The 57,671-nt window shown below is 71.6% G+C and carries 43 protein-coding genes (1 of these 43 running past the window's edge); 31 read left to right on the top strand and 12 right to left on the bottom strand.

The features are described from left to right. The 3 genes from ACFWU9_RS21585 to ACFWU9_RS21575 form a co-directional block, all read left to right on the top strand. Positions 1–945, top strand: partial view of a HelD family protein gene (locus ACFWU9_RS21585; RefSeq protein ID WP_384320839.1) — the 3' end only. Its footprint begins 1,347 nt before the window's first position; 945 of the gene's 2,292 nt are visible here — the last part of the coding sequence; its start codon lies off the left edge, out of view; its stop codon occupies positions 943–945. A 48-nt stretch (positions 946–993) separates the two neighbouring features. After that, entirely contained in the window at positions 994–1,167 is a 174-nt protein-coding gene (locus ACFWU9_RS21580) for a hypothetical protein (RefSeq protein WP_384320719.1), read from the top strand. 82 nt (positions 1,168–1,249) lie between these two features. Then, on the top strand, positions 1,250–1,909 hold the full coding sequence (locus ACFWU9_RS21575; RefSeq protein WP_384320717.1) for an SDR family NAD(P)-dependent oxidoreductase: 660 nt from the start codon (positions 1,250–1,252) through the stop codon (positions 1,907–1,909). On the opposite strand, the gene glgB is transcribed toward ACFWU9_RS21575, so the two are convergent. The 5 genes from glgB to ACFWU9_RS21550 all read right to left on the bottom strand — a co-directional run bounded on the left by glgB (position 1,910) and on the right by ACFWU9_RS21550 (position 11,292). Continuing rightward, complete coding sequence (glgB, locus tag ACFWU9_RS21570; protein WP_384320837.1) at positions 1,910–4,159, bottom strand: 1,4-alpha-glucan branching enzyme; 2,250 nt, start codon at positions 4,157–4,159, stop codon at positions 1,910–1,912. A 370-nt stretch (positions 4,160–4,529) separates the two neighbouring features. Then, positions 4,530–6,014: a maltokinase gene (locus tag ACFWU9_RS21565; protein WP_384320715.1), complete on the bottom strand. Its 1,485-nt coding sequence runs from the start codon at positions 6,012–6,014 to the stop codon at positions 4,530–4,532. Positions 6,015–6,253: 239 nt separating this feature from the next. Further along, a complete protein-coding gene (gene treS / locus ACFWU9_RS21560) occupies positions 6,254–7,978 on the bottom strand; it encodes a maltose alpha-D-glucosyltransferase (protein WP_384320713.1) in 1,725 nt (574 codons plus the stop codon). Then, positions 7,975–9,963: an alpha-1,4-glucan--maltose-1-phosphate maltosyltransferase gene (locus ACFWU9_RS21555; protein ID WP_384320711.1), complete on the bottom strand. Its 1,989-nt coding sequence runs from the start codon at positions 9,961–9,963 to the stop codon at positions 7,975–7,977. Before ACFWU9_RS21555 ends, treS begins: the two co-directional genes overlap by 4 nt. A 411-nt stretch (positions 9,964–10,374) precedes the next feature. After that, positions 10,375–11,292, bottom strand: a complete 918-nt coding sequence (locus ACFWU9_RS21550; protein WP_384320709.1) for an SDR family oxidoreductase — start codon at positions 11,290–11,292, stop codon at positions 10,375–10,377. Between the two features lie 119 nt (positions 11,293–11,411). Between ACFWU9_RS21550 and ACFWU9_RS21545 the strand changes: the two genes are divergently transcribed. The 7 genes from ACFWU9_RS21545 to ACFWU9_RS21515 all read left to right on the top strand — a co-directional run bounded on the left by ACFWU9_RS21545 (position 11,412) and on the right by ACFWU9_RS21515 (position 22,940). Then, a complete protein-coding gene (locus ACFWU9_RS21545) occupies positions 11,412–12,377 on the top strand; it encodes an AraC family transcriptional regulator (RefSeq protein WP_384320707.1) in 966 nt (321 codons plus the stop codon). 208 nt (positions 12,378–12,585) lie between these two features. Continuing rightward, positions 12,586–14,061 carry a 4-hydroxyphenylacetate 3-hydroxylase family protein gene (locus ACFWU9_RS21540; RefSeq protein ID WP_384320706.1) on the top strand — a complete coding sequence of 492 codons (1,476 nt, stop codon included), beginning with the start codon at positions 12,586–12,588 and terminating at the stop codon, positions 14,059–14,061. Positions 14,062–14,486: 425 nt separating this feature from the next. Then, the gene (locus tag ACFWU9_RS21535) at positions 14,487–15,959 is read left to right on the top strand and encodes an MFS transporter (protein WP_384320704.1); all 1,473 of its coding nucleotides are present in this window, start codon (positions 14,487–14,489) and stop codon (positions 15,957–15,959) included. A 200-nt stretch (positions 15,960–16,159) separates the two neighbouring features. Continuing rightward, complete coding sequence (locus tag ACFWU9_RS21530) at positions 16,160–17,368, top strand: monodechloroaminopyrrolnitrin synthase PrnB family protein (protein ID WP_384320702.1); 1,209 nt, start codon at positions 16,160–16,162, stop codon at positions 17,366–17,368. After that, positions 17,365–18,651, top strand: coding sequence for a flavin-dependent oxidoreductase (locus ACFWU9_RS21525; protein ID WP_384320700.1), 1,287 nt, complete (start codon positions 17,365–17,367; stop codon positions 18,649–18,651). The genes ACFWU9_RS21530 and ACFWU9_RS21525 overlap by 4 nt, the downstream gene beginning before the upstream one ends. A gap of 256 nt (positions 18,652–18,907) precedes the next feature. Beyond that, positions 18,908–21,499, top strand: a complete 2,592-nt coding sequence (gene glgP / locus ACFWU9_RS21520) for an alpha-glucan family phosphorylase (protein ID WP_384320698.1) — start codon at positions 18,908–18,910, stop codon at positions 21,497–21,499. A gap of 199 nt (positions 21,500–21,698) precedes the next feature. Continuing rightward, complete coding sequence (locus ACFWU9_RS21515) at positions 21,699–22,940, top strand: alginate lyase family protein (protein ID WP_384320696.1); 1,242 nt, start codon at positions 21,699–21,701, stop codon at positions 22,938–22,940. 40 nt (positions 22,941–22,980) lie between these two features. Here ACFWU9_RS21515 and ACFWU9_RS21510 read toward each other — a convergent pair whose 3' ends face one another. Continuing rightward, entirely contained in the window at positions 22,981–24,501 is a 1,521-nt protein-coding gene (locus ACFWU9_RS21510; protein WP_384320694.1) for a helix-turn-helix domain-containing protein, read from the bottom strand. Between the two features lie 238 nt (positions 24,502–24,739). Between ACFWU9_RS21510 and ACFWU9_RS21505 the strand changes: the two genes are divergently transcribed. Continuing rightward, a complete protein-coding gene (locus ACFWU9_RS21505) occupies positions 24,740–25,366 on the top strand; it encodes a hypothetical protein (RefSeq protein WP_384320692.1) in 627 nt (208 codons plus the stop codon). 496 nt (positions 25,367–25,862) lie between these two features. Here the strand turns inward: ACFWU9_RS21505 and ACFWU9_RS21500 are convergent, their stop codons facing one another. Further along, positions 25,863–27,884 carry a M4 family metallopeptidase gene (locus tag ACFWU9_RS21500; RefSeq protein ID WP_384320690.1) on the bottom strand — a complete coding sequence of 674 codons (2,022 nt, stop codon included), beginning with the start codon at positions 27,882–27,884 and terminating at the stop codon, positions 25,863–25,865. Positions 27,885–28,808: 924 nt separating this feature from the next. Here ACFWU9_RS21500 and ACFWU9_RS21495 point away from each other — a divergent pair. Further along, positions 28,809–30,140 carry a cytochrome P450 gene (locus ACFWU9_RS21495; RefSeq protein WP_384320688.1) on the top strand — a complete coding sequence of 444 codons (1,332 nt, stop codon included), beginning with the start codon at positions 28,809–28,811 and terminating at the stop codon, positions 30,138–30,140. Positions 30,141–30,168: 28 nt separating this feature from the next. On the opposite strand, the gene ACFWU9_RS21490 is transcribed toward ACFWU9_RS21495, so the two are convergent. Further along, positions 30,169–32,487: an ATP-binding cassette domain-containing protein gene (locus ACFWU9_RS21490; protein WP_384320686.1), complete on the bottom strand. Its 2,319-nt coding sequence runs from the start codon at positions 32,485–32,487 to the stop codon at positions 30,169–30,171. Further along, positions 32,484–34,325: an ABC transporter ATP-binding protein gene (locus ACFWU9_RS21485; protein WP_384320684.1), complete on the bottom strand. Its 1,842-nt coding sequence runs from the start codon at positions 34,323–34,325 to the stop codon at positions 32,484–32,486. The genes ACFWU9_RS21490 and ACFWU9_RS21485 overlap by 4 nt, the downstream gene beginning before the upstream one ends. 135 nt (positions 34,326–34,460) lie before the next feature. Here ACFWU9_RS21485 and ACFWU9_RS21480 point away from each other — a divergent pair, with 135 nt between their 5' ends. The 4 genes from ACFWU9_RS21480 (at position 34,461) to ACFWU9_RS21465 (ending at position 38,213) form a co-directional block, all read left to right on the top strand. Continuing rightward, positions 34,461–35,450, top strand: coding sequence for an ABC transporter ATP-binding protein (locus ACFWU9_RS21480; RefSeq protein WP_384320682.1), 990 nt, complete (start codon positions 34,461–34,463; stop codon positions 35,448–35,450). A gap of 1 nt (position 35,451) precedes the next feature. Then, a complete protein-coding gene (locus tag ACFWU9_RS21475; protein ID WP_384320680.1) occupies positions 35,452–36,201 on the top strand; it encodes an ABC transporter permease in 750 nt (249 codons plus the stop codon). Between the two features lie 103 nt (positions 36,202–36,304). Then, complete coding sequence (locus ACFWU9_RS21470) at positions 36,305–37,612, top strand: sensor histidine kinase (protein WP_384320678.1); 1,308 nt, start codon at positions 36,305–36,307, stop codon at positions 37,610–37,612. Continuing rightward, positions 37,575–38,213, top strand: coding sequence for a response regulator (locus tag ACFWU9_RS21465; RefSeq protein WP_384320676.1), 639 nt, complete (start codon positions 37,575–37,577; stop codon positions 38,211–38,213). The genes ACFWU9_RS21470 and ACFWU9_RS21465 overlap by 38 nt, the downstream gene beginning before the upstream one ends. Before the next feature lie 40 nt (positions 38,214–38,253). On the opposite strand, the gene glgX is transcribed toward ACFWU9_RS21465, so the two are convergent. Beyond that, positions 38,254–40,536, bottom strand: coding sequence for a glycogen debranching protein GlgX (glgX, locus tag ACFWU9_RS21460; protein WP_384320674.1), 2,283 nt, complete (start codon positions 40,534–40,536; stop codon positions 38,254–38,256). A gap of 204 nt (positions 40,537–40,740) precedes the next feature. On the opposite strand from glgX, the gene ACFWU9_RS21455 reads away from it, so the two are divergent. The 15 genes from ACFWU9_RS21455 (at position 40,741) to ACFWU9_RS21385 (ending at position 55,625) form a co-directional block, all read left to right on the top strand. Next, a complete protein-coding gene (locus ACFWU9_RS21455; RefSeq protein ID WP_384320672.1) occupies positions 40,741–41,964 on the top strand; it encodes an Ig-like domain-containing protein in 1,224 nt (407 codons plus the stop codon). A gap of 259 nt (positions 41,965–42,223) precedes the next feature. Then, the gene (locus ACFWU9_RS21450; RefSeq protein WP_384320670.1) at positions 42,224–43,462 is read left to right on the top strand and encodes an Ig-like domain-containing protein; all 1,239 of its coding nucleotides are present in this window, start codon (positions 42,224–42,226) and stop codon (positions 43,460–43,462) included. A gap of 152 nt (positions 43,463–43,614) precedes the next feature. Beyond that, positions 43,615–44,385 (top strand): enoyl-CoA hydratase/isomerase family protein, encoded by a 771-nt coding sequence (locus tag ACFWU9_RS21445; RefSeq protein WP_384320668.1) that lies wholly within the window; start codon positions 43,615–43,617, stop codon positions 44,383–44,385. 262 nt (positions 44,386–44,647) lie between these two features. Then, positions 44,648–45,157 (top strand): ATP-binding protein, encoded by a 510-nt coding sequence (locus ACFWU9_RS21440; RefSeq protein ID WP_384320667.1) that lies wholly within the window; start codon positions 44,648–44,650, stop codon positions 45,155–45,157. A 116-nt stretch (positions 45,158–45,273) separates the two neighbouring features. After that, positions 45,274–45,489 (top strand): EF-hand domain-containing protein, encoded by a 216-nt coding sequence (locus ACFWU9_RS21435; RefSeq protein ID WP_384320665.1) that lies wholly within the window; start codon positions 45,274–45,276, stop codon positions 45,487–45,489. Positions 45,490–45,622: 133 nt separating this feature from the next. Next, the gene (locus ACFWU9_RS21430; protein WP_384320663.1) at positions 45,623–46,633 is read left to right on the top strand and encodes a CopD family protein; all 1,011 of its coding nucleotides are present in this window, start codon (positions 45,623–45,625) and stop codon (positions 46,631–46,633) included. A gap of 309 nt (positions 46,634–46,942) precedes the next feature. Beyond that, the gene (locus ACFWU9_RS21425; protein WP_384320835.1) at positions 46,943–47,323 is read left to right on the top strand and encodes a DUF6221 family protein; all 381 of its coding nucleotides are present in this window, start codon (positions 46,943–46,945) and stop codon (positions 47,321–47,323) included. Between the two features lie 267 nt (positions 47,324–47,590). Continuing rightward, positions 47,591–49,240, top strand: coding sequence for an ATP-binding protein (locus tag ACFWU9_RS21420; protein ID WP_384320661.1), 1,650 nt, complete (start codon positions 47,591–47,593; stop codon positions 49,238–49,240). A 2-nt stretch (positions 49,241–49,242) separates the two neighbouring features. Beyond that, entirely contained in the window at positions 49,243–49,650 is a 408-nt protein-coding gene (locus ACFWU9_RS21415) for a roadblock/LC7 domain-containing protein (RefSeq protein ID WP_384320833.1), read from the top strand. Beyond that, positions 49,647–50,015: a DUF742 domain-containing protein gene (locus tag ACFWU9_RS21410; RefSeq protein ID WP_384320659.1), complete on the top strand. Its 369-nt coding sequence runs from the start codon at positions 49,647–49,649 to the stop codon at positions 50,013–50,015. Before ACFWU9_RS21415 ends, ACFWU9_RS21410 begins: the two co-directional genes overlap by 4 nt. Next, on the top strand, positions 49,993–50,598 hold the full coding sequence (locus ACFWU9_RS21405) for an ATP/GTP-binding protein (protein WP_384320657.1): 606 nt from the start codon (positions 49,993–49,995) through the stop codon (positions 50,596–50,598). The genes ACFWU9_RS21410 and ACFWU9_RS21405 overlap by 23 nt, the downstream gene beginning before the upstream one ends. Next, on the top strand, positions 50,595–51,950 hold the full coding sequence (locus ACFWU9_RS21400; RefSeq protein WP_384320655.1) for a cytochrome P450: 1,356 nt from the start codon (positions 50,595–50,597) through the stop codon (positions 51,948–51,950). Before ACFWU9_RS21405 ends, ACFWU9_RS21400 begins: the two co-directional genes overlap by 4 nt. Then, positions 51,947–53,200: a cytochrome P450 gene (locus ACFWU9_RS21395; protein ID WP_384320653.1), complete on the top strand. Its 1,254-nt coding sequence runs from the start codon at positions 51,947–51,949 to the stop codon at positions 53,198–53,200. Before ACFWU9_RS21400 ends, ACFWU9_RS21395 begins: the two co-directional genes overlap by 4 nt. A gap of 308 nt (positions 53,201–53,508) precedes the next feature. Then, a complete protein-coding gene (gene ctaD, locus ACFWU9_RS21390; protein ID WP_384320651.1) occupies positions 53,509–55,278 on the top strand; it encodes a cytochrome c oxidase subunit I in 1,770 nt (589 codons plus the stop codon). Continuing rightward, positions 55,275–55,625 carry a hypothetical protein gene (locus ACFWU9_RS21385; RefSeq protein WP_384320649.1) on the top strand — a complete coding sequence of 117 codons (351 nt, stop codon included), beginning with the start codon at positions 55,275–55,277 and terminating at the stop codon, positions 55,623–55,625. The genes ctaD and ACFWU9_RS21385 overlap by 4 nt, the downstream gene beginning before the upstream one ends. Positions 55,626–55,637: 12 nt before the next feature. On the opposite strand, the gene ACFWU9_RS21380 is transcribed toward ACFWU9_RS21385, so the two are convergent. Together ACFWU9_RS21380 and ACFWU9_RS21375 are read right to left on the bottom strand one after the other, a co-directional pair. After that, positions 55,638–55,964, bottom strand: a complete 327-nt coding sequence (locus ACFWU9_RS21380) for a DUF3140 domain-containing protein (protein WP_384320647.1) — start codon at positions 55,962–55,964, stop codon at positions 55,638–55,640. A gap of 142 nt (positions 55,965–56,106) precedes the next feature. Beyond that, positions 56,107–57,489, bottom strand: coding sequence for an L-serine ammonia-lyase (locus tag ACFWU9_RS21375; protein ID WP_384320645.1), 1,383 nt, complete (start codon positions 57,487–57,489; stop codon positions 56,107–56,109). Positions 57,490–57,671 lie beyond the last annotated feature (182 nt).

The raw sequence follows: 57,671 nt of genomic DNA, 5'->3' as shown, positions 1-57,671 counted from the left end.
GCGCGCGTCGCCGCCGAGGCCGAGCGCCGCGAGCGGATCGCCTACGCCCAAGGGGTGCTGGAGCTGAGTTACGGCTCGCGCACCTACGAGTTCGAGGACATGGACGAGGAGGACGCGGAGGTGCTCCTCGCGCACGACCTCATCGACGCCGAACGCCTCGCCGAGCGCCAGGAGGAGTCCGACACCCGCAGCGCCGCCGAGCGTGCCGCCGCCGACCGCACCTGGGCGTTCGGACACATCGTGGTGGACGAGGCGCAGGAACTGTCCGCGATGGCCTGGCGGTTGCTGATGCGCCGCTGCCCGGCCCGCTCCATGACCCTGGTCGGCGACCCGGCGCAGACCGGCGACGTGGCCGGCTGCGACTCCTGGCAGCAGATCCTGGCGCCGTACGTGGGCGAGCGCTGGGAGCATGTCCGGCTCGGCGTCAACTACCGTACGCCCGCCGAGATCATGGCCGTCGCCGCCGAGGTCAGACGGCTGGAGGACCCGTCCTTCGAACCGCCGAGCTCGGTCCGCTCGACGGGGGTCGGGCCGTGGGTACGGGAGGTCGAGCCGGACGAGCTGGTCCGTACGGCCGCCGCGAGCGCCCTCGGACACACCGCCTCCCACGCGGCGGGGCACGGCGGCGACGGACGCCTCGCGGTGATCGCGCCCGCCCCGCTGCTGCCCGCGCTCGCCGCCGAACTGCCCGACGCCTCCTGGGGAGTCGAGCCCGATCTCACCCGGCCGGTCGTGCTGCTCGACCCCCGGCAGGCGAAGGGGCTGGAGTTCGACACGGTGATCGTGGTCGATCCGGAGGCCGTACTGGACGGGTCCCCGCGCGGCACCAACGACCTGTACGTGGCGCTGACCCGTGCGACGCAGCGGCTCGGCATCGTAAGGAATGTCACCGTCCCGCCCCGGCTCGTTTACGAGAGCGCCACCACGGGGCCGACCGGGTCGTGAGACCCGCCCCCGGACAGGCACGGTCGTCATGTCCACAACGGGGGAGACATGCGTCGTACGAGAATCCGCGGCAGACGCGGACGCGTTCGCGGAAGCGTCCCCGCCACGGTGGCGGGGGCGCTCGCCGTGGCGGCGACGGTCGTCGCGCTCGTGCTCTCGGCGCAGAACGTGGCGGACTGCGACGAGAGGCCCCCCTCGGACCGGTCGGCCGGGCGCTGCTGAACGGGGTCCGGCCTTGACCTTCATACCGGTGTGAGGCTTTAGCTTCTGGCTCGTCGGTCGGTGCGAGCGAGAAGAGGCAGCGGTGTCAGGAGCGGTGATCATCGGGGTGGGGCCGGGTATCGGCCGGGCGGTGGCCCGGCGCTTCGCCCGCGAGGGACTCTCCCTCGCGCTGGTCGCGCGGCGCGAGGAGACCCTGCGCGCGGCGGCGGACGCGGTCGCGGACAGCGGCGTACCGGTTCTCACACGGTCGGCCGACAGCACGGACGAGACCGCGCTGCGCGCCGCCCTCGACCGGGCGGCGGCCGAACTCGGCCCGCCGGACGTCGTCGTCTACAACGCGGCCCTCATCCGCGCCGACGAGCCCGGGGAACTCTCCCCGCGCGAACATCTCGACGCCTGGGCGGTCAACGTCGGGGGCGCGCTGACCGCCGCCGCCCACGTCGCGCCCGGGATGGCGCGGCGCGGCGGCGGCACGTTCCTGATCACCGGCGGCATGCCCGAGCCCAAGCCCCGCTACGTGAGCCTCTCGCTCGGCAAGGCCGGGGTACGGACCCTGGTCACCCTGCTCGACGGGACGTACGGCGCCGCCGGCGTGCATGTCGCGAGCGTCACCGTCCACGGCCCCGTCGCCCCTGGCACGGACTTCGACCCGGACGACATCGCGGAGCACTACTGGCGGCTGCACACCCAGCCGCGGGACGGCTGGGAGCACGAGAGGCACCACACCGGCGCGGCCGGGTGATCAGACCGGCTTCAGCCACACCGTCGCCAGGGGCGGCAGCGTCAGCTGGATGCTCGCCGGGCGGCCGTGCGCCTCCACCGCCTCCGGCTTGAGGGTGTCCAGGTTGAACACGTCCCCGCCGCCGTAACGCCCCGCGTCGGTGTTGATGACCTCCGTCCAGCCCGAGATCCCCTCCGGTACGCCGATGCGGTACTGATGCCGCACCACCGGCGAGAAGTTGGAGACGGCGAGCAGCGGAACGCCCTGCGCGTCGAAGCGCAGGAACGCGAACACGTTGTCCTCCCCGGCGTCCCCCTCCACCCAGGAGAAGCCCTCCGGGACGGTGTCGCGCTGCCAGAGCGCCGGGGTCCGGCCGTAGACCGTGTTCAGGTCGCGCACCAGGTCCCGTACGCCGCGGTGGTCGGCCTCCGCCGTGTACGACGGGTCCAGCAGCCACCAGTCCGGGCCATGGCCCTCCGACCACTCCGCGCCCTGGGCGAACTCCTGCCCCATGAAGAGGAGTTGCTTGCCCGGGTGCGCCCACATGTAGCCGAGATAGGCCCGGTGGTTGGCCCGCTGCTGCCACCAGTCGCCCGGCATCTTGGAGACCAGCGACCGCTTGCCGTGGACGACCTCGTCGTGCGAGATCGGCAGGACGTAGTTCTCGCTGTACGCGTACACCATCGAGAAGGTCATCTCGCCGTGGTGGTACTTGCGGTGCACCGGCTCCTTGGAGACGTAGTCCAGGGAGTCGTGCATCCAGCCCATGTTCCACTTCAGGCCGAAGCCGAGACCGCCGAAGCCGCCGGGGCCCACATGGTGCGTGGCGCGGGTGACGCCGTCCCAGGCCGTGGACTCCTCGGCGATCGTGACGACACCGGGGCAGCGGCGGTAGACGGTGGCGTTCATCTCCTGGAGGAAGGCGACGGCGGCCAGATCCTCCCGGCCGCCGAACTCGTTCGGCGACCACTGGCCCGCCTCGCGCGAGTAGTCGAGGTAGAGCATCGAGGCGACCGCGTCCACCCGCAGGCCGTCGATGTGGAACTCCTCGCACCAGTACACGGCGTTGGCGACCAGGAAGTTGCGCACCTCGGTGCGGCCGAAGTCGAACTCCAGCGTGCCCCAGTCGGGATGCTCGGCCCGCGAGGGGTCCGCGTGCTCGTACAGCGGCCTGCCGTCGAACTGGGCCAGCGCCCACTCGTCCTTCGGGAAGTGCGCCGGCACCCAGTCCACGATCACGCCGACACCGGCGCGGTGCAGCGCGTCGACCAGGAGGCGGAAGTCGTCGGGTGTGCCCATACGGGAGGTGGGGGCGTAGAAGCCGGTGACCTGGTAGCCCCAGGAACCGCCGAACGGATGCTCGGCGACCGGCATCAGCTCGACATGGGTGAAGCCGAGGTCCTTGACGTACGCGGGGAGCTGAAGGGCGAGCTGGCGGTAGGTCAACCCGGGCCGCCAGGAGCCGAGATGGACCTCGTACACGGAGAACGGCGCCTCGTGCACCGGCGGTTCACCCCGGCGTGCCATCCACTCCTCGTCGTGCCACACATGGTGTGTCTCGGTGACGATCGACGCGGTCGACGGCGGCACCTCGGTGCGCCGGGCCATCGGGTCGGCGCGCAGCGTGTGCGACCCGTCGGGCCGGGTGATGTCGAACTTGTAGAGCGCGCCCTCGCCGACGCCGGGCACGAACAGCTCCCACACACCGGTCGAGCCGAGCGAGCGCATCGGATAGACCGTTCCGTCCCAGTAGTTGAAGTCTCCGGAGACCCGCACGCCCCGCGCGTTCGGCGCCCAGAGGGTGAAGCGGGTGCCCGTGACGCCCTCGTGGGCCATCGGATGGGCGCCGAGCGCCCGCCACAGCTCCTCGTGCCTGCCCTCGCCGATCAGATGCAGGTCGAGATCGCCGAGGGTGGGCAGGAAGCGGTACGGGTCCTGCACCTCCACCTCGTCGGACTCGTCGGCGGTCGCCCCGTAGCGCACCAGCAGCGAGTACTCGGGGACCTTGCGCCAGGGCAGCAGACCGGAGAAGAAACCGTCCCCGTCGTCGTGCAGTTGGGCCCGCAGGTCCTTGGCGACGACGGTCACGGCCTTCGCGTACGGGCGCAGCGCGCGGACGACGACGCCGCCCTCGCCGGGGTGGGCGCCGAGCACGGCGTGCGGGTCGTGGTGCGAGCCGCCGAGCAGCCGGTGACGGTCGGAGTCCGCGAGCGGCGGCGCGGGGCGCACCGTGTGACCGCCGGTCCTCCCGGGCGGCCCCGCGGGCGTCACGGCGTCCTCGGGCGCCCCGGGCTCCTTCGCCGACGCTCGCGGCTTCGCGGCCCTGCCCGTCTTCCCGGCCTTGCCGGACCTCCCCTGCTTCTCCTCCTTCCCCTCCTTCGCTGCGGGCACCTGGGGCTGCTGCTCTGACGGATTCTCGGACGGCGGGCGGGCGGTCACGGGGGCTGCCTCCTCGGCGGGGACGACGGGTCTGGGGGCCGGTGGGCCGACGGATCGGCCCACCGGGCTTCGGTGTACTCCTTGTCCAGCGGTCCAGCGGTCCAGCGGTCCAGCGGTCCAGCGGTCCAGCGGGTGAAGCGGTGTCGATCGGTGTCCGGAGGGTCCGGCGGGGGCCGGTGGCGCGGGCCACCGCCGGTCGGGGTCAGGGGCGGGGGCCGGCCAGGCGCTGGATCGCCGCCATCGGGACGGGCAGCCAGTCGGGACGGTTCCTGGCCTCGTACAGCACCTCGTACACCGCCTTGTCCGTCTCGAACGCCCGCAGCAGCGCGGCGTCCTCGCGCGGGTCGCTGCCCGTCGCCTCGCCGTAACCGTCGCAGTACGCCGACCGGCAGCGCTCCGCCCAGTCGGGGTGCCAGGGCTCGTGGGAGCGCGCCGCGTAGTCGAACGAACGGAGCATGCCCGCCACGTCGCGCACGGCGGGCTGCGGCCGGCGGCGTTCCGTGAGGGGCCGGGCCGGCTCGCCCTCGAAGTCGATCAGGGACCACTCGCCGTCCGGTGTCCGCAGCGTCTGGCCGAGATGCAGATCGCCGTGCACCCGCTGCGCGCGCGTGACCGCGCCGCCCCCGGCCCCCTCACCACCTCCCTCACCGGCGCCGGGACCGTTCCCGGACCGGGCGAGCGCGTCGAAGGCCGTACGCAGTCCCGTGACGTACGGCAGCAGCGAGGGCACCGCCTGCGCGGTGGCGTCGAGCCGCCCGGACATGGCCTCGGCCAGATTCGCCGTCTGCCGGGGCCCCAGCGAGACCGTCGGCAGCGCGGCGGCGAGCGCGAGGTGCACCTCCGCGGTGGCCCGTCCCAGCGCCCTCGCCTCGTCGGTGAAGGTCTCGCCGTCCGCCAGCGCGCGCAGCGCGAGGCGCCAGCCGTCCTCGGAGTCCTGGAGGAACGGCTGGAGCACGCCCAGGGTCAGCGGCTCCTGCCCGGCCCCGCCGTCCACCGCCTGGAACCAGGCGACCGGTGACGGCACCCGCCGGCAGCCCTCGCGGGCGAGGGCGAGCGGCAGTTCGAGATCGGGGTTGGCGCCGGGGAAGACCCGGCGGAGGATCTTGAGGATGTACTCCTCGCCGTACACGAGCGAGGAGTTCGACTGCTCGGCGCCGAGCAGCCGGGGCACCAGCCCGGACGGGATCTCGACGGCCCGGTCGAAGCGCAGCGGACCCAGGGCGCCGGAGGAGCGCAGCCGATCCAGCAGCAGATCGGCCAGGCGCGGATCGTGCAGCGCCTCGTAGACGACGCGGCCGGCCAGCGGCCCCGTGTCGACCACGCCGACGCGGGCGGCGGCGAGCTCCGGCGGCAGGGCGGACCGTACGCCCAGCAGTAGTTGGTAGCAGTCGTCGGTGGGAGGGACGGGGACCGGCGGCGCGTCCAGGTCGGGGGTGGCGCGCTGTTCGACGCGGACCAGCAGATGGAGCAGGCCGGGCGTGGGGCCCGAGCCGTCCGGTGGCATCAGCTCGGTGGCGGCGACCGCCGAGAATCCGGTGATGGGCCGGCCCTTGCCCGCGAACCAGCGCTGGCGCGGCAGCCACTCGTGGAGCAGCGGGGTGAGCGAGTCGACCAGTCTTCCGGCTCCGGTGGGCGTGAGTGCCGCGCCGGAGCCTGGTGAGCTCCGGGCGGATGCAGCCTTCGACATGGCATCGCGTCCTTTCCCCGGGCACACCACAGGATGCGCAGAGTGTCCCGGATTGCGGCAACGGAGTCCGGCTGTGCGGGACGTGTCGGGTCAGGATGGCCCGTACGGACCGATAGTCCGCCCGTCGTGGGAAGTCCGTGTCGACGGACAATTCGATTCCACGGACCACTCGATGTCGGGGATGCTGCCCCGTGCGGGGCGGCCGTAATCTGCCGCCCCGCAACGGGTCCTGTTCGCCGTCAGGCCTGTGTGGGGTCCTGCCGGAGCCTGAACCAGTAGAAGCCGTGGCCCGCCAGCGTCAGCAGATACGGCCAGTCACCGATCGCCGGGAAGCGCACCCCGCCGATCAGCTCCACCGGGTTGCGCCCGCTGAACGCCTGGAGATCCAGCTCCGTCGGCTGTGCGAAGCGCGAGAAGTTGTGCACGCAGAGCACCAGGTCGTCGCCCTCGCCGTCCTGCGACGGCGCCTCGCGCAGGAACGCGAGCACGGCCGGATTCGTGGACGGCAGTTCCGTGTACGAGCCGAGCCCGAAGGCCGGGTTCTGCTTACGGATCTCGATCATGCGGCGCGTCCAGTGCAGCAGCGACGACGGCGAGGCCATCGCCGCCTCGACGTTGGTGACCTGGTAGCCGTAGACCGGGTCCATGATCGTCGGGAGGTAGAGCCGGCCGGGGTCGCAGGACGAGAAGCCCGCGTTCCGGTCGGGCGTCCACTGCATCGGGGTGCGTACGGCGTCGCGGTCGCCGAGCCAGATGTTGTCGCCCATCCCGATCTCGTCCCCGTAGTAGAGGATCGGGGAGCCGGGCAGCGACAGCAGCAGAGCGGTGAACAACTCGATCTGGTTGCGGTCGTTGTCCAGCAGCGAGGCGAGCCTCCGCCGGATGCCGATGTTGGCGCGCATCCGCGGGTCTTTCGCGTACTCCGCGTACATGTAGTCGCGTTCTTCGTCCGTGACCATTTCGAGGGTCAACTCGTCGTGGTTGCGCAGGAAGATGCCCCACTGGCAGCCGGTCGGGATCGCCGGGGTCTTGGAGAGGATCTCCGAGACCGGGTAGCGGGACTCGCGCCGTACGGCCATGAAGATCCGCGGCATCACCGGGAAATGGAAGGCCATGTGGCACTCGTCGCCGCCCTTGGCGTAGTCGCCGAAGTAGTCGACGACGTCCTCCGGCCACTGGTTGGCCTCGGCGAGCAGCACGGTGTCGGGGTAGTGCGTGTCGATGATCTGGCGGACCTCGCGCAGCAGGGCGTGGGTGGCCGGCAGGTTCTCGCAGTCGGTGCCCTCCTCCTGGTAGAGGTAGGGCACGGCGTCGAGGCGGAAACCGTCGATGCCGAGGTCCAGCCAGAAGCGCAGGGCCGAGACGATCTCCTCGCGGACGGCCGGGTTCTCGTAGTTGAGGTCCGGCTGGTGCGAGAAGAAGCGGTGCCAGTAGTACTGCTTACGGACCGGGTCGAAGGTCCAGTTGGACGTCTCGGTGTCGACGAAGATGATCCGCGCCTCGGGGAACTGCTTGTCGTCGTCGGCCCAGACGTAGTAGTCCCCGTACGGCCCGTCGGGGTCCCTGCGGGACTCCTGGAACCATTCGTGCTGGTCGCTGGTGTGATTCATGACGAAGTCGATGATCACGCGCATGCCGCGTTGGTGGGCGGCGTCGACGAACTCCACGAAGTCGGCGAGGTCGCCGAACTCGGGGAGCACCGCTGTGTAGTCGGAGACGTCGTAACCACCGTCTCGCAGCGGGGACTTGAAGAACGGCGGCAGCCAGAGACAGTCGACACCCAGCCACTGGAGATAGTCCAGTTTGGCGGTGATGCCCTTGAGGTCTCCGACGCCGTCGCCGTTGCTGTCCTGGAACGAGCGCACCAGGACTTCGTAGAAGACGGCTCTCTTGAACCAGTCGGGGTCACGGTCCTTCGCGGGAGTGTCCTCGAACTTGTCGTGGACAGGCTCATTGATGATCATGGTGTGGGTGACCCTCCGATCGGCGGGGACGGTCGCAGAACGACGATGTGCGCGGGTGTCACACCCGGCTCCAGGCGCACGTAGTTGGCCCTGCCCCAGTGGTAGATCTCTCCGGTGAGCTCGTCGCGCACCGGGGCGGTCTCGTGCCAGTCGAGGCCGAGCCGCGGCATGTCCAACGAGACCGTTGCCTCCTGGGTGTGGTGAGGGTCGAGGTTCACGACGATCAGTACGATGTCGGGGCCCGAGCGCTTGCTGTAAGCGATGACCGCGTCGTTGTCGACGTGGTGGAAGTGGATGTCGCGCAGCTGCTGGAGCGCCGGGTGCCGGCGCCTGATCCGGTTGAGCGAGGTGATGAGCGGGGCGATGGTGCGTCCCTCTCGCTCCGCCGATTCCCAGTTCCGGGGGCGCAGCTCGTACTTCTCCGAATGCAGATACTCCTCGCTCCCGGGCTTCGCCGGGGCGTTCTCCATGAGTTCATACCCCGCGTAGACGCCCCAGGACGGCACCATCGTCGCGGCGAGCACCGCGCGTACCTCGAATGCCGGACGGCCGCCCTCCTGAAGATAGGCGTGCAGGATGTCAGGCGTGTTGACGAAAAAGTTCGGGCGCATGTACGACGCCGAATCGCCCGACAGATCGGTCAGATACTGCGTCAGCTCCTGCTTCGTGGTGCGCCAGGTGAAATAGGTGTACGACTGCTGGAATCCGATCGCGCCCAGGGTGTGCATCATCGCCGGGCGCGTGAACGCCTCGGCCAGGAAGATCACGTCGGGGTCGGTGGAGTTGATGTCGGCGATCACCCGCTCCCAGAAGACCACCGGCTTGGTGTGCGGATTGTCGACGCGGAAGATCCGGACGCCGTGCTCCATCCAGTACCGCAGCACCCGCAGGGTCTCCGCGACGAGCCCGTCCATGTCGCGGTCGAAGGCGATCGGATAGATGTCCTGGTACCTCTTGGGCGGATTCTCGGCGTACGCGATCGTGCCGTCCGCGCGGTGGTGGAACCACTTGGGGTGTTCCTTGACCCACGGGTGGTCGGGCGAGCACTGGAGGGCGAAGTCCAGCGCGATCTCCATACGCAGCGACGCGGCCTTCGCCACGAAGGCGTCGAAGTCCTCGATCGTGCCGAGGTCGGGGTGGATCGCGTCGTGGCCGCCGTCGGCGGAGCCGATCGCCCAGGGGACGCCGACATCGTCCGGGCCGGGCGTGAGCGTGTTGTCGGGGCCCTTGCGGTGTGTGGTGCCGATGGGATGGATCGGCGGCAGATAGACGACGTCGAAGCCCATCGCGGCGACGGCCGGCAGTCTCTTCGCGGCGGTCCTGAACGTGCCGCTGACCGGGGGCTCGCCCGGAGTGAGGACCGCGCCCTCGGAGCGGGGGAACAGCTCGTACCAGGAGCCGTAGAGCGCCCGCTCCCGCTCCACCAGCAGCTTGACCGGCTTCGACGCGCTGACCAGCTCGCGCAGCGGGTGGCGGGACAGGGCGTCGCGCGCCTCCGGGGTGAGGGCGGCGGCGAGCCGGTCCGCCGGGGGGCGGCGCTCGTCGCGCAGGCCGTCCACGGCGGCGAGGACGGCCTCGCGGCCCTCGCGTTTGGGGACACCGGCGGCGGCCCGCTCGTAGAGCGCGGCGCCCTCCGTCAGCACGAGGTCCGTGTCGATCCCGGCGGGGATCTTGATCTCGGCGGCGTGGCGCCAGGTGGCGAGCGGATCGCTCCACGCCTCCACCTTGAACGTCCACCGGCCCTCGGACGTCGGTGTGACGTCGGCGCCCCAGCGGTCGGTGCCGGGGGCCAGCTCGCGCATGGGGGTCCAGGGGCCGGGCCGGCCGTCCGGGCCGCGCAGCACGACATTGGCGCCCACCGCGTCATGGCCCTCACGGAAGACGGTCGCGGTGACCTGGAACGTCTCTCCGCTCACCGCCTTGGCGGGGCGTTTGCCGCAGTTGACGAGAGGGCGGACGTCCAGGACGGGAATGCGACCGATCATGAGATCACCTGGGGGCTGGTCGGGCGTGGCAGGCATGGCGGGTCGAACGGACGAGATGGTTTTGACGGTATTTGTCGTTTGTGTGTTATTTGTAGCCGCTCTTGCGGTGGCTGGCGGGCTGCGGGCATGGCCGCTCCTGTCCGCTTTCACTCCAACAGCGCTGGAATCGGGTGAAACGAGTGTGCTTGCGGTGCGTACCGCATGAGCCTTCCCACGATTTTCGGGTACACAATCCGCCACCCCGTCAAGAGCTGGACAACTCGGGAGGCGTGGCCGAAACCTGTCGGATGGCACAGGAACAAACGCCCCGTCCCCGCAGCCGCACGGGCGGCGGACGCGGGAACGGGGCGGGAGCGGGGGGCTCGCGGGCGGGGGCGGCTCCGCCGGGTCCGGCGGGCCCCGGGGTGTCCCTCAGCTCGACTCCGTCGACCAGACCTGCCACGGCTGGCGCGTCACCCACTCGTCGACCGGCGCCGGCTTCAGCGCGAGCGCGTCCGCCGAGCGTCCGCCGTCGCCCGCCATCAGCAGCGGGTCGTCGCCCATCGCCATGTAGTGGTAGATGCCGGCCACCCCGGCCGCCGCCTCCGGGCCCGTGACCTGCGAGAGCGCCTGCTCGAACACCGTCGGGGGGAGCGGCAGGTACCGGACGTCGCGGCCCAGACCGGCGGCGAACGACGAGGCCAGCTCGTCCCCGGTCAGCGACTCGCTGCCGCCGATGTCGTACGTCTCGCCCTCCGCACCGTCCACGGTGAGCGCCGCGAAGACCGCCTCCGCGAGGTCCCGGTGCGAGATCCAGGCGGTGAAGGTGTCGCCCGGCAGCGGATAGGCCAGAACTCCCTCACTGACCAACGCCGGTCCGTTCCAGGGGCTGAAGAGGTTGTCGAGATAGACCGGGGGCCTGAGCACCACCAACGGCACACCGCTCGCGCGCAGTTCCTCCTCCGCGATCCGTCGTGTCTCGAAAGCGGCGACATTCGTGGAGTGTTCGGGAATGCGGGTGTTGGCGTTGTAGACGATGCGCCGAATTCCGGCCTCGCGCGCGGCCTCGGCGACATTACGGGCGTACCGCCGTACCTGCTCGGTCCCGTACACCAGCGGCATCACCACACAGGCGTGTGTCGCGCCGGCCATCAACGCGTCGACGGCGGGACGATCTGCCAGGTCACCGCCGACGAACGAGGCTCCGGGGAGCGGCGGCCGGTCCGCCTCGGCGGCCCGCGTGAGCGTACGGACCCGCTGTCCGCGCTCGGCCAGCAGACGGGCCACGGCACCGCCCTGGAACCCCGTCGCCCCGACCACCGCGACGCGCATAGGAATCTGATCGGACATGTGTCTGAAGGCCCTTCGATAGGGTGTCTCTGCTGTCGATGACGGCTCTTTCACAAGGCTGGCGGCGGCGGCTTCGGCCGATCAATTAACAAACCGGGGCGGGGGTTGAAGGATCGTCCATGGAAGCGATGGAGCCCATCCAGACCGAAGGTGACGATCTCCTGAGCGAGCTGCTGAAGCCGCTCCGGCTCACGGGGGTCTTCGACAGTCGTTGGCACGTCAGCGCGCCGTGGGCCATCGAGGGCGACGCCGAGCAGAGCTGTGCGATCCTCCACTACATCGTCCAGGGCGGCTGCTGGATCACCGGGGACGGCCAGACACCGCTGGAGCTGCGCGAGGGCGACCTCGCGGTCTTCCCCACCGGCACCGCCCACCGCATCGCCGACCGGCCCGACCGGATCGGGGGACTGCGGCTCGGGGCCGTCCTGCCCGAGCGGCTGCCCGGGACCTCCGGTGAGCTGAGGATCGAGGGCGACGGACCGGAGAGCCGGCTGCTCTGCGCGGGACTGCACTACGACGCGAGCGCCGCGACCGGCCTGTACACGGCGCTGCCGTGGGTGCTGGCCCTCGACCGCACCCAGGTGGACAACGAACCGCTGCTCCGCGACACGCTGCGCCTGCTCGCCTCGCCCCACCGGCCGGTCGGGCCAGGCGACCGGCTCATCACGCTGCGGGCGTTCGAGATGGCGCTCGTCCTCGCGCTGCGGCCGCTGCTGCGGGAGATCGCCGACAATCCGTCCTCGCTGCCGGTCCTGAACCATCCGGGGATCAGCCGGGCGATGGTGATCATCGCGACCCGGTTCGCCGAGCCGTGGACGATCGAGTCCCTGGCGCGCGAGGTCGGCATGTCCAGGTCGGCCTTCACCGCGGCCTTCCGCGAACTGGTGGGGGAGGCGCCGGCCCGGCATCTGACGGGCCGCCGGATGCAGGAGGCGGCGCGGCTGCTGGGGGAGACGTCGCTGCCGCAGTCGGCGGTGCCGCAGCGGGTGGGGTACCGCAGCGCCGTCGGTTTCCATCTTGCGTTTCGCAAGTGGTTCGAGCAGACGCCGGGCGAGTACCGCAGCGGTACGGTGCCCGCGGCGTAGGGCTCCGCGATGTCGCGCTCTGGCGGGTTATTAAGGACCGCTGGACGGTCGTTCATTGCTGACGGCGCTTGCGTCGGGGAAGGCTCTCTCAGGGAGTGGGAGCAGCGTTCCGCGCGTGCCCGGTGTGCCGGGCGTGCCGAGTGCGCAAGATGTGTTGGATGTGTCGCGCGTGCCGGGGGATTCGTTGTGATCCGTATGAGGAGAAGGTGTGACCAGATCGGGTCAGGAGTATCTGGAGTCGTTGCGCGACGGCCGAACGGTCTGGCTGGACGGGGAGCGGGTCCGGGACATCACGCGGCATCCCGCGTTCCGTAACACCGCGGGGTCCCTCGCCCGCCTCTACGACCTGTCGCACGACTCCCCGCACACGCCGGTGCTCACCCGGGACGGCGCGCACCGGGCGTTCGCGGTGCCGCGCGACTACGCGGACCTGGTGGCGCGCCGGGGGGCGTACAAGGTCTGGGCCGAGGCGAGCTTCGGCTTCCTGGGGCGTACGCCGGACTACATGGCGAGCGGCGCGGCCGGATTCGCCGCGGCGCCGGGCGTGTTCACCACCGAGGGCTTCGACGGCGCGGCGAACGCGCTCGCGTACCACCGGCGGCTCGCCGAGGGCGATCTGTATCCGACCTTCACCATCACCAACCCGCAGGCGGCGCCGAGCCCGTTCGACGCGGCGGGCGGGACGGCGGAGGACGACCCGGTGGTACGGGTCGTCGCCGAGAAGGACGGCGGGATCGTCGTGAGCGGCGCGAAGATGATCGGCACGGCGGCGGTCTTCGGCAACGAGATCGTCGTCGGGACGATCGAGCCGCTCGCGCCGAGGGACGTGGACCGCGCGGTCTGCTTCTCGATACCCGTGGACACGCCGGGTCTGACCTTCGTCTCCCGGGTCTCCTACGAAGGCGGGGCGCGGAGCGTCTTCGACAACCCGCTGTCGTCGCGGTTCGACGAGAACGACGCGCTTCTCGTCTGCGACGAGGTCTTCGTGCCGTGGGAGTCCGTGCTCACCTACCGGAACGTCGACGCGAGCTTCGGGATGTGGTGGCGGACACCGGCGTACGTGAACTTCGTCCACCAGGCCGCCACACGTTTCTGGACCAAGCTCGAATTCCTTGCCGGGCTCGCGATCCTGCTGACGAGATCCAACGGCACGTACGAACTGCCGCCCGTCACCCAGGCGATCGGCCGGCTGCTGGGCAAGGTCGCCCAGGCGAAGGCGTTCGTGCTCGCCGCGGAGGCGTCGTACGAGGAGGTCGACGGCGGGCGCGGCGGGGTGATGCCCGGCAAGGACATCTCGTTCGCGCAGCGCATCATGGCGGGGGAGCTGTATCCGGCGGCGGTACAGGAGATCAAACTCCTCGCGGGCGGCGGGGTGATCCAACTCCCCGCGTCCGGCGAGGACTTGCTCCATCCGGAGCTGGGCCCGCTGGTGGGGCGCTATCTGCGGGCGCCGGGTCAGTCGTCCGAGGAACGGATCAAACTCCTCAAACTGGCCTGGGACGCGCTGGGTTCGGAGTTCGCCTCCCGGCACGAACAGTACGAGCGCTTCTACCACGGCGCGCCCCACATCTATCTGATGCAGCAGGCATGGGAGGGCGACACGGCGTCCTGCGAACGACTGGCCCGAGCATGCCTCGACGGCTACACGCTCGGCGGTGAGCCCGAGGGACCGGCCCCCCGATGAACGGCCCCCGGGGGGCCGAACGGCCACCCTTCACCGCGCCGGACCCCGCCCCCATGGGCCGCCCGACCCCGGCCGCCTCCCCCGGCGCGGGGGCCGAGGCCGTGTCTGGTCCTGCCGGTTCGGACCCGGACGGCGCCTTGCCGACCGATGGCGGGGCGGGGCCGCCCGGTGCCGCTCAGGTCGGCGACGGTTCGGGCTCGGACGGGCCGTTGTCGAGCGGCGGCCCGGCGTGCCCGCGCGGTTCCGAGGGTGTGTCCGGTCCTGGCGGGTTGGGTCCGTTGCCGAGTGGTGGACCGCCGAGTTCGCCCGGCTTCGGCGGTGCCGCTCAGGTCGGCGAACCGCGCGGCGCCGCCGGCGGGCGTAGCACAGTCGGTTCCGGTGGGGCGGATCAGCCCCGCCGTGCCGGTTCACAGTCTCCCGGCGTCATGGGGTTTCGCGCCCCCGGTCCCGTGGCGCCGGGATCGTCGCAGGTGGTGGGGCGGAGTCCGAGGGCCGCTCTCGGACTGCTCGCGGCCACGCAGTTGCTGCTCATCATGGACACCGCGATCGTCAACGTCGCCCTGCCGTCCGTCGGTGACGACCTCGGGTCCGGTTCCGCCGGCCTCTCCTGGGTCGCCAACGCGTTCCTGATCACCTTCGGCGGGCTGCTGCTCCTCGGCGGGCGCGCCGCCGATCTGCTCGGGCACCGGCGCGTGTTCCTGGCCGGGCTCGGGGTGCTCGGCGCGGCCTCCGCCGTCGGCGGCGCGGCGGGCAGCGTGGAGGTGCTCGTCGGGGCCCGCGCCGTCCAGGGCGTCGGCGCCGCACTCGCCGCCGCCGCCGCGTTCGCCCTGCTGCTCACCCTTTTCCCCGACGGCCCCGCCCGGCACAAGGCCCTCGGCGCCTTCGCCGCGATGGGCGGACTCGGAGGCGTCCTCGGCACCGTCCTCGGCGGCGTACTGACCGATCTGCTCGGCTGGCGCTCCACCCTCTGGCTGAACGTCGCCGGCGCCCTCGTCCTCGCCGTCCTCGCGCTGCGGCTCCTCGACGCCCACACCGCCAGTACCGAAGGCGGGTTCGACATCGGCGGCGCGCTCACCGCGACCGCCGGGCTCGGGCTCCTCGCGTACGGCCTCGTCGGCGCGGGCGAGGCCGGCTGGACCGGCGCGCGGACGCTGGGCGCGTTCGCCGCCGGGCTCGCCCTCCTCGCGGCCTTCGCCGTCCTGGAGAAACGAATCGCCCGCCCCCTCGTGCCGCCCGCCGTCCTCCGGCGCCGGACCCTGCGGCTCGCCAACTGCCTCAGCGCACTCGCCCAGATGGCGCTCTTCCCGATGTTCTTCCTGGTCAGCCTCTACCTCCAGAGCGTCCTCGACCAGACCCCCCTCACCGGCGGGCTCGGCCTGCTGCCGCTCTCCCTCGTCGTCGTCGCCACCGCCCCGAGAACCGGCCGGCTCATCGAGCGCCTCGGCCTGCGCGCCACCATGACGCTCGGCTTCACCCTGCTCTTCCTCGGCATGCTCTGGCTGGCGCTCGCCCTCGCCGCCGACGGCACCTTCTTCTCCACCGTCCTCGCGCCCAGCCTCGTGCTGGGCGCCGCCCTGCCGCTGGTCATGGTCACCACCAACGTCGCCGCGACCGCCGACGCGGCGCCGGGCGAGACCGGTCTGGCCTCCGGACTCGTCAACACCAGCCAGCAGTTCGGCTCCGTGCTCGGCCTCGCCGTACTCGTCGCCGTCGCCACCGCCCGTACCGACGCGCTCGGCGCGGGCGGCGCCGCCGACGAGACCGCCGGCTTCCGGGCCGCGCTCCTCGTCGGCGCGGCCTTCGCCGCGACGGCCGCGCTGCTCACCCTCCGGCTGCGGTTCCCCGCGCCCGTGTCCGCGCCCCCGCACCAGGACCGGGTCGGCGGCGCCCCGGAGTAGACCCAGGAGGAGGAGCGAGTGCGCAGGCGGGGCAGGGCCCGGTCGACGGTCCAGGTCCGAGGGGGGACGGCCGCGGCGGGGCGACGCAGCAGCCGGCCGGTCGGGCCGCGCGACGGAGCGCGACCGTCGCCGCGACGGCCCGAGGCCGCCCGTCCCGTGTCCCACCACCCACCCGACCCACGCCCGAGGGGGGCACTTCCATGACGTTGTACGACCTAGTCGCGCCCGCGATCGAGGCACGCTCCGAACCGCGCTACCGGATCGCCGGCATACGCGCGGCCGATCCGCTCGGCGCCGACGCGATACTCGCCGCCGTACCGGCCATGAACCGGGACGCCGATGTCCCCGCGCTCACCGTCGCACTGCGCACGCTCGTCCCCGATCCCGACCGCGCCGCCTCACTGGGCGTGGTCGACGCGCTCGCCGCCGTACGCGACCTCGGTCTGCTCCTCGGCTCGCTCAAACGGCACGGGGTCGAGCCGCTCGCCGCCGTCCCGGACGCCCTGCCCGTGCTCCGGGAACTGGGCCACCGCACCGACATGGTGCCCCGCGACACCGTGCACCACTACACGACGTGGAATCCGCTCGGCGACCGCCAGCGCATGTACACCGGCGACAAGATGGAGGGGTATCTCCAGAACGCCGTACGGATGGTCTTCCCCGCGCTCGTCGCCGCGCTCGACAGCTGCTCGGAGGTGGCGGGACTCGAACCGTACGACCCCTGCTTCGCCGCCGCCCTCGACCGTACGGCGCAGCACGTGCAGGCCATGGTCGACTCCATCGACTTCACCGTCGCGCAGGTCACGCCCGACTTCTTCGCACGCGGGCTGCGCCCGTACTTCGAGGAGGTCGACGTCGACGGCCGCGACTATCTGGGCCCGGCCGCCGCCCAGGTGCCGCTCTGGCTGGTCGATCTGACGCTCTGGCAGAGCGACCGGAGCAGCCCGGAGTACGACGTGTTCCTCGACGAGTCGGTGCGCTACAGCCTGCCGTCCTGGCGGGCCTTCCACGCGGCGCACCGGGGCTCGACCTCCGCCGTCAGCAAGCTGTCCGCCGCGATCAGCTGGGAGTCGACGCCGCGGCTGCCGCCGGGCCTGGCCTCCTCGGCGGTCTCGCTGGCGCGGGTGCTGCGCATCCTCAAGACGTTCCGGGCCCGGCACATCGGTCTGGCGCGCAAGGCGTACAGCGACGACCTGCGGCTGTACGACGAGGGCAGCGGCGGCGCCCCGATCGCGCTCCTGCGGACGGTGCTGGATCTGACGCGGGACAACGAGACGCTGGTACGGCAGGCGAACGTGGGCCCGCACGCGCCGATGACGACACCCAAGCCCAAGGCGTCCGTGTGCGGATCGGCCTCCAGATCCCCCTCCGCCCCGGCACCGCTTCGTGAGAAGAGATTCACGGCATGACCCACATCATGATCGCGGGCGGCGGAATCGCCGGCCTCACCGCGGCACTCTCCCTGCACGCCGCCGGCTTCGAACACGTCACCGTCGTCGAGGCCGCCCGGGAGAGCCGGCCGCTCGGCGCGGGGCTGAACATCATGCCCAACGCGGTACGCGAACTCGACGCGCTCGGGCTGCTCGCCCGGCTCGACGAGTGCGCCGTACGCACCGGTGAACTGCGCTACTACCACCGCGGCGGGGGACTGATCTCCCGCGAGCCGCGCGGACTGGCGGCCGGCTATCTCTGGCCCCAGCTCTCCATCCACCGGGGCGATCTGCAACGGGTGCTCGCCGACGCGGTACGGGAGCGGCTCGGCGGTGACGCGGTGGTCGCCGGGGTCCGGGTCGCCGGAGTCGAGACCTCGGCGCAGGGCCGCCCGCGCGTGCTGCTCGCGCACCGCGAGGGGCGCGCGGCGGGCGCCGCCTCCCTGGAGCCCGACGTGCTGATCGGCGCCGACGGCATCCGTTCGGCGGTACGGGCCGCGCTGAACCCCGGCGAGGGCGAGCCGCCGTGGAACGGGCTGCTCGTCTGGCGGGGCGTCTCGCGCGTCCCCGCGGACCGCGCGGGCGCGTTCATGTTCATCGCGGGCGACGACCGGCAGAAGGCCGTGGTCTACCCGATGACGCACCCGAGCGGCCCCGAGGGCCACGTCCTGGTCAACTGGGCGCTGGCGATGCCCGCGACGGACATCGCCGGGGCGGAGCGCGGCGACTGGAACCGGCCCGTGCCGGTCGCGAAGTTCGCGCACCACTACGCGGGCTGGGAGTTCGACGGCGTCGGTGTCCCCGAGGTGCTGGCCGCGGCGGACCGCGCCTTCGAGTACCCGATGGTGGACCGCGACCCCCTCACCCGCTGGACCCACGGCCGTACGACCCTGATCGGCGACGCGGCCCACGCGATGTATCCCATCGGTTCGAACGGCGCGACGCAGTCGATCGTCGACGCGCGTGCGCTGGCGCACGCCATGGCCACGCACCCCGGCCCGGGTGAGGCGCTGGGGGCGTACGAGACCGAGCGCCGCCCCGCCATGACGGAGCTTCAGCTCGCCAACCGCCGGCAGGGCCCCGAGGTGGTCATCACACTGGCGCACACCCGGGCCCCCGACGGCTTCACGGACATCTCGGACGTGATCCCGGCGGCCGAACTGGCGGAGATCGCCGCGCGGTACGCGACGACGGGCGCCTTCGACCCGGCGACGGTGAACGCGGGCTCCCCCTACGAGCTGCCCGAACCGGCCCGCGGCTGACCGCCCGTCGGCGCGTCCGGCCGCGCCGCGCGCGCCGGCGGCGTCCCTCGCGGGGCCGTCCGGGGCCGTTCCGGGCCGCCCGGCCGGCCGCCCCGTCGTCCCCCGGCCGGAGGACGACCCGCGCAGCCGGCCCGGCGCGTGTGCGCTCGTGCGCCGTCGAAGGAGCGGGGGCTCGGGGGATACCGTCGGAGTGATGGCGGGGTGCACAGCGTGGTGTGGTCCGTCGGTCCGGATGACCCCTGCGAAGGTGGAACACGTGAAGGCAATCCGTCGATTCACCGTGCGCCCCGTCCTGCCCGAACCCCTGCGACCACTCAGCGACCTCGCGCGCAATCTGCGCTGGTCCTGGCACTCCGAGACCCGTGAACTCTTCAAGGCCGTCGACCCCGACGGCTGGGCCGCCGCCGGGCGCGATCCCGTGCGGCTGCTCGGGGCGGTCTCCGCCACGCGGCTGGCGGAGCTGGCCGGCGACCGGCCGTTCCTCGAACGGCTGGCCGGCGTCGCCGGCGGGCTCGACGAGTATCTGCGCGGCAGCCGCTGGTACCAGCGGGAGAAGGCCCAGGGCGCCGAGCTGCCCGGGGCCGTCGCCTACTTCTCGCCCGAGTTCGGCGTCACCGCCGCCCTGCCCCAGTACTCCGGCGGCCTCGGCATCCTCGCCGGGGACCACCTCAAGGCCGCCAGCGACCTCGGCGTACCGCTCGTCGGTGTCGGGCTGCTCTACCGCCACGGCTACTTCCGCCAGTCCCTCTCGCGCGACGGCTGGCAGCAGGAGCACTATCCCGTTCTCGATCCGAACGAACTGCCGCTCAGCCTGCTGCGCGAGGAGGACGGCCGGCCCAGCCGGATCGCGCTCACGCTGCCCGGCGGCCGGTCGCTGCGCGCGTGCGTCTGGCAGGCACGCGTCGGCCGCGTACCGCTCCTGCTGCTCGACTCGGACATAGAGGACAACGGCCCGACCGAGCGCGAGGTGACCGACCGTCTCTACGGCGGCGGCAGCGAGCACCGGCTCCTCCAGGAGATGCTGCTCGGCATCGGCGGCGTCCGCGCCGTCCGCGCGTACTGCCGTCTCTCCGGCCACCCCGAGCCCGAGGTCTTCCACACGAACGAGGGCCACGCCGGTTTCCAGGGCCTCGAACGCATCCGTGAACTCGCCGAGACGGGGCTCGGGTTCGACACCGCGCTGGAGGCCGTCCGGGGCGGCACCGTGTTCACCACCCACACCCCCGTGCCCGCCGGCATCGACCGGTTCGACCGCGGACTCGTCGCACGCCACTTCGGCGACGACGGCGAACTGGCCGGGGTCTCCACCGAGCAGGTGCTGAGCCTCGGCAGGGAGACCTTCCACGGCGGCGAGCCGAACCTCTTCAACATGGCCGCCATGGGCCTGCGCCTGGCCCAGCGCGCCAACGGCGTCTCCACCCTGCACGGCGCGGTGAGCCGGCAGATGTTCGCCGGGCTCTGGCCGGGCTTCGACCCGCAGGACGTGCCGATCACCTCGGTGACCAACGGCGTCCACGCGCCGACCTGGGTGGCGCCCGAGATCGCCGCGCTCGGCCAGGAGATCACCGACGTTCCGGACGCCGACCTCTGGGCCGTACGCCGCACCCTGCGCGAGCAGTTGGTCCATGAGGTACGCGACCGGCTGCGCGCCTCCTGGCACCAGCGGGGCGCGGCCGACGCCGAACTGGGCTGGATCGACGGGGTCCTCGACCCCGACGTCCTGACCATCGGCTTCGCCCGCCGCGTCCCCTCGTACAAGCGCCTCACGCTGATGCTGCGCGACCGCGAGCGGCTGACGGATCTGCTGCTCCACCCCGAGCGGCCCATCCAGATCGTCGTCGCGGGCAAGGCGCACCCGGCGGACGACGGCGGCAAGCGGCTCGTGCAGGAGCTGGTGAAGTTCGCCGACGACCCGCGCGTGCGCCACCGCATCGTCTTCCTGCCCGACTACGGCATGGCGATGGCGCAGCGGCTCTATCCGGGCTGCGACGTCTGGCTGAACAACCCGCTGCGCCCGCTGGAGGCGTGCGGCACGAGCGGGATGAAGGCGGCGCTCAACGGATGCCTCAATCTGTCGGTGCTGGACGGCTGGTGGGACGAGTGGTTCGAGCCGGACTTCGGGTGGGCCATCCCGACGGCCGACGGCTCGTCGGCCGACGAGGACCGGCGCGACACGCTGGAGGCGAACGCCCTCTACGCGCTGATCGAGGACCGGGTCGCGCCGCGCTTCTACGACCGCGGGGACCCGGCCGCGGCCAAGGGCCCCAAGGACGCCGCCGCGCTGCCCGGCCGCTGGATCGAGATGGTCCGCCGCACGATGACGACCCTCGGTCCGAAGCTGCTCGCCGACCGCATGGTGCGCGAGTACGTGGAGCGGCTGTACGCACCGGCCGCCCATGCCCACCGCGCGCTGGACGCCCCGACGGCCCGGGAGCTGGCCGACTGGAAGAACCAGGTCAGGGCGGCCTGGCCGGGTGTGGCGGTCGACCATGTGGAGGCCGTGTCGGCGGCCGGCAGCGCGGAGCTGGGCTCCACCCTCGCGCTGAAGGTGCGTGTCGCCCTCGGCCAGCTCCTGCCCGACGACGTGGAGGTGCAGGCCGTCGCGGGCCGGGTGGGCGCCGACGACACGATCGCCGACGCGCAGATCTTCCCGCTGAAACCGGCGGGGGGTCCCGACCAGGCGGGCCGCTGGGTGTACGAGGGACCGCTCGCCCTGGACCGTACGGGACCTTTCGGCTACACCGTCCGGGTCCTGCCCACGCATCCGATGCTCGGCGCCGCCGATCTCGGGCTGGTGGCGCTGCCGACCGAGGCGACGGGGGAGGGCGCGGGCGTACTGATGCGTTGAGGACCGGACGCTCCCGGGGCCCGGCGGACACCGTCCGCCGGGCCCTTCGACATCCATTGGTCCATACCTTGACGTGTCCATGGGATGGCCTTAAGTTCCTGACTCAACAAGGATTCACAACTCCGCTCATCGTTCATGTGAGTGAACAAGCGTGTTGTTCGGTGGAGTTGAGGAACACCCCCCGACCGGAAGGCACCCCATGCGCCCCGGAGTCATCCCCAGAGTCCTCGGCCTGTCCGCCGCGCTCGGCGGCCTGATCGCCGCGGCCTTCGTGGCCCCCGCCTCGGCGGGCGAGCGGGCGGCGGACGCGCCGCCCGCCGCCGCCAGGACCCTCTCCGCCAAGGCCGTCGCCGCCCCGGCGACCTTCACCCACCCCGGGGTCGGCGTCAGCCGCCCCCAGCTCGACTTCGTCCGCGGCAAGGTGCAGGCGGGCGCCCAGCCGTGGAAGGCCGCGTACGACCAGATGATGGGGAGCAAGTACGCCTCCCTGTCGCGGGTGCCCAAGCCCCGCGCGGTCGTGGAGTGCGGCTCGTACTCCAACCCCAACAACGGCTGCACCGACGAGCGCGAGGACGCGATAGCCGCGTACACCACCGCGCTGGCCTGGTACATCAACCGCGACGACCGCTACGCGCAGAAGTCCATCGAGCTGATGGACGCCTGGTCGAACACGATCCGCGACCACACCAACAGCAACGCGCCGCTCCAGACCGCGTGGGCCGGCTCGTCGTGGCCGAAGGCCGCCGAGATCATCAAGCACGTACGGGGCAACTGGGCCAACTCGGGCCGCTTCTCCACGATGCTGCGGAACGTGTATCTGCCGGAGATCATCAACGGCTCGGGCTCCAACGGCAACTGGGAGCTCAGCATGAACGAGGCCGCGATCGGCATCGCGGTCCATCTGGAGGACCGGGGAGCCTACGACAAGACCGTCGGCATCTTCCGCAACCGTGTCCCCGCGTTCATCTATCTGCCCTCCGACGGCGCGCTGCCCCGGACGGTGCCCGGCAGCGGACTCGACACCCGTGACGAGATCGTCGGCTACTGGCACAACCAGTCCACCTTCATGCAGGGCCTCGCGCAGGAGACCTGCCGCGACCTGACCCACACCGGTTACGGCCTCTCGGCCATCTCGCACGTCGCGGAGACCAGCCGGATCCAGGGCCAGGACCTCTACCCGGAGGTCGGCGAGCGGCTGCGGCACGCGTTCGGGCTGCACACCAAGTACCAGAACGGTGAGCCCGTCCCCGGCAACCTCTGCGGCGGCAGCCTGAAGGACAACCTCGGACCGATCAGCGAGGTCGCCTTCAACGCGCTGGGCAACCGGCTGGGCAACGCGATGACCAACACCCAGCAGTACACCGAGCGCATGCGCCCGCAGGGCACGAACAACCTGTTCGTCGCCTGGGAGACGCTGACCCACGCCAACAACCCGGCGTGAGCGCGTAACACGTAGTACCCGGTGGGACCCTGACGGACCGTCAGGGTCCCACCCATTTCCCGGCCTCGTAGTCGTGCCCGTACACCGTGCCCCCGATCGCGCTCGTACGGAAGGGCCGGCCGCCGTCGTCGATACGCGCGACACCCGTACGGTCCCCGGCCGTCCAGCGCACCTCCAGATACCAGTCGCAGTCGCAGCCGGACGTGCTCGCCTCGATCTTCAGCACGAGCGGTTCGTCCGCCGTCACCTGATAGGGGAGCTTCGGCGCGGGCAGCGGCCCCTCCTCGCTGCCGCCGTCGACGGGGCGCACGATCGGCCGCGACGCGTCCAGGTCGACGGCGAACACGGCGGGGGTGATCGCGCCGCCGCAGCCGCTGCTCATCTCGTACGCGTTCCAGTCGAGCGGTGCCCGGCGGCCCACCACCCGGACGAACACCTCCTCGACCACGACGGGCTCGGCGCCGGCCGCCGCGCTCAGCGTGGCCTGGGTGAGCGACGACTTTCCGTGCACCGCGCCGAGGGCGGTCGCCCACTGGCGCGCGTCCTGCGAGTTGGGCGGCGGCGGTACGGCGGAGGGGGCGCGGTTGACCAGATACGTGTGGTCGCATTCCGACTGCCACTTGTGGCCGTCCGCGCTCCACACCAGCGGCTTCGCCGTGGACGTCCCGCCCCCGGGCTTCGTCCCGCCGGACCCGCCCCCCTTTCCGCCGTCCCCGCCGGCGCCGCCCGCCTCGGTCTTTCCGCCGCCCGGCGAGACGGACGGTGATGTCTTCGGGCCCGCGCCGGACGTGGACGCGCTCGCCTTCGCCGACGGGGCGCCCGACCGTCCGGACGGCGACGGCGGATCGACGGGCCCGTCCGGGCCGGGGTCGGCGAGCCGCGGAGCGCTCTTGTCGGTCCGCCCGTCGGGACCCCCGAGGTCGGCCGCGACGACCGTGCCGCCGAGGACGGTGACGACGGCGAGGGCGGCGCCGACAATCTGACGGCGGCGCAGACGCGAAGCGCGGGGACGTGACAGGGGCGGGGCCGTGGCGGCGGGCGGCGGATCGGGGTCGTCGTCGAGGGAACCGTCGGACTCGGGGTCCGGGCCTTGTGCGGGGCCGGGATCCGGACCGTCGGCCTCCCGCGCCTGCTCCGCCGTACCGGTGCCGGTGTCCGACGGCGCCTCCGTGGCCGGCCCGCGTACGGGCTCGACCGCCCGCCCCTGCTCGATGTCCGTGAAGCCGACCGGGACGGCGACCGTCTCCCCTTCGGCGGCCCCGCTCGCGCCCCCGTCCCCTTCTTCTTCCGGTCCCTCCGTACGCGCGGAGTGCGCCCGCAGCCAGAGGCGGTGCAGCTCGACGCGCTCGGCCGACGTCGCGCCGACCACCCGGGCGAGGCGCTCCACGGGCGCGTAGTCGACGGGCAGCGCGTGACCGTGGCAGTAGCGGTGCAGGGTCGAGGCGCCGAGGTGGAGTTGGGCGGCGAGCGATCCGTAACTGCGGTCGGTTCTCTCCTTGAGGGCACGCAGACGCCTCGCGAACTCCGCCGTCTCCGCAGGGATCTTCTCCGAACGGCCCATCCCACGTCCCCCTACCGCCCGCCACGCTGTTCCGCGGTCATTCCAGGCACTTGTCATTTCCCCAGGCCAGAGTACGCGTACGCGTTCCACGCGTTCCGCACTTCACGAGGGTTGTTGCCGACGCCCCGATCACCCCCTCAGTCTGGGATCACCGGCCGATCAAGCCGGCAGGAACAGCACCGTCGAGCACCACCCAGAGCATGACCAGGGGATCCACCTAGTGACCACAGGTTGGAACATGACACGAAGCACGACCCGCCGGGCACTCACCACGGCGGCGACCGCGACACTGGCCGGCGCTCTCGCGCTGTCGGTGTCCGGCAGCGTCCAGGCGGCGCCGAAGGCGGCCACGCCCGGCTTCCTCGCGACGGCGGACATGCCGCAGGCCGCGGGCAACTTCTGGACGGCGGGCGCCGTGACCGCGGGCGCCCCGGAGACGGACCCGTTCTGCCTCGAAAAGGTGCTGCCCGCCCAGGGCGCCACCTGGCACCGGGAGTTCGGCACCGACCTGGACACCAGGGGCGCGCAGGTGAGCGTCCGGGCGTCGAGCCCCGCAGCCGCCAAACAGCTGGCCGCCTCGGCCGAGGAGGCGGTGGCGTCCTGCGCCGCCGACTGGCTGCGGAACACGCCCGGCGGCACGGCCTCCTGGGACGACTACGGCAGGATCGCCGTCGAGGAGGGCGCCCGGGTCATCGGAGTGGGGGTCTCCATCCCGGACGCCGGTCCCGGTGTCCATCTGCTGGGCGTCGGCCGCGACGGTGACACCGTCACGATCGTCACCTGGGGCCGGCTGGGGGAGCTGGGCCAGGCGCCGGTCGAGGCGTTCAAGAAGACCACCACCACGGCGGTGAACAAGCTCCGCTAGGAGCTCACGCCGAGGTGGAGAGCGCGGGCGACGGGGGAAACGGCGCCCGGCCCGGAGGATTGGTGGCAGGTGAGGGGCGGGGGAGCCGTCGCGGCGTGGTCGGCGACGGTCGGTCACCTCACTGCCATGGAGACCACGATCCTCCGGTCCGGGAGCCGGTCGTCTGTGACTCACAGCCGGTGGACGGACAGGCACGGCGCACTCCTTGACCGGGGGTGCCCGAGGCGGATCCGCACCGGCCGGTTCCCGGCCCACCCCTTCGGGCGCGCCTTCGAACGGGGTGGGCCGGGACATCGCACCTCCGTGCCGAGGTACGGGACTTCCGTGCGGCGGTACGGGACGGCGGAGCCGCCCGGGTCCTCGGGACCCGGGCGGCCTTCGTTCTCTCACCGTGTCGTTCGTTCTCACACCGTGCCCGCGCGGGGAGACGCGTCAGGCGGTGGGCGCGGTGCCCACGTGGTGCTCACCTCGCGCTCGGGCGATGCCCGGGGGACGCTCAGGGGAAGGTGAGCTTCACGCTGTTGATGCGCCCCGTGTCCTGCGACGCGACATCCTGCACCCGCAGCTTCCAGGCGCCGTTGGCGGCCTCGGACGAGGCGTCGACGGTGAAGGTCTCCGCGACGTCGTCCGCCGAGTCGCCGCTGCTGGCGTTCTTCAGCCGGTAGGCGGTGCCGTCCGGGGCGACCAGGTCGATGACCAGGTCACCGCGCCAGGTGTGCGTGATGTCCACGGCGACCGGGAGGGTGGCGGGCGCGTTGCCCGTCACGCCCGTGACGTTGACGGTCGAGGTGACCGCCGCGCCGTTGTCCGGGATGGCGACGGCCGTCAGGTTCTCGAAGACCGTGCCGGGGGTGCCGGGACCGCCGGGGCGGGTACCGACGTTGATGCCGGCCCACGCGTCGGCGACCGACTTGTACTCGTCGCTCGTCGTGCCGTACAGCTCACCGGCGACCGCGAGCGTGCCGGTACGGGCCGCCGCGTAGTTCGTCGTCGACGTGAACTTCGTGGTGAGGGCCTTGAACCAGATCTGCTCGGCCTTCGCCCGGCCGATGCCGGTCACCGGCAGACCGTCGGACGTCGCGGAGTTGTAGCTGACGCCGTTGATGGTCTTGGCGCCGCTGCCCTCCGAGAGCAGGTAGAAGAAGTGGTTCGCCGGACCCGACGAGTAGTGGACGTCGACGCTTCCGATGCCCGAGTACCAGTAGTCCTTGGACGCGCCGTCCTTGCTCGGCTTGTCCATGTACCGCAGCGGGGTGCCGTTGCCGTTGATGTCGATCTTCTCGCCGACCAGGTAGTCGCCCACGTCCTGCGGGTTGGCGGCGTTGAACTCGACGGCCGCGGCGAAGATGTCGGAGGTCGCCTCGTTGAGGCCACCGGACTCACCGCTGTAGATGAGGCCCGCGGTGTTCGAGGTGACGCCGTGCGACATCTCGTGCGCGGCCACGTCGATGGAGGTCAGCGGCTTCGCGTTGCCCGAGCCGTCGCCGTACGTCATGCAGAAGCAGCTGTCCTGCCAGAAGGCGTTGACGTAGTTGTTGCCGTAGTGCACACGCGAGTACGCGCCGACGCCGTCGCCCCTGATGCCGGTGCGGCCGTGCACGTTCTTGAAGTAGTCCCAGGTGAGCGCCGCACCGAAGTGCGCGTCCGCGCCGGCGGTCTCCGCGTTGGAGGGGGAGCCGTTGCCCCAGATGTCGTCCGTGCCGGAGAAGAGGGTGCCGGTGCCGGAGGAGCCGCGGTTCAGGTTGTACGTCTTGTGGTTGCCCCGGCCGGTGTCCGTCAGCGTGAACGACGGGGCGGTGCCGAGGGTGACCTGACCGCTGTACTGGGTGTTGCCCGTGCCCTCGTGGACGGCCTGCCACTCGTACAGCTTCTCGCCGGTGGCGGCGTCGGTCACGACGTGCAGCTCGTTCGGGGTGCCGCCCTTCTGGACACCGCCGACGACCGTCTCGTACGCGAGGGTCGGCTTGTTGTCCGCGAGCCAGACGACCTTGCGCGGCGCGCGGTCGGCCGCGGCCTTGGTCGAGCCCTCGGCCTTCGCGGCGGAGAGCGCCTGCTTCTCGGCGGCGGCGGCCGGCACGTCGGCGTTGGTGTCGACCGACTTGAGGGCCGCCCTGGAGGCCTTGGTGACCGCCTTGGTGGCGCCCGCCTTCGTGGCGGCGACGACGAGGTCACCGCCGAGGACGGGGAGGCCGGCGTAGGTGCGCTCGTAGCGGGTGTGCGTGGTGCCGTCACGGTCCTGGACGACGTCGCGTACGACGAGCTTCTCCTCGGCGCCGAGGCCGAGTTCGTCGGCCGTCGCCGCCTTGGTGGCGTTGGCCTCGCGCAGCAGCTCGGCGCGCTGCGCGGGCGAGAGGGCCTTGGGGAGCGCGCCGGGGTCGGCCTTGCCCGCGACGGGCGCGGAGGGGGCCGAGTCGGGCGCGGCGGCGGCGGTGCCTGCCTGGACTCCGACGGCGAGAAGGGCTGTGACAGCGATCAGAGCGCCGGTCGCGGTGATACGACGGCTGGGCGTGGGTCTCACGCGAACTCCTTCTGCGAGGGGGGTACCGGACCACGCTCGGGTGGGCGGCCCGGACAGTGCAGAGAGCAAGGTGGAGAAGGTGGAGCACGAGCTTCGGGGCATGAACGGCGGAGCATGAGCTGCCGAGCGATGAACTGCGGAGCACGAGCTGCGGAACATGGACTGCCGAGCGAGTGGTGCTCAGAACGGAGGAAGAGTCGCAGGAATCCGGTCTCTCTGTCAGGAGCGCGTCAACAAGTTGGCCGGAAATCGTCCGCTGCGCGAAGTGCCGTGTTCGTTAAGCGAAATCCGCGGGGCTGTTGCGGCTGTGTTACGCGGGCGTACGCCGGGCGCCCGCGATGATCTCCGGACGCCCGTCGATCGGTGGAGTGCGGCCCCGGACGCCGTACGGCTCGTCGACGACCAGCGCCGCTTCGGCGGGGAAGGCGCGTGGTGGCCTCCGCCGGGAAACCGCGGCGTGCTGTCGCCCTGTCGCGGGGTGCGCTGTCGCCGGATGTCCGGAGGGGGCGATCTCCCTGTCCACAGAACGGACTTGACGGTGCGTCAGTAAGGCGGCGGCGGTGTCCCCGCCCGGTCGGCGGGTCAGGCTCTCGTCCGGGACTCCCGCGCGCGTCTTCACGGGTCGCGTGTCTCGAAACCGAACCGTCCGTGATCGGTCATCGCCGCTCGTACGGCCCCCGGAAGGCGGTGCGTGGGCCGTCGTCTCCGCGAAGCGCGGGGAGTACGTGTCCTGTTCATCTTCACGCGGTCGAACTCGTGCCCCAGGGGCGTCGGTCGGAGATCATCGACAATCGACCCGATGTCCAATTCCGGTCGTCGGCGGACCGACCGGGCGAACTGTCACCAGCTGTGCCCACTCCCGTACAGTCCGTCGCGGCGCCGCTCCGGCGGAGCCGAGCACAGCGGCTGACCAGGAGAGGAACCATGGAGCCCGACACCACTCCCGCCCCCCTCGCACACGTGCCCGCAACGGCACGCCCCGTCCCCGAGGCCGACCCCGAACTCGTGCGCCGGTGGCGGTCCGGGGGAGGCGAGCTGGTCGAACTGCTCTCCCAGGTACGCGAGCGGTTCGGCGGTGTGGCCGCGTTCCGCCTCGGACCGGCCCCGACCGTTCTCGTCACGGACCCGGACGCCGTACAGCATGTACTCGCCCGCCACCCGGACCGGTACGTCAAGCGCTCCCACCGCGCGCGGCTGCTGATCGGCGACGGGGTCCTCGCCGCCACCGGTGAGGCGTGGAAATCCCAACGGCGCCTGTTGCAGTCCCAGTTCACCGGCCCCGGCATGCGCCGCTACGAACACCGGATCACCGCTGCCGCCCGGACCACCGCCGCTCGCTGGGACCGGTACGCCCGCACGGGGGAGACCTTCGACGTCGGGCGGGAGATGCGCCGCTTCGCCCTCGACGCGATCTGGCGCTCACTCACCGGGCACCCGCTCGACGACGGGACCGAACACGAACTGGACGCCGTGGCCGCCGTGGCGACCGCCCTGCCCACGCTGCCCGCCGACGCCTCCGACGCCCACGACGCCGTCGCCGCCGACCTCTCCCGTATCGACACGGTCGCCAGGCACGCCGTCGAGGCCGCCCGCGGCGGGACGGCCGGCCCCGACGGTCCCGGCCTGCTCCAGGTGCTGACCGACGCCGCCGCCGAACGTCCCGAGTACACCGACCGGCTGATCCGCGACGAGATGGTCACGCTGCTCGTGGCCGGGCACGAGACCACCGCCACCACGCTGACCTGGCTCTATCTGCTCCTCGACCGGAACCCCGGAGCCCGTGAGGAGGCCCTCGCCGCCGGCGCGGAGGGCTCGGAGGAGCGCCGCCGGGCCGTCCAGGCGCTGGTCCACGAGACGCTCCGGCTCTACCCGTCCGCCTGGATCCTGCCCCGCCACGCCACCGAGGACGACACCCTCGTCGGCCACACCGTCGAGGCGGGCAGCGACCTTCTGGTCTGCCCCTACCTCACCCACCGCGACCCCGAACTGTGGCCGGACCCGGAGCACTTCGACCCCCGGCGCTTCACCGCGCCGGACGGCCGGCCCGCCCACCCGGGCGCCTACTTCCCCTTCGGGATCGGTCCGCGCGCCTGCCTCGGTCTGCAATTCGCGCTCCGCGAATCGACGGTCCTCCTCGAACACCTGCTGCCGGCCCACACCGTGGCCTTCTCCGCCACTCCCGCCAAAGCGGCGTACGGCATCACGGTCCGCCCCGACGGGCCCACTCCCGCGACCTTGGTACGCCCGTCCGCCTGAGCCGTGCCGTGCCCGGAACGGCCGGACCTCAGGCCAGGCTGTCCCGCCACGCGCGGTGCAGACCCGCGAACCGGCCGACACCGCCGATCAGTTCGGCCGGGGACCCGTCCTCCACGATGCGGCCGTGCTCCATCACCAGCACCCGGTCGGCGATCTCCACCGTCGACAGTCGGTGCGCGATGACCACCGCCGTACGGCCGTTGAGCACGGTGTCCATCGCGCGCTGCACGGCGCGCTCGCCGGGGATGTCGAGGGAGCTCGTCGCCTCGTCCAGGATCAGTACGGAGGGGTCGGCGAGCAGCGCGCGGGCGAAGGCCACCAACTGGCGCTGGCCGGCGGAGATCCGGCCGCCGCGCTTGCGTACGTCCGTGTCGTACCCCTCCGGCAGACCGCTGATGAAGTCGTGCGCGCCGATCGCCTTCGCGGCGCGTTCGATCTCGTCTCGGGAGGCGTCGGGGCGGCCGATCGCGATGTTCTCGGCGACCGTGCCCGAGAAGAGGAACGCCTCCTGGGTCACCATCACCACACCGCGCCGCAGCTCGGGGGTGTCCAGGTCCCGCAGGTCGGTGCCGTCGAGCAGGACACGGCCGGCGGTGGGGTCGTAGAACCGGGCCAGGAGCTTCGCCAGCGTCGACTTTCCCGCGCCCGTCGAGCCGACGACCGCGACGGTCTGCCCGGCCGGGATCGTGAGGTCGAAACGGGGCAGGACCTCGCCGCCCGTACGGTACGAGAAACTCACCGAGTCGAACACGACCTCCCGGCCCGGATGGCCGCCCGTCAGCGCGGGCAGGGGGCGCGGGTCCGCCGCCTCCGCCACGGACGGGGTCTGGGCCAGCAGACCGGCGATCTTCTCCAGTGAGGCCGCGGCCGACTGGTAGGAGTTGAGGAACATCCCCAGCCGGTCGATCGGGTCGTACAGCCTCCGCAGGAAGAGCACCGCCGCGGCGAGCACCCCTAGGGCCAGCGTGCCGTCGGCCACCCGGTAGGCGCCCCACAGCACGATCCCGGCGACGGCGATGTTGGCGACCATCCGCGAACCCACCACATAGCGCGCCATTTCGAGGATCGCGTCGCCGTTGGTGCGCTCGTGGTGGTGGTTGAGCGCGTGGAAGTCGGCGTCGTTGGCGCTCTCACGGCGGAACGCCTGCACGGGGCGGATGCCGTTCATCGTCTCGGCGAACTTCACGATGACCGCGGCGATGGCGGTGGAGCGCTTGCCGAAGATGGCGCCGGCCCTGCGCTGGTACAGCCGGACCAGCGCGTACAGCGGTACGAAGGAGAGAACGGCCAGTCCGCCGATGCCGAGGTCCAGATAGAGCAGCATCGCGGAGATGTAGACGAAGGCGAGGATGACCCCGACGAGCTCCTGGAGCCCCTCCGCGAGCAGTTCGCGCAGCGACTCGACGTCCGTGGTGGAGCGGGAGATGAGCCGGCCCGAGGTGTAGCGCTCGTGGAAGTCGACGCTGAGCGCCTGGGCATGGCGGAAGATCCGGCCGCGCAGATCGAGCAGCACGTCCTGGTTGACGCGCGCCGAGGCGCGGATGAACGCGTACTGGAAGATCCCGGCTCCGGCGGCGCAGAGGAGGTAACCGACGGCGACGGCGATCAGGGGGCCGTTGTCGTCGGCACGGAAGGCGGGCACGCCGCGGTCGATGGCGTACGCGACGAGCAGCGGTCCTGCCTGCACGGCGGCCTGCTGGAGCAGCAGAAACAGCGCGGCGACGATCACCCGGCCCCGCCGTGCGCGCAACAACGACCGCAGCAGGGCGCCGGTGGCCCCGGCCGGAGCGGGCAACGCGTCCTGCGCGAAGGGGTCACCACCCGGCCCGCCGGTAGGGGACCCGGGCTTTGTAGGCGCGCCGACCCCGGGGACGGGAACGGTGACGGTGCGGGTGCGGGTGCCGCCGGCGGGGGTGGGAGCGCCTGTCCGGCCCCCGGCGCCGGGGCCGGTCTCCTTGCGACCGCTGAGCTTTGTGCCGATACCCGTACGCGTTTCGGTGTCGGCGGGTGGGTCCGTCCGGCTGCCGGGATGGGTTTCCCTGCCCGGACCGGGTTTCGTACCTTTGCTCGTGCCGGCGAGTGCGTCGGTCCCGCCGTTGGAGTCGGTCTCCTTGCCCGGACGGGGCTTCGTGCCGGTGTCGGTGCCGGCGGGCGCGTCCGTCCGGCCCACCCCGGGCTTCGCGCCCCCGCCCGCGTCGGTCGGCGCGGCCACGCGCCCGTCCGCGTCGGGCGGGGGCGGGGCCGTCTCGGGGGCGAGCCCCGGATTCCTGTCGGCATCCGGGCGGCCGGTCCCCGATCCCGGGCTTTCGCCCGGGCCGTCACTCGTGGTCGTCGGCGACGACGTCATCGCATGCTCCCCTCGACCGCTTCCGCCTCGGTGTCGCCTTCCGCGTCCGCTCCCGACATCAGCCACGCGTACTCCGCGTTGCTCCGCAGCAGTTCCTGGTGCGTCCCCACCGCCGTGATCCGTCCGTCCGAGATCAGCGCCACCCGGTCCGCCAGCATCACCGTCGACGGACGGTGCGCCACGACCAGGGCCGTCGTCTCCTCAAGCACCCTCCGCAGGGCCGCCTCCACCAGCGCCTCCGTATGGACGTCGAGCGCCGACAGCGGGTCGTCCAGCACCAGGAAGCGGGGTCTGCCCACCACCGCCCTTGCCAGCGCCAGCCGTTGCCGCTGGCCGCCGGAGAGGCTGAGGCCCTGCTCGCCGACCTCCGTGTGGATCCCCTGCGGCAGGTCCGGGACGAAGTCCGCCTGCGCCACGTCCAGCGCCCGCAGCAGCGCCGCGTCGTCGGCGCTCTCCGCGCCCATCCGGACGTTCTCGCCGACCGTCGCGGAGAAGAGCGTCGGCTCCTCGAACGCCACCGACACCAGCTCCCGGAGCCGCTGCCGGGGCATCAACGTGATGTCCTCGCCGTCGAGCGTGATCCGCCCGCCCGTCACCTCGTGCAGCCGGGGCACCAGCGCGGTGAGCGTCGTCTTCCCGGAGCCCGTCGCGCCGACGAGGGCCATCGTCTCGCCGGACCTGATGTGCAGGTCCACCTCGGCCAGTACGGGTACGGACCCGGCCTTCGCGTCGGGATACCGGAACGACACGCCCTCGAAGCGCAGCCCGTCCGACACCCCGCCCGCAGACCCCGCGGCCCCCGCCGCACCTTCCGCGTCTGCCGTCTCCTCCTGGGTGTCCATCACCTCGAAGTACCGCTCCGTCGCCGTCGCCGACTCCTGGCTCATCGCCAGCAGGAAGCCGATCGACTCCACCGGCCAGCGCAGCGCCAGCGCCGTCGATAGGAAGGCGACCAGCGTGCCCGTGGAGAGATGCCCGTCGGCGACCTGGACCGTGCCGAGCACGAGCGCCGCGCCGATCGCGACCTCGGGGATGATCATGATCAGCGCCCAGATGCCAGCCAGCAGCCGGGCCTTGCCCAGCTCCGTACCGCGCAGCCGCTCCGCGAGCGCCCGGAAGGCCAGCGCCTGGCTGCGGTGCCTGCCGAAGCCCTTCACGATCCGTACGCCGAGGACGCTCTCCTCGACGACCGTCGTCAGGTCGCCCACCTGGTCCTGCGCCTTACGGGCGACCAGGGAGTACTTCGCCTCGAAGACCGAGCAGAGGACGACCAGCGGCACCACCGGCGCCAGCAGTACCAGCCCCAGTGTCCACTCCTGCATCAGCAGGATCAGGAATCCGACCAGGATCGTCGTCCCGTTCACCAGCAGGAAGGTCAGCGGAAAGGCCAGAAACATCCGCAGCAGCATCAGGTCGGTCGTCCCGCGCGACAGCAGCTGACCCGAGGGCCAGCGGTCGTGGAAGGCGATCGGCAGCCTCTGGAGATGCCGGTAGAGATCCGCCCGCATGGCCGCCTCGACGCCCGCGAGCGGTCTCGCCACCAGCCAGCGACGGAAGCCGAAGAGACAGGCCTCGAAGACGCCGAGCAGCAGCAGATACAGCGCCCCGAGCCAGATGCCGCCCTTGTCGCCGTCCGCGATCGGACCGTCGACCATCCACTTCAGTACGACGGGAATCACCAGCCCCAGGCACGAGGCCACCACGGCGACCAGCGCCGCGCTGAACAGGCGCACGCGTACGGGCCGCACGTACGGCCAGAGCCTGAGCAGCGAGCGCACGGCGGAGCGGTCCGGAGCGGCGGAGTGGTCCTTGGTAGATACATCTTCGGAGGTCGGCATCAGGGGCGAGCCTACGTATCGCCACTGACACTGCCCACCGATTTCCGGCTGACGTCGCCATCATCCGATCGGTTGATATGAGGTCGAGCGCGATGGCCGATGCCGCTCTCGGCCGGGGGCCGCCATCCTTTCGGCATGGCGATCATTGAAGTGAGGGGCCTGCGCAAGGCCTACAGGGGAAAGCCCGCCGTCGACGGTGTGGACTTCACCGTCGAGGAGGGCGAGATCTTCGGGATCCTCGGCCCCAACGGCGCGGGCAAGACGACGACGGTCGAATGCGTCGAGGGCCTCAGGGTCCCCGACGCCGGCACGGTCCGGGTGGCGGGACTCGATCCGGTCGGCGACCACCGGCAGGTCACCGAGCTTCTCGGCGCGCAGCTCCAGGAGAGCGAACTCCAGGCGAAGCTGACGGTGCGCGAGGCGCTGGAGCTGTACTCCGCGTTCTACCCGAAACCCGCCGACTGGCGCCCGCTCGCCGGACGCCTCGGGCTGGAGGAGAAGCTCTCGACGCGCTTCGCGAAGCTCTCCGGCGGCCAGAAACAGCGCTTGTTCATCGCGCTGTCCCTGATCGGCGGCCCCCGTGTGGTCGTACTCGACGAACTGACCACCGGTCTCGACCCGCGCGCCCGGCGCGACACCTGGAGCCTGATCGAGGAGATCCGGGACTCCGGGGTGACGGTGCTGCTGGTCACCCACTTCATGGAGGAGGCCCAGCGGCTCTGCGACCGGATCGCCGTGATCGACCGGGGGAGGATCGCCGCGCTCGACACCCCGTCCGGTCTGATCGCGCGCTCGACGGCGTCCACGGTCATCTCCTTCACACCCTCGGAGCCGCTCCGGGACGAGGACCTGGCCGCGCTGCCCAAGGCGGCGTCCGTGGAGTCGCAGGGCGAGCGGATCGTCATCAACGGCACCGACGAGACCGTCAACGCGGTCATCACGCTGCTCGCCCGCCACCGCGTCACCGCCCACCAGCTCCGGGTCACGGAGGCGACGCTGGACGACGCGTTCCTGGACCTGACCGAGAACGACCGGACCGAGAACGCCGCCGATACGAGCCGCACCAGCCCTACGAGCGGTACGACCGACGAGGCCGCCGCGCCCCAGCCCGAAGAGAGGGTCTGACATGGCCTCCGCCTCCGCCTCCACCGCCGTCCTCAAGACCGAGGCGCGTCTGCTGACCCGCGAGCCGGGCGTGCTCTTCTGGATCATCGCCTTCCCCACCCTCCTGATGGTGATCCTCGGCCTGATCCCCGGCTTCGACGACGCCGACCCCGACCTCGGCGGGCGACGGGTCATCGACCTGTACGTCCCCGTCGCCGCCCTCCTCGCCGTGATCATGGCCGGACTCCAGGCCATGCCGCCGATCCTGATCGGCTACCGGGAGCGCGGCATCCTGCGCCGTATGTCCACCACGCCGGTGCGGCCCGCCACCCTGCTCACCTCGCAGATCATCCTGCTCGGCGGCGGTGCGTTCGCCTCGGCCGCGCTGGTGATCGCCGTCGGAAGGATCGGCTTCGGGGTGCCCCTGCCGGAGAACATCGCCGGCTATCTCCTGGCGCTGGTCCTCGCGACGGCCGGAGCCCTGGCCATGGGCGGTCTGGTCTGCGCGATCGCCCCGACCCAGCGGGCGGGCCAGGCCATCGGCTCGGCCCTGTTCTTCCCGTCGATGTTCACCGCGGGCGTCTGGCTGCCCGTCCAGACGATGCCCGACCTGCTGCGGGACATCGTCGGCTACTCGCCCATGGGCGCCTCGTCCGAGGCCCTGGACGCCGCGATGCGCGGCGGCTGGCCGCACTGGGTCGACCTGCTCGTGATGGCCCTCTGGGCGGGCCTGCTGACCGCGGGCGCCGCGCGCTGGTTCCGGTGGGAGTGAGTCCGGCCGGGCGGGCGGCGGGTGCGGGCCACGGGGGTGTCCCCGGCCGCCGCCCGGCCGCCGGGGCACGGGGCACACTGTCAGGATGGGGATGAGGATGGGGATGACGACCGAGGCGGCCCGCCCGACCGTCTCCGTGGAGGAGCGGTGGGAGCAGTTCTACCGGTGGGGCCCGTACGCCCTGCTGGGGCTCTCCACCCTGATCTCCCTTCTCTCGGCGGACGAGTTCGGCATGACCGGCACCGAGAAGCACCTCGCCGGGGCTCTGGTCCTGACCGCCGTCGGACTCCAGCTGTGGTGGAACCTGATCGGCCACGGCGGGCCGCTGCGCGAACGTGACCCCTCGGTCACGGGCACCGCCTACTACATGGCGCGGACCGCCGTCGCCGCCGTACTGACCTGGCTCAACCCGCTGTTCGCGATCTACGCCGTCCTCGGCTACTTCGACACCAGCCACCTTCTGCCCAAGCGCGCGGCCCGCGCCGGGCTGCTCGTCACCGCCGTCACCATGGCCGGCTCCCAGTCCGGCGGACTGCCGCCCGCGAACACTCTCCAGTGGGTCCTGTTCGGCGGGCTCCTGCTGCTCAACGGCTCCCTCACCATGGTCTTCTCCAACCTCGGACTCAGAGAGGCCGAGATCGCCGCGGAGCGGGCCGCCACGATCACCCAGCTCGAACAGGCCAACGCCCGTCTGGAGCAGGCCCTGGCGGAGAACGCCGGCCTGCACGCCCAGCTCCTCGTCCAGGCTCGGGAGGCGGGCGTCGCCGACGAACGGCGCAGGCTCGCCGCCGAGATCCACGACACCATCGCCCAGGGGCTGGCCGGCATCATCGCCCAGCTCCAGGTGGTCTCCGGAACGTCCGACCCGCGGCGGGCCCGCGAGCATCTGACCCGGGCCGCCGACCTCGCCCGCCACAGCCTCGGTGAGGCGCGCCGTTCGGTGCACAACCTCGCCCCGGCGGAACTGGAGCACGACTCCCTCGCCGAGGCCCTCGAGAAGGCCGTCGCCGACTGGGGCGAGCGGACCGGCGTGGAGGCCCGGTTCACCGTCACCGGCACGGAGGAGCCCCTGCACGACGAGGTCGCCGTCACCCTGCTGCGCATCGGCCAGGAAGCGCTCGCGAACACCGCGAAGCACGCCTCGGCCGGCCGGGCCGGCGTCACCCTCTCGTACATGGGCGACGAGGTGACCCTCGACGTACGGGACGACGGCCGCGGCTTCGACCCGCTGCTGCCGCGCCCGCGCTCCGGCTCGAACGGTTTCGGGCTCGACGGCATGCGCTCCCGCGCGGAGCGCATCGCCGGCACCGTCACCGTCGAGTCGGAGAAGGGCGGCGGCACGGCCGTCTCGGCTCGCGTACCTTTGGTCCGTCATGACGGAGCGCAGCATCACCCTGATCGTTGTCGATGACCATCCCGTCGTACGGGACGGTCTGCGCGGCATGTTCGAATCGGCGGACGGCTTCGAGGTGCTGGGCGAGGCGTCCGGCGGTGTCGAGGGCGTCGAACTGGCCCTCCGTCTCGACCCGGACGTGGTCCTGATGGACCTGCGGATGCCGGGCGGCGGCGGCGTCGACGCCATCGCGGCGCTCACCCGGCACGGCGCCCGCTCCAAGGTCCTCGTCCTCACCACGTACGACACCGACTCCGACACCATCCCCGCGATAGAGGCGGGCGCGACCGGCTATCTGTTGAAGGACGCGCCGCGCGAGGAGCTGTTCACGGCGGTACGGGCGGCGGCCGAGGGACGTACGGTCCTCTCCCCGGCGGTCGCCTCCCGGCTGGTCTCCCGCGTCCGTACACCCGTCGCAGGCAACGAACCGCTCTCCGCGCGCGAGCGCGAGGTCCTCGAACTCGTCGCGCGGGGCACCTCCAACCGGGAGATCGCCGCCGAGCTGTTCATCAGCGAGGCGACGGTGAAGACCCACCTCACCCACATCTACGCGAAGCTGGGCGTCAAGGACCGGGCGGCGGCGGTCGCCGTCGGATACGACCGCAAGATCCTCGGCTGAGGACACCCCCGGGAACACGGCCTCCTAATGAGGCGGCCTCTCACCCCCGTATCCGCAGCAGCAGCACCGACCGCGCGGGCACCACCGTCACCGTCCCGCCTTCGAGCACCGTCCCCGGCTCCTCGTTCTGGTCCTCCGACGAGGTGTCGACCACCAGTTCGTACGACCGCGCCCACGGCGGTCCCGGCAGCGCGAAGTCCACCGGCTCCGCGCCCGAGTGCAGGATCGCCAGGAAGCTGTCGTCGGTGATCTTCCGCCCGCGCGCGTCGCGCCCCGGGATGTCACGCCCGGACAGGAACAGCGCGAGCGTCGACGCGGGCGCCCACCAGTCCCGCTCGGTCATCTCCTTGCCGTCAGGACGGAACCACGCCAGGTCCCGCAGCCCGTCCGGCGCCTGGGCGCGGCCCGAGAAGAACGCGCGGCGGCGCAGCACCGGATGGGCGTGCCGCAGGGCCAGCAGCCGTCGGGTGAGCCGGTAGAGACCGTAGGAGCCCGGCTGGTCGAGCAGTGACCAGTCGAGCCAGCTGGTCTCGTTGTCCTGGCAGTACGCGTTGTTGCTGCCGCCCTGCGTACGGCCCATCTCGTCGCCCGCGACGATCATCGGCACGCCCGTCGACAGCAGCAGGGTGGTGAGCAGGTTCCGCAGCTGGCGCCGTCGCAGCGCGTTGATCGCGGGGTCGTCGGTCTCGCCCTCCACGCCGCAGTTCCAGGCGCGGTTGTCGTCGGTGCCGTCCCTGTTGCCCTCGCCGTTGGCCTCGTTGTGCTTGCGTTCGTAGCTGACGAGGTCGCGCAGGGTGAAGCCGTCGTGCGCGGTGACGAAGTTGACGGAGGCGTACGGCCGCCGGCCGCCCCACGCGTACAGGTCGCTCGACCCGGACAGCCGGTACCCCAGATCCCTCACGTCGGGCGTGGCGCCGCGCCAGAAGTCGCGTACGGCGTCCCGGTAGCGGTCGTTCCACTCCGTCCACAGCGGTGGGAACGCGCCCACCTGGTAGCCGCCGGCGCCGACGTCCCACGGCTCGGCGATCAGCTTCACCCGCCGCAGCACCGGGTCCTGCGCGATCACCGCCAGGAAGGGCGAGAGCATGTCGACGTCGTGCATGGAGCGGGCGAGCGCCGCCGCCAGGTCGAAGCGGAAGCCGTCGACGCCCATCTCGGTGACCCAGTACCGCAGCGAGTCGGTGATCAGCCGCAGCACCTGCGGCTGGACGACGTCGAGGGTGTTGCCGCAGCCGGTGTAGTCGGCGTACCTGCGGGCGTCGGGCTGGAGACGGTAGTAGCCGCGGTTGTCTATCCCGCGCAGCGACAGCGTCGGGCCCAGCTCGCCCGCCTCCGCCGTGTGGTTGTAGACGACGTCGAGGATGACCTCGATCCCGGCGCCGTGCAGGGCGCGCACCATCTGTTTGAACTCGTCGACCTGCCCGCCGCGGGTGCCGCCCGCGGCGTAGGCGGCGTGCGGGGCGAAGTAGCCGATGGAGTTGTAGCCCCAGTAGTTGCGCAGTCCGCGCCGCAGCAGATGGTCCTCGTGCGCGAACTGGTGCACCGGCAGCAGCTCGACGGCGGTCACCCCGAGCCGTAGGAGATGCTCGATCGCCGCCGGGTGGGCGAGGCCCGCGTACGTCCCGCGCAGCTCCTCGGGGATGCCCGGGTGGCGCATGGTGAAGCCGCGTACGTGCAGCTCGTAGATGACCGTGTCCGCCCAGGGCGTCTTGGGGCGCCGGTCGTCCGCCCACTCGTCGTCGGGGGAGTCGTCGTGGACGACCACCCCCTTCGGGACGTACGGCGCCGAGTCGTGCTCGTCGCGCACCGTGTCGGCGACCTGCTGCTGCGGCCAGTCGCGCACATGGCCGTACACCTCGGGCGGCAGCCGGAAGTCGCCGTCGACGGCGCGCGCGTACGGGTCGAGGAGCAGCTTGGCCGGGTTCCAGCGGGCGCCGGTCCAGGGGTCCCAGCGGCCGTGCACCCGGAAGCCGTACCGCTGTCCGGGGCGTACGTCCGGCACGAAGCCGTGCCAGATCTCGTGCGTCAGCTCGGTCAGCGGGACGCGGGTCTCCACCAGGCCTCCTCCTACGGAGGCCGTCCCGGGGCCGGGGTCGGCGTCGTCGAAGAGGCACAGCTCCACGGCCTCGGCGCCCCCCGCCCAGAGGGCGAAGTTCGTCCCCGCCACCCCGTCGGGACCGACCCGGTAGCGCGCCCCCAGCGGTGTGGGCGCGCCCGGCCAGACCTCGGGCGGGGGAGCGGTGGAGCCCGCACGGGCGGCGGCCCCCGTCCCGCCGCCCGCTCGCTTCTCGCCTTCCGGGGCCGGATCTCTCACGTGATCCATCATCGGATCCGGGACCGGTTCCCGCACTGTCTCCTGCTCGGCTGCGCTCGCCACCTGTCAGGCCTCCCGGCTCTTCGGCCCCGCGCGTCCGGGGGCCACGGCGTCCCGGCCATGACTCCCCCGCGTGGTCCTCCCCACCTGTTCTGCCCGCCGGAAGGGCCGCACTCACGTTTCCCCCCGAGGGGGGTCGTCGTTGGGCGGGTCGTGACACACGTACTGAAGCGGACAGGGACCGGGATGGCCGCCGTCCTGACATGGGCGGGACTGATGGCGGCGCTGGCGGGACTGACGGGCTGCGCCGTCGGCGAGACCTTCACCGAAAGCAAGTCCCGGGCGCCCGGGGACACGATCCGGATCACCCCCGGCGACGGGGCCGAGGACATCGAGCGCGGGGACCGGATCGAGGTGAGGATCCCGGACGGGCGGCTGGAGCGGGTCGAGGTCGCCCAGGTCGAGAACGCGCAGCGCACCGAGCTGCCGGGCCGGATCTCCGGCGACGGCCGCGTGTGGACGCCGAAGGCGGACGCGAACGTCGTGCTCGCGGCCAAGTACAGCGTCGACGTGGTCGCCGTGGACGGTGAGGGCCGCCGCTCGGCCCGGCACTCGACGTTCACGACCGCCGTACCGAAACACCGTTTCATCGGCTACTTCAAACCCGAGAACCGCTCGACCGTCGGCACCGGCATGATCGTCTCCTTCGACTTCAACCGGAGGATCGAGAACCGCGCCGCCGTCCAGCGCGCCATCCGCGTCACGTCGAATCCCCCGGTCGAGATCGTCGGCCACTGGTTCGGCGGGCGGCGCCTGGACTTCCGGCCGCGCGAGTACTGGAAGCCCGGCACCGAGGTCACCGTCGACCTGCGGCTGCGCGACGTGCAGGCGGCGCCCGGGGTCTTCGGCATCCAGGAGAAGACCGTCGGCTTCACCGTCGGCCGCTCCCAGGTGTCCCTGGTGGACACGGAGAAGCACACCATGGAGGTACGGCGCGACGGCGCGCTGATCTCGACGGTGCCGATCACGGCGGGGGCGCCCAGGACCACCACGTACAACGGGAAGATGGTCGTGACCGAGCTGTACGACGTGACGCGGATGAACGGCGCCACGGTGGGCTTCGGCGGTGAGTACGACATCAAGGACGTGCCGCACGCGCTGCGTCTGACGACGTCCGGGACGTTCCTGCACGGCAACTACTGGGCCACTCCCGACACGTTCGGCTCACAGAACGTCAGTCACGGCTGTGTCGGACTGCGCGACGTCAAGGGCGGCAGCCCGGACACCCCGGCGGGCTGGTTCTTCGACAGGACGCTCGTCGGCGATGTCGTGGAAGTGGTCAACTCCCCCGACAGAACGGTCGACCCGGCCAACGGACTCGGCGGCTGGAACCTCGACTGGCGGAAGTGGAAGGCGGGTTCGGCCCTCGGACGCTGACCGGAGCGGCTCCCCCCCGCCGGGCGGAACGAACCGTGCGTCTCCTCCGTATCCACCCTCCCACCTGCGTGACCGTCCTTGACTCCGGGGCACGTTGGGACGGAACAGTGACATTCCCGGGGAGTCCCGGACGGCTCGCGGTGTGATTGTCTAGCGCCGTGCGCGCGAGCGAAGCGCGCGGGGGTGTGGAGCCCGGTCGTGCGTTCGCACCCGGCTCCGAGGCCGTGGCGGGGCCCGGCCGTGTGAGGGGAGACGACCATTGAACGGGCAGCCGTTTTCGGGGGCATCGGCGAGAGTCGGCCGGGGCAGAGGACTGACGGCGTTCGCGCTGGGGAGCCTGCTGCTGTTCGTGACGGCGTGCGGCGGTGGCGGCGGTTCCGACAAGGGCGGTGACGGCAAGAACGGCAAGGACGGCGGGAAGGTCGAGAACGCCGCGTCGCAGGCGGTCGTGACGGTCGCTCCGAAGGACGGCGCGAAGTCCGTCGCGACGAGCGGCGCGCTCAAGATAACCGCGGCCAAGGGCAAGCTGACGACCGTCACCGTCGAGGACAGCAAGGGCAACCCGGTCGACGGCAAGATAGCCGCCGGCGGGACGGCCTGGGAGCCGACCCGCCATCTGGCCGGTGCCACCAAGTACGCGGTGCACGCGATCGCCAAGGACTCCGAGGGCCGGGTCTCCGCCAAGGACACCACGTTCACCACGCTCGTACCGAAGAACACCTTCATCGGCCACTACACGCCCGAGGACGGCTCGACGGTCGGCGTGGGCATGCCGGTCTCGCTCAACTTCACGCGGGGGATCACCGATCCCGAGGCCGTCGAGAAGGCCATCAAGGTGACCGCAGAGCCGTCGGTGCCCGTCGAGAGCCACTGGTTCGGCAACGACCGCCTGGACTTCCGGCCCGAGAAGTACTGGGCCGCGGGCACGAAGGTGACCGTGGAGCTCGACCTCGACGGTGTCGAGGGCCGGCCCGGGGTGTACGGCGAGCAGTCCAAGACGGTGAAGTTCACCATCGGCCGCTCCATGGTCTCCACCGTGGACGCGAAGAAGCACACGATGAAGGTCGTCAAGGACGGCAAGCAGATCAAGAAGGTCGCGATCACCGCCGGCGCGCCGTCCACCACGACGTACAACGGCCAGATGGTCATCAGCGAGAAGCACAAGGTGACGCGGATGAACGGCGCCACGGTGGGCTTCGGCGGCGAGTACGACATCAAGGACGTGCCGCACGCGATGCGGCTGTCCACGTCGGGCACCTTCATCCACGGCAACTACTGGGCGTCCGCGGGGACGTTCGGGTCGGCCAACGTCAGCCACGGGTGCGTCGGTCTGCGCGACGTGCGGGGCGGTTACGACAAGGGCATGCCGTCCGCGTGGTTCTACGACCAGTCGATCATCGGTGACGTGGTGATCGTGAAGAACTCCAACGACAAGAACATCGCCCCGGACAACGGCCTCAACGGCTGGAACATGTCCTGGGCGGAGTGGAAGAAGTAGTCCCACCGCGTGGACACCGGGGCCCGCCGCACCCGACCGGGTGCGGCGGGCCCTTCCGCGTGCCGGGCCCTTCCGCGTGCCGGGCCCTTCCGCGTGCCGGGCCCTTCCGTGTGCCGGGGCCGCTCCTCGGGCCAGGCCCTAATCTGCCTCGTATGTCATCTGTGAATCTCGAAGTCTCCGGCGGTGTCGGCACCATCCGGCTGGACCGCCCGCCCATGAACGCGCTGAACATCGCGATCCAGGACCGGCTCCGTGAACTCGCGGCGGAGGCCGGCGCCCGCGACGACGTCCGGGCCGTGATCCTCTACGGCGGTGAGAAGGTGTTCGCCGCCGGGGCGGACATCAAGGAGATGCGCGACATGGACCACGCGGCGATGGTCGTACGCTCCCGGGCCCTCCAGGAGTCGTTCACGGCCGTCGCGCGCATCCCCAAGCCCGTGGTCGCCGCCGTCACCGGCTACGCGCTGGGCGGGGGCTGCGAGTTGGCGCTCTGCGCGGACTACCGGATCGCCGCCGACAACGCGAAGCTCGGCCAGCCCGAGATCCTGCTCGGTCTGATCCCGGGCGCGGGCGGCACCCAGCGTCTCGCCCGGCTGATCGGCCCCTCCAAGGCCAAGGACCTCATTTTCACGGGCCGTCAGGTGAAGGCGCCCGAGGCGCTCACGCTGGGGCTCGTCGACCGCGTCGTACCGGCGGACGAGGTGTACGAGCAGGCGCACGCGTGGGCCACGAGGCTCGCCCAGGGACCGGCGCTGGCGCTGCGGGCGGCCAAGGAGGCGGTGGACGCGGGTCTGGAGACGGACCTGGAGACGGGGCTGGCGCTCGAACGCAACTGGTTCGCGGGCCTGTTCGCCACGGAGGACCGCGAGCGCGGCATGCGCAGCTTTGTGGAGGACGGGCCGGGCAAGGCCAACTTCCTCTGATCCCTGACCGGTTGGACAGCCGAACGGCGCGCGTCAACCTGGTGCCAGGCTCAGCTCCGCCTTAAGGCAACCTTAAGGCGGAGCTGTCGATCACTTCCGGTGATCACCCGTGCGTGGCGTGTTATCGCAGCTCAGAGTGGGTAATAAGGGCCGCGTCCTGCCATGGTCATATGCCAAACCCCTTGGCGGGGCTGGGCCGTTCGGGGGCGCCGATTACCCCGGAACGCCCCCGGGAGCCCGCCTGGGCAGCCATGATGGACACATGGCGGGCCTTGAGGGTGTGGAACAACCGCGGCACGGCGGCGACGCGACCGCTACGCGATTGACGCCGGCCGTCGAGGACGAACAGGCACGCGGAGTGCTCGAACTGTTCGGTAACCCGACGGAGGCGGAGGTCCGTCTGCCCTCCCGCCCCGAGTCCGCCCTGGCGGCCCGCAGGCTCACTCACATCGTGGTACTGCGGCAGTGGGCGTTGACCCCGCAGATGGCCGAGCAGTCGGTGCTGCTCGTCTCCGAACTCGTCGGCAACGCCGTACGGCACACCGGCGCCCGCGTCTTCGGCCTGCGTATGCTGCGCCGCCGCGGCTGGATCCGGATCGAGGTCAGGGACCCCTCCCGCGGACTGCCGTGTCTGCTGCCGGTGCGCGACCTGGACACCAGCGGGCGCGGGCTGTTCCTGGTGGACAAGCTCTCCGACCGGTGGGGCGTGGATCTGCTGCCGCGCGGCAAGACGACCTGGTTCGAGATGCGGGTCTCCGACCGCCATCCCTGACGGCGTTGGCGCCCAGGACCGCTCCCGCGCGGGCTGCGCCGGGCCCCCGCCGAGAGGGCGGCGGCGTGCCGATAATCTGACTCCCATCAGATAGGGCACCAGAAGGGGCGGAAGCAGTGGCGGACATCGAAGAGGCGCGCAAGGCGTTCGACCGTTTCGACGCGGACAGCGACGGGCTGATCACGGCGGCCGAGTACAAGAGCGCGATGGCGCAGCTGGGCGACTTCCATGTGACGGAGACCGTCGCGCAGGCCGTGATCAACGCCCACGACTCCAACAACGACGGACTCCTCACCTTCGAGGAATTCCTGGCGTCCCGGGCCAAGGGCTAGGCCCTGTCCGGCGGATCGGACAGGCTCCAGGCCCTGGGACCTGTCGATCGGGCCGGCGGGCGGCCGGGCGGGATCGGGGAACGGGGGTCGGCGCGTGCGAGCGCGGGGCGGGAGAGGGAGGCACGGCGGAGCCATGCCGACCGACGACAACGCGGCAGAAGCGCGCGCCGGGGTCCCCGAACCCGGCGGCAGCCGGACGACAGGCCCAGGAGCGACAGCGGCCGGGCGGCCCGGCCCGACGAGACCCGCCGGACGGGGCGCCGCCGTCGTCCTCGGCGCCGTGGCCGCGCTGCTCCTCGTGCTGTACGGCGCGGGCCTCGCCACCCACGGCACCGGCGAGCTGCGCATCCCCGCCGCCGGCACCACCTCCCTCCTGCGCGCGGCGGTGTTCACCGCGCTCGCCCTGCACCTCGGTGAACTGGCCGGCGCCGCGCTCGCGCGCACCGGGCCCCTGCCACGCACCCTCGCACTCCCCGCCGCGCTCGTCGGAGCCGCCGGATCGGCCGGACAGATCGTGGTCCTCGCGGTCGTGAGCGACCTCGACATCCCGGCGACGTACGGCACCCGCGAGGGCGGCCTGCTGCTCGTGATGGCCAACGGCTTCCTGCTCGCCGCCGGTTGCGCCGGCACCGGCCGCCCGCGCCTGGCCCTCGTCCCGCTCGCTGCGGTGGCCCTCGCGGAGGCGCTGCGCGCCCACCCGGAGCCGTACTCACCGGAGTGGGGCACCGCCCTCACGGTCGTCCATCTCATCGCCGCCTCCCTCTGGGCCGGCGGCCTCTGCCATGTCCTGCGCACCATGTGGCTGCGCCGCGCCGCCCCGGCGGACGCCCGCGCCGTCCTAACCCGCTACGCGCGCGGCGCCCTCTGGCTCCTGGTCGTCCTGGCCGCCACGGGCACGCTGTCGACGCTGCGCCGGCTGCCCCCCGACGTGGTGCTGACGTCGGCGTACGGGCGCGTCCTCATCGCGAAGCTCGTGCTCGTCGCGGTGGCGAGCGTGCTCGCCCTCGTTGCCCGTCGGCGGCTGCGCCGCGACCGCGACGCCCATGGAGCGGCCCGCGTCGAACTGGCCGTCCTGGCGGGCGTGGTGCTCGTCTCCGCCGTCCTCACGGTGGTCCCCGACCCGCACTGGCTCAGTACGCGCTGAGCGGGCCGCGTCTCGGCGGCCCCGAGCGCGTGAGCGGCGCCCACGGAGCGGTACCGAAGCGCACCACCGGATTCACGGTGGACCGGGCGGACAGCGGTTCCCAGGCGCTGTCGGGGTACACGACCGATCGGCTCCCGGACATCGCGCGAGGGAGCGGAGGCGTGGAGTCACTCCGGCCAATGTGATGATCTTAGGGGTGTATGTGCCTGTCAACGAGTTGTCGATTCGTTCAAGGACACGTATACGAGTACAAGCGACGAGCAGAACCGCACGGCGAGGGATCCGGACGTGAAAGCAGACAACACGAACATGCTGGCCTTCGTTCGGGCACGCCTGGACGAGGAGGAGCAGGTCGCGAGGGCGGCCGGCGGTGAGGCGTGGCGATGCCCGCCCGAGTCGCCCGGCGAGGTCCACGACCGCTCCGGCGGAATCTCGTTCAGTGTCCGGACGCAGGGGTACGACCGCCACATCGCCCTCCAGGATCCCGCCCGCACGCTGCGCCGTATCGAGACGAGCAGAGTGCTGCTGGGGGAGTACGCGGAAGTGGCGCACCTGGACGTCGACCGCCCCGAGCACGACTTCCCGTCGGGCCGCGCCGTGGGGATGGGCTTCGTCGTCCGGCAGATGGCGGCCGAGTACGCGGGGCACCCCGACTACCAGGCGAAGTGGCTGCCGCGTTTCACGCACTAGCGGTTCCGGGGGAGCGTGAGCGGTCGCGGAACGAGGCCGGAGGGGCTGCCCGTTCGGGCATCCCGGGGCGCGGTCGCGGTGCGGAGCGGGCAGGTCACCGCCCGTGTCGGAGAAGCGACCGCTTCATATGCCGATCGGATATACGATCACTCAACCATGTCTGGTTCGGGGGTGGTTGGCGAGTCACCCGCATGCGTCCCCACGCACGAAACGCCGCGGACGACTCACCGACCGGACATCGACTTCAGCGAACTCGAAGGTTTCCCCATGGTCCGATCCCCCACGTCCTCACCCGCCTTACCCCCGGCCGCCCGCGGGTCACGGCTCCTGTGGTCGGTCGCACGGCTGCTCGCCCCGCTCGCCCTCGCCGCGGGCGCGATGCCGCTGGCCGGCGTACACGCAGGGGCGGCGGTGGCGTACGGCGCGGTCGCCCTGCTGGTCCTCGCCACCCTGGAAGCCCTGCGCCGGCGGCACCGTGACGCCGTGTCGGACGCCGACCGGTCGCGGGTGGAGGCCGAGCGCGTACGGGCAGCGGCCGAGGCGATACGGGCGGAGGCGGAAGCCGCGGGGGCGGAGGCGCGGGACGTACGGGCCGAGCTGGCCGGCCGCGAGGAGCACTGGCAGGGCCGGGTACGCGACCGGGCCGAACTGGTCCGCGCCGAGGTCGAGTTCACCGTCATGAAGCGGCTGCCCGCCGCGCTCTCCCGGACCGAGGAGATCCCGGAGCCCCTGCACGGCGACGACGAGCTGGGCCCCGGCGTCGCCGAGTGGCTCGACCGGATGCTGGACGCCGTCACGGAGGCGGCCGACGACCGGGAGGAGTCGCAGCGCCTCTCGCTGGTCGAACTGGCCAGCCGGGTACAGACCTCCGCGCACCGGATCCAGGCGACCGTGACGGGGCTGGCCGACCGTTACCCGGGCGACGCGGACCTGCTGGAGACCACGATGCTGGTGGACCACGCGGCCACCCAGCAGGCCCGGCACGCGCAGAGCCTCAAGGTCCTGTGCGGCGAGTGGCCCGGCCAGCAGTGGCAGCGACCGCTCGCCCTGGTGGACGTCGTACGCGCCGCCTCCGGCCGCATCGTCGCCTTCAAGCGCGTCGAGGTCAGCGGCGACCCGGACGTGGGCGTCGCCCCGTCCGTCGTGGAACCGCTGATCCATCTCATCGCCGAACTCCTCGCCAACGCCACCGAGTACTCACCGCCCAGGACCGGTGTGCCCGTGACGGTGCGCACGGTGCAGCGCGGCGCGGTCATCGAGGTGGACGACGGCGGTCTGGGCCTGGACGAGTACCGGCTCGCCGGGGCGCGCGAGATCGTCTCCGGGCAGCGGCTGCTCGGTGTCGGCGACGTGGGCGAGATCCCGCGGACCGGATTCGCGGTCGTGGGCCGCTTCGCCGAACGGCACGGCTTCCAGGTCGATCTGGGGCCCTCGCCGTACGGTGGTGTCCGGGCCGTGGTCCTGGTGCCGCTGGACGTACTCCAGACGCTGGCGCCCGCCGGTACGCCGCCGGGGAGGGTCCTGCCCTCGACGCAGCCGATCCCCGAGGTCCCGAGCCGCGCGCCGACGGCGGAGCCCGCGCCCGCGCCCGAGCCCGCCCCCGGAGACATGGCGCCCGACGGGCCCGCCGTCGTCGCGGAGCCCACCGTCCCGCCCCTTTCCGCCCGACGCCTCCCGCAGCGTCGTTCGCGGCGCGGCGCGTACGAGCCCGGCACCGGGACCGGCCCCACCACCCCCACCGCCGTGACCCCGCCCGGCACACCGGAAGAGGCCGGCGACTGGATGGAGCAGTTCTTCGAGGGCGGACGCACCCTGCCGCCCTCCGGCGAGTCCGCCGCCACGGACTCCGCCACCGACGAGGGCCCGCACGACCCGCCCTCGTCCGCCACCCCCCTCCCCCCAGAAGGACAGACGTGACTATGAGCTACGTGGAGAACCCGGAGCAGCGCAGCTGGATGATCGCCGAGGTCGCCGTCGTACCAGGGGTCGAACGGGTGATCGTCTTCAGTGCCGACGGGCTCCTGCTGGCCAGCTCCGAGGGCATGGACCGGGACTCCGCCGAGCGTCTGTCGGCCAGTTGCTCGGGGCTTCAGTCGCTCGGCCGCGGTCTCGGCCGTGAGTTCGGCGCGGACGGCGGAGCCGTCCACCAGCAGATGGTGGAGTTCAACGGCGGCTTCCTCTTCATGCGCAGCGCCAACGGGGCCCACCTCGCCGTCGTGACGGGCCCCGTGGTGGACCCCAAGCTCGTCGCCAAGCAGATGCAGGCGCAGGTGATGAAGATCGGCGCGGGCAACCTGAGCAGTCCCCCGCGGCAGGACTCCGTGTGAGTGGTCCGGGAGAGGAGCCGTACGAGGACAGCGCGTTACGTCCCTACGTGATCACCAAAGGGCGCTCCCGGCCGACCCGCAACACCATCAGCATCGAGACCCTCCTCGTGGTGATCAGTCCTCCACGCGCCCTGCCGGTCTCGGCGACCAGGGAAGAACGCGCCCTGGTGCGGATGTGCGAGCGGCTGCTCTCCGTGGTGGAGGCGGCCGCCCATCTCCGACTGCCGGTCAGCCTGGTGAAGGTACTGGCGTCCGATCTCGTCGACAGCGGCCATCTGGCCGCCCGTTCGGGTGTGCCCAAGGCCGCCGTGCCCGAACAGCAACTCCTCCAGGAGGTACTGGATGGTCTCCGCAGGCTCCGCTGACCGCTATCTGCCCGACACCGTCCAGCGGGCCGTCAAGATCCTCGTCGTGGGCGCGTTCGGGGTCGGCAAGACCACGCTGGTCGGCTCGGTCAGCGAGATCGAACCGCTGCGCACCGAGGAGGTCATGACGCAGGCGAGCGTCGGCGTGGACGACCTGGCCGGCATGAGTACGAAGAGCACGACCACCGTCGCCATGGACTTCGGCCGGATCACCCTCAACTCCCGCCTCGTCCTCTATCTGTTCGGGACCCCCGGGCAGCGCAGGTTCTGGGATCTGTGGGAGGGGCTGGCGGAGGGCGCGCTCGGTGTCCTCGTCATCGTCGACACCCGAAGACTGGAGGACAGCTTCGACGTCCTCGAACAACTGGAGCTGCGCGGGCTGCCGTTCGCGGTCGCCGTCAACCAGTTCCCGGACAGCGAGCAGCACGGTCCGGACGAACTGCGCGGCGCGCTGGACCTGCTGCCCGCGACGCCGGTGGTGGTGTGCGACGCACGCGAGCACGCGTCGTCCGTCGACGCCCTGATCAGCCTCGTCGAGTACGTGTCGGCGAGCTCGTTACGCACTCCGGAGACCGCCTCATGAGTTCCGCCCCGCACCCCGCGTCCGCCGGCGCCTCCGAGCCGGCCGCGTCACCTCCGCCCGGCTGCCCGGCGCACCGTTCCCACCCCGGCGGCGGTACGGGGCTGCTCCCGCTGTCCGCCGCCGTCGGCGCGCCCGATCCGCGTGCCGTCTACCGCCGCCTCCGCGCGGAGTGGGGCAACGTGGCCAAGGTCGAACTCGAACCGGGCGTCCCCGCCTGGCTGGTGATGGGCTACCGGGAGCTGCTGACGATCACCCGGCAGGAGCAGATCTACTCCCGCGACGGCCGCAAGTGGCGCCATATGCACGACGGGGTCGTCTCCCCCGACTCCGGTCTGCTCCCGATGATGGGCTGGCGCGCGAACGTCATCGGCGCCGACGGCGCCGAGCACCGGCGGTTGCGCAAGCCGCTCGACGACGGCATCGCGCGGATCGACCAGCGCAAGGTGCGGCGCCATGTCGAGCAGATCTGCACCGACCTGATCGCGGAGTTCTCCGAGCGCGGCAGCGCGGACCTGGTGAACGAGTACGCCACGATCGTGCCGATGCTCTCCCTCGCCTCGCTCTTCGGCCTGGACGCCGCCGAGGGGCGGGAGCTGCTGGACGCGCTCATCGCCCTGTTCGGCAGCGCGGACGACTCGCAGGCCGGGAACCGGCACTTCGAGGAGATCCTCCTCGACACGGTGCGCGAGCGGCGGCGCAACCCGACCGACGACATGACGACCGTCTTCATCAACCACCCGAACCTCCGCAACGAGGCCGAGCGCCTCCAGTCGATCGTGGTGATGATCTCCGCGGGGAACGAGACGGTCACCGCCTGGATCGCGCACACGCTGCGCCTGATGCTCACCGACGAGCGGTTCGCCGCCCGGCTGCACGGCGGCCGGCTCGGGGTGGACGACGCGCTCGACCAGGCGCTCTGGCGCGACCCGCCCATGAACAACATGCCGGCCCGGTACGCCCTGCACGACACCGAGCTGGGCGGCCGGTTCATCCAGCGCGGCGACTGCCTCATCCTCGGCCACGCCGCGGCCAACGACGACCCGGCGATCCGCCCCGACGAGGGCGACGAGGAGCCGGGCAACCGCGCCCACCTCGCCTTCTCGGCCGGACCGCACGTCTGCCCGGCGCAGGTACCGGCCCGGCTCATCACCCGTACGGCCGTGAACACCGCGCTGAACCTGCTGCCCGACATGAAACTCGCCGTCCCCGCCGAGGAGCTGACCTGGCGGCCCTCACCCTGGACACGGGTCCCGGTCGCCCTCCCGGCACGGTTCTCGGCGGCGCGGATTCCGCTCCGTACCGGCCGGGGACAGCACAGCCCGAACCAGCCCGAGTCCTGGAGAAGCACATGACCCCGCGAGCCACGGCCTCCTCCGAGCCGGAGATTCCGGTCGTCACCCTCGACCCGCACGGCCGAGACCACCACGGCGAGGCCGCCGCACTCCGTGCGCTGGGCCCCGTGGTCCGTATCAGGCTGCCCGGAGACGTGATGGCGTGGTCGGTGACCGACCACGCCCTGCTGAACGACATGATCGCCGACCCGCGCTTCAGCAAGGACTGGCGCAACTGGAACGCGATCCTGCGCGGCGAGATCTCCGACGGCTGGCCGCTCGTCGGCATGGTGAAGGTGACCAACATGGTCACGTCGGACGGCCAGGAACACCGCAGGCTGCGCCGACTGGTCACCGAGACCTTCACATCCCGCCGGATCCAGGAACTGCGCCCGCGCGTCGAGCGGATCGTCGAGGAGCTGCTCGACGCGCTCCCCTCGCACGCGGACGCCGACGGCGGCGTCGATCTCCGCCGCCACTTCGCCCACCCCGTGCCGATGCGGGTGATCTGCGAACTGTTCGGGGTGCCCGAGCACGAGAGGCCCCGGCTGAAGGAGCTGATGGACAACATCTTCCGCTCCGACCTGGATCCCGCGGAGGTGACGGCGAGCCAGATCGAGCAGTACGAGCTCCTCGCCCGGGTCGTCGACAACTGCCGCCGGAACCCGGGTACCGACCTGACCAGCGCGCTCGTCGCCGCCCGGGAGCAGGACCCCGACTCGCTCAGCGAGGAGGAACTGGTCGGCACGCTGCTGCTGATGCTCTCCGCCGGCCAGGAGACGACGCTGAGCCTCATCACCAACGCCGTACGCGCCCTGCTCACCCACCCGGACCAGCGCGCGATCGCCGAACGGGGCGACGAGGCGGTCTGGGCGGACGTGGTCGAGGAGACCCTTCGCTGGGACGCCCCGATCGGCAACTTCCCCTTCCGCTACCCCCTGGAGGACGTCGAGATCGCGGGCGTACGCGTCCCCCGGGGCGAGGCGATCATGGCCCCGTACAGCGCGGTCGGCCGCGACAAGGCCCAACACGGCGAGGCGGCGGACGAGTTCGACATCACCAGGACCCGGCGCAGACACCTGGCCTTCGGCCACGGCCCCCACTTCTGCCTCGGCGCCCCCCTGGCCCGACTGGAGGCGGCCCTGGCGATCCCGGCGGTCTTCAGGCGCTACCCCCGGCTCACCCTGGCGGTCGACCCCGCGACCCTGGTCCCGGTCCCCTCCCTCTTCTCCAACAGCTCCACCACCCTCCCGGTCCGTCTGAACCCCTGACCACCGGCGTCCACGCGCCCCGCGTCCGCGCACCGGGCCGGACACCCGTCCGCGCGGACCTCTCCGCCGGGATGCTGAAACAAAGGTCGCGGGCCGAAAGCCGGAATAGAGAACAATATGCGCGCCGGGTCGACGGGGGCGTCGGCTTGCCCCACGAACGTGTGAAACACCTTCCGACGGGGCCTTCCGGGTAAGTGCGGACAACCGGCATGGAATACATTGCGGGCGTAATCATCCTCTTTTTGCTGGGTTTGCCCTGCCGGCATGTGCGGTTCGCGTCGGTGGTCGGTGAGTGAACTGGAGTTGGTGTGGCAGCACAGCCCGGATTTGACGTCGACGCCCCGCAGGAGAGTGAGGACGACTCGTATCAGAACGAGCTGCCGGTACGGCGGAAAGAACCCGGCAATGTCGTCATCAGGTGGCTGACCACCACCGACCACAAGACGATCGGCACGCTCTATCTGATCACCTCGTTCGCCTTTTTCGTCATGGGCGGAATCATGGCGCTGGTCATGCGCGCCGAGCTCGCCCGCCCCGGCATTCAGATCGTGTCGCACGAGCAGTTCAACCAGGCGTTCACGATGCACGGCACGATCATGCTGCTGATGTTCGCGACGCCGCTGTTCGCCGGATTCACCAACTGGATCATGCCGCTCCAACTCGGCGCGCCCGACGTGGCGTTCCCCCGGCTGAACATGTTCGCGTACTGGCTCTATCTCTTCGGCTCGATCATCGTCGTCGCCGGATTCCTCACCCCGCAGGGCGCCGCGGACTTCGGCTGGTTCGCGTACTCCCCGCTCACGGACTCGGTCCGGTCGCCCGGGATCGGCGGGGACCTGTGGATCATGGGCCTCGCGTTCAACGGGTTCGGCACGATCCTCGGCTCCGTCAACTTCATCACCACGATCGTCTGCATGCGCGCGCCCGGCATGACGATGTTCCGGATGCCGATCTTCTGCTGGAACGTGCTGCTCACCGCCGTACTGGTGCTGCTCGCCTTTCCGGTGCTGGCCGGCGCCCTCCTCGCCCTGGAGGCCGACCGGAAATTCGGTGCGCACATCTTCGACGCCGCGAACGGCGGCGCGCTGCTGTGGCAGCACCTCTTCTGGTTCTTCGGGCATCCGGAGGTGTACATCATCGCCCTGCCGTTCTTCGGGATCGTCACGGAGATCCTCCCGGTGTTCTCCCGGAAGCCCGTGTTCGGCTACATCGGCCTGGTCGGCGCGACCATCGCCATCGCGGGTCTCTCCGCCACCGTCTGGGCCCATCACATGTTCGTCACCGGCGGTGTGCTGCTGCCGTTCTTCTCGTTCATGACATTCCTGATCGCGGTGCCGACCGGAGTGAAGTTCTTCAACTGGATCGGCACGATGTGGAAAGGCTCGCTGTCCTTCGAGACACCGATGCTCTGGTCCATCGGATTTCTTGTCACGTTCCTTTTCGGGGGCCTGACCGGCATCATCCTCGCCTCGCCGCCGATGGACTTCCATGTCTCCGACTCGTACTTCGTCGTCGCGCACTTCCACTACGTCGTCTTCGGCACGGTGGTCTTCGCGATGTTCGCCGGCTTCCATTTCTGGTGGCCGAAGATGACCGGCAAGATGCTCGACGAACGGCTCGGGAAGATGACCTTCTGGACGCTGTTCACCGGCTTCCACGGCACGTTCCTGGTGCAGCACTGGCTGGGCGCTGAAGGCATGCCGCGGCGGTACGCCGACTACCTCGCCGCCGACGGGTTCACCGCCCTCAACACGCTCTCCTCGATCAGCGCGTTCCTGCTGGGCCTCTCGCTGCTGCCGTTCTTCTACAACGTCTGGAAGACCGCCAAGTACGGGAAGAAGATCGAGGTCGACGACCCCTGGGGCTATGCCCGCTCACTCGAATGGGCGACTTCCTGCCCGCCGCCCCGGCACAACTTCCTCACCCTGCCGCGTATCCGCTCCGAATCCCCGGCGTTCGACCTGCACCACCCGGAGGTCACCGCCCTGGAGGACGCGCACAACGCCGGCCGCCGGGACATCGTGGAACCCGAAGCGGATGTCAGCGGTCCGTCGGGAGACGACAAGGACCGGCCGTGATCGGCAAGTCGTCACCGTCCTCGAAGGAAGCCGCGGCGGGCATCCAGCAGCTGGAGGGCTATCTCCTGGCCCAGAGCCGGGTGCGGGAGGCCCGCGCGCACGCCGTGGTCTTCGCCGACCGCATGCCGTGGCTGACCACCGCACAGCACGAACAGGTCGTCAGCCTCTACACCCAGGACCACATCGCCATGTCCCGGCGGGCCCTGGAGCTGGTGGTGGCGCGCGCCGCCGAACTGCGCGAGGAGTACAGCGCGCGCTACCAGCTGCTGCGGCGGCGCCTGCTCTGCGCGAGTCTCACCGCGCTGATCGGCGCCGCCGGCGTCGTCCTGTGGCACATCCCCCGCTGACGCCCACCGGGCTCAGAGCGAACCCTCGGGCGCCGACCTGAGCGGGTCGTGGCCCAGCCTCATCAGCTGGTCGCGGCTCGGCGGGTCGTCCTTGCCGGGCACGAAGTCCTCGACGCGCTCCACCACGTCGTACATGACGCGGGTGTCCTCCTCGGTCAGCTCGCTGCGCCGCTTCTGGAGGATCTCCAGCACCCGCAGCCCGGTACTCGTCCACTCGGAGTCCCCGTCCGGCCCCCCGTCCGTCTGGAGGACCACGCCGATCTCCTGCGAGGTCATGTTGACCACCTCGTGGAACTCGGTCCAGAGCGTTTCGAGTTCGAGTGCGGACATACCGGCCATGTCATCCACTCCTGCCATTCTCGTGCCGCGCACGGCGTCCCTTCCCCCGTACGTCGATACCGCTACTACCCGGCGAGGGGGACGAGGACGCGGCGCGGTGGAGTGAGTCCGGGCGACCGGCCCGGCGCCGCGGCCGGCGGGGTCAGCACTCGATGATGTTCACCGCGAGACCGCCCCGCGCGGTCTCCTTGTACTTGACGGACATGTCCGCGCCCGTCTCCTTCATCGTCTTGATGACCTTGTCCAGCGACACCTTGTGGCTGCCGTCGCCGCGCAGTGCCATCTTCGCCGCCGTCACCGCCTTGACCGCCGCCATGCCGTTGCGCTCGATGCACGGGATCTGTACGAGGCCGCCGACCGGGTCGCAGGTCAGGCCCAGGTTGTGCTCCATACCGATCTCGGCGGCGTTCTCGACCTGTTCGGGGCTGCCGCCCAGGACCTCCGCGAGGGCGCCCGCGGCCATCGAGCAGGCGGAGCCGACCTCGCCCTGGCAGCCGACCTCGGCGCCCGAGATGGAGGCGTTCTCCTTGAAGAGCATGCCGATCGCGCCGGCGGCGAGCAGGAAGCGGACGATGTCGTCGTCCTTCTCGGCGTCCGTGTGGCCGGCCGCGGCGAAGTTCAGGTAGTAGTGCAGCACCGCCGGGATGATGCCCGCCGCGCCGTTGGTCGGGGCGGTGACGACCCGCCCGCCCGCCGCGTTCTCCTCGTTGACCGCCATCGCGTAGAGGGTGATCCACTCCATCGCGCGGGCCGCCGGGTCACCCTCGGCACGCAGCTGCCGGGCGGAGTTCGCGGCGCGGCGGCGGACCTTGAGGCCGCCGGGCAGCAGGCCCTCACGGGTCATGCCCCGGGACACGCACTCCCGCATGGCCCCCCAGATCTCCAGCAGCCCCTCGCGGATCTCGCTCTCCGTGCGCCACGCCTTCTCGTTCTCCAGCATCAGCCCGGAGATCGAGAGCCCGGTCTCACCCGCCAGCCGCAGCAGCTCGTCACCGCTGCGGAAGCGGTACGTCAGCACCGTGTCGTCCAGCTTGATGCGGTCCTCGCCCACGGCGTCCTCGTCCACGACGAAGCCGCCGCCGACGGAGTAGTACGTCTTCTCCAGGAGGGTGCCGCCGGCGGAGTCGTACGCCGAGACCGTCATGCCGTTCGCGTGGTACGGCAGCGCCTTGCGGCGGTGCAGGACCAGGTCCGTGTCGAGGTCGAAGGGGATCTCGTGCATCCCGAGCAGGCTGATCCGGCCACCGGTGCGGATGGTCTCCACCCGCGCGTCGGCGGACTCGATGTCGACCGTACGGGGGGATTCGCCCGCCAGGCCCAGGAGCACCGCCTTGGGCGTGCCGTGGCCGTGGCCGGTGGCGCCGAGCGAGCCGAAGAGCTCGGCCCGTACGGAGGCGGTGTGGGCCATCAGGCCCTCGTTCTTCAGCCGTCGCGCGAAGAGGCCCGCCGCGCGCATGGGGCCGACGGTATGGGAGCTGGACGGGCCGATGCCGATCGAGAACAGGTCGAAGACCGAGATGGCCACGGGGGACTCCTTGCGAGGTGGTAGACGCCGCTGTCTGCCGGGGTGGTGCAGAAAACGTAACTACAGGTGCAACGGTACGGCGCGCCGCGCACTCCGGTCGGGTGTGCGCGGCGCCGCCGTGGGGCGGCCGCGGGCCCCCCCCACCCCACCGCCCCCCGCCCCCCCGCCGAGCCGACCCGGGC

Origin of the sequence: Streptomyces sp. NPDC058653 (assembly GCF_042716895.1) — a bacterium.
Taxonomy (GTDB): Bacteria; Actinomycetota; Actinomycetes; order Streptomycetales; family Streptomycetaceae; genus Streptomyces.
Note: the sequence above shows the minus strand (reverse complement) of the source record. Positions and strands in the feature narration are given on the sequence as shown.

Coding starts and splice junctions, on each gene's coding strand:
- glgX (WP_384320674.1), bottom strand. CDS start 40,536: ATGGATCACGTGAGAGATCCGGCCCCGGAAGGCGAGAAGCGAGCGGGC.
- ACFWU9_RS21580 (WP_384320719.1), top strand. CDS start 994: ATGCGTCGTACGAGAATCCGCGGCAGACGCGGACGCGTTCGCGGAAGC.
- ACFWU9_RS21545 (WP_384320707.1), top strand. CDS start 11,412: ATGGAAGCGATGGAGCCCATCCAGACCGAAGGTGACGATCTCCTGAGC.
- ACFWU9_RS21475 (WP_384320680.1), top strand. CDS start 35,452: ATGGCCTCCGCCTCCGCCTCCACCGCCGTCCTCAAGACCGAGGCGCGT.
- ACFWU9_RS21485 (WP_384320684.1), bottom strand. CDS start 34,325: ATGCCGACCTCCGAAGATGTATCTACCAAGGACCACTCCGCCGCTCCG.
- ACFWU9_RS21420 (WP_384320661.1), top strand. CDS start 47,591: ATGGTCCGATCCCCCACGTCCTCACCCGCCTTACCCCCGGCCGCCCGC.
- ACFWU9_RS21495 (WP_384320688.1), top strand. CDS start 28,809: ATGGAGCCCGACACCACTCCCGCCCCCCTCGCACACGTGCCCGCAACG.
- ACFWU9_RS21565 (WP_384320715.1), bottom strand. CDS start 6,014: ATGTCGAAGGCTGCATCCGCCCGGAGCTCACCAGGCTCCGGCGCGGCA.
- ACFWU9_RS21395 (WP_384320653.1), top strand. CDS start 51,947: ATGACCCCGCGAGCCACGGCCTCCTCCGAGCCGGAGATTCCGGTCGTC.
- ACFWU9_RS21405 (WP_384320657.1), top strand. CDS start 49,993: ATGGTCTCCGCAGGCTCCGCTGACCGCTATCTGCCCGACACCGTCCAG.
- ACFWU9_RS21400 (WP_384320655.1), top strand. CDS start 50,595: ATGAGTTCCGCCCCGCACCCCGCGTCCGCCGGCGCCTCCGAGCCGGCC.
- ACFWU9_RS21515 (WP_384320696.1), top strand. CDS start 21,699: ATGCGCCCCGGAGTCATCCCCAGAGTCCTCGGCCTGTCCGCCGCGCTC.
- ACFWU9_RS21505 (WP_384320692.1), top strand. CDS start 24,740: ATGACACGAAGCACGACCCGCCGGGCACTCACCACGGCGGCGACCGCG.
- ACFWU9_RS21415 (WP_384320833.1), top strand. CDS start 49,243: ATGAGCTACGTGGAGAACCCGGAGCAGCGCAGCTGGATGATCGCCGAG.
- ACFWU9_RS21425 (WP_384320835.1), top strand. CDS start 46,943: ATGCTGGCCTTCGTTCGGGCACGCCTGGACGAGGAGGAGCAGGTCGCG.
- ACFWU9_RS21380 (WP_384320647.1), bottom strand. CDS start 55,964: ATGGCCGGTATGTCCGCACTCGAACTCGAAACGCTCTGGACCGAGTTC.
- treS (WP_384320713.1), bottom strand. CDS start 7,978: ATGATCATCAATGAGCCTGTCCACGACAAGTTCGAGGACACTCCCGCG.
- ACFWU9_RS21430 (WP_384320663.1), top strand. CDS start 45,623: ATGCCGACCGACGACAACGCGGCAGAAGCGCGCGCCGGGGTCCCCGAA.
- ACFWU9_RS21440 (WP_384320667.1), top strand. CDS start 44,648: ATGGCGGGCCTTGAGGGTGTGGAACAACCGCGGCACGGCGGCGACGCG.
- ACFWU9_RS21480 (WP_384320682.1), top strand. CDS start 34,461: ATGGCGATCATTGAAGTGAGGGGCCTGCGCAAGGCCTACAGGGGAAAG.
- ACFWU9_RS21535 (WP_384320704.1), top strand. CDS start 14,487: ATGGGGTTTCGCGCCCCCGGTCCCGTGGCGCCGGGATCGTCGCAGGTG.
- ACFWU9_RS21530 (WP_384320702.1), top strand. CDS start 16,160: ATGACGTTGTACGACCTAGTCGCGCCCGCGATCGAGGCACGCTCCGAA.
- ACFWU9_RS21550 (WP_384320709.1), bottom strand. CDS start 11,292: ATGTCCGATCAGATTCCTATGCGCGTCGCGGTGGTCGGGGCGACGGGG.
- ACFWU9_RS21470 (WP_384320678.1), top strand. CDS start 36,305: ATGACGACCGAGGCGGCCCGCCCGACCGTCTCCGTGGAGGAGCGGTGG.
- ACFWU9_RS21490 (WP_384320686.1), bottom strand. CDS start 32,487: ATGACGTCGTCGCCGACGACCACGAGTGACGGCCCGGGCGAAAGCCCG.
- ACFWU9_RS21525 (WP_384320700.1), top strand. CDS start 17,365: ATGACCCACATCATGATCGCGGGCGGCGGAATCGCCGGCCTCACCGCG.
- ACFWU9_RS21465 (WP_384320676.1), top strand. CDS start 37,575: ATGACGGAGCGCAGCATCACCCTGATCGTTGTCGATGACCATCCCGTC.
- ACFWU9_RS21445 (WP_384320668.1), top strand. CDS start 43,615: ATGTCATCTGTGAATCTCGAAGTCTCCGGCGGTGTCGGCACCATCCGG.
- ACFWU9_RS21510 (WP_384320694.1), bottom strand. CDS start 24,501: ATGGGCCGTTCGGAGAAGATCCCTGCGGAGACGGCGGAGTTCGCGAGG.
- ACFWU9_RS21555 (WP_384320711.1), bottom strand. CDS start 9,963: ATGATCGGTCGCATTCCCGTCCTGGACGTCCGCCCTCTCGTCAACTGC.